Consider the following 57,671-nt stretch of genomic DNA (forward strand, 5'->3'; position numbering starts at 1 on the left):
CCATACCCTGGCCCATGTCCCTGTCCTTGACCTGGTCCATGCCCTTGACCTTGATCTTGACCTGGTCCATGTCCTGGTTGAGCATATCCTGGTCCAGGATATCGACTATATAGCTCATCAAAACTCATGCACTCACCACCCTAAATAGAATCATATCCCTATAACTTATTAATTCTGATAAAGGCATGAGCAAGTACTAAGACATTTAACTAACTTTATTTATTTAATTGATGTTTTCGCCTATAAGTTTATCCTATATTTTAAATACTTACGATAATTTCTTACTCAATACATTCTTCAAGTTCTTTATATAAAACAATACTTTTTGTGTCTAATTCTTCAAGTTCTCGTTGATACTTCTGTAAAATGGTTAGATCATTTTCAAATAACATTTGTTTATTAATTTCACTGACTGCTTCTTCTAAAGAATAGATTTCATTTTCAATATCTTCTATCGTTCGAATTTTTGTTTTTATTTTAATCGGTTTCGAAGACGAATTTATTTTAATCACTTTTTCTTTTTCTCTATTATTTCGATAGGTCGTCATTTTTTCTTTTGCAATTTGGTATTCATCAATAAATTCGAAAAGCCTACCATTGTCTAGCCAATAAATTTTTGAAAATAGCTTATTAATGAAATAACGGTCATGCGAGACAGAAAGAATCGTTCCTTTGAATTTTTCAAGAGCGTCTTCTAAAACTTCTCTAGATTCAATATCTAAATGGTTAGTAGGCTCATCTACGATTAATAAATTAATATCTTGATACATAAGTTGAGCCAACCTTAATCTCATTCTCTCTCCACCACTAAGTTGACTTACTTTGCGATAGACCATATAGCCATAGAATAAAAATCCAGCTAATATATTACGTGCTTCACCTTCTGTAACATGTACTTCCTCTCTGAATTCCTGAAGTACGGTGTGATCCGAATGGATTGGTTCGTAATGTTGTGATAAATAACCGATTTTTACATTACTACCCAGTTTAATTTTTCCTTCCTCGATTGATGACTGACCTAAAATCATCTTCAATAAAGTTGATTTACCTGTCCCGTTATCTCCTACAATAACTGCTCTTTCGCCATAGTATAATGAAAAGTTAAGCTGATTAAATAAAACTTTTTCCGCAAAGGATTTTGAAAGATTTTCTGCAACAATTACATCTTTTCCACTTCGGCCAGATTCCTCTAACTGAAATGCCATTTTTTTTTTTTGTAAGACCGGGCGTTTTAATCTCTCAATTCGTTCTAGCGCTTTTTCCATACTTCTAGCTCTTCTGTGCAAACCAGCATTCGGTGGATTTGCTTGATTAGCCCATTCTCTTAAGCGTTTAATCGTTTCTTTCATTTTTTGTATTTTCTTTTGCTGCTCTTCGTAAGCCTGGAATTCTTTTAGTAATCTTTCTTCTTTTTGAATAACATATTGTGAATAATTTGTATGGTAATCGTTAATTTCACCATCTTCTAATTCTAAAATATGATTAACTACCTCATCTAAAAAATAGCGATCATGCGAGATGACAATAATCGTTCCTTCATACTCCTTTAAGTATGAACCTAACCACTCAATAGCGGATAAATCTAAGTGATTCGTTGGTTCATCAAGTAATAGTAAATCAGGTTGTTGTAAAAGGACGATTCCTAATCCAATTTTTGTTTTTTCTCCACCACTTAAAGAAACAAATTGTTTAGTAAGTAAGTCAGTGATTCCTAATCCATTAGCAATTTTCGCAAGTGAGGCTTCCATCTCATAACCACCGTTATTACTAAACTTCTCTTGTAATGATCCATAACTGACTAGCAATTGTTCTAAAGTACGTTCATCTACCGTATTAGACATTTTTATTTCTAATTGCTTCATTTCATTTTCTATTTTTCGTAATTCTTCAAAAACAGTTAACAAAACATCCCTACTAGTCATCTCATCTGGAAAAACAGGAATTTGAGCTAAATACCCTGTTTTTAATCCTTTTTTAAAATGAATTGAACCAGTATCAGGTGATTCCATACCCGTTAAAAGTTTAAAAATACTAGTTTTACCACTTCCATTTGCTCCAACTAACCCTACACGGCTATCTTGATGTATTTGAAATGATAATTCCGTAAAAAGTGAATTTCCACCAAACATTTTTGAAATTTTATCTATACTACATGCAATCATAATATTCTCCTTCTATTTCCGTACCAATCCATAGAAAAAAGCCATAGATTAATGAACTCATCCATGGCTTAAATAATGATTTAAATAGAAGTGTGTGATCACACAATTATTTTATCAATTGAAGTCGTAGGAAAGAGTACGTTTTCGTTTTATTTGAGTTGTTAAATTGTTAAAAATAGACAGACCTATCCCGTTAACAGCTAAAAACGCAAATTTTGCACGACAATAATATAAAAATTCTATCATTTGTGCGCAAACCATTTGAAAACGTAACATCTTTTCTACACCTCCTTTTCGAACTTGAATTTATTTAAATTATAAAATATTTTAACTTTTAGCACAATACCTATTCTATTTGGCTATACTTAAAACTGTGACTTATTGTTCGCAATTCATACATAAATATTCAAAAGAAAGAGGAGAAAAAAATGAAAAATATTTTACCTCATATTTACGTTGAAAACTGTAAAGAAGAACTAGAGTACTACAAACAAATCTTTGGTGGAGAAATTAAAAACACACAAACCGGCGATGGTATGGAAATGTTTAAAGGGCACGAAGGAAAATATATACACGCAGAATTACACATTAATGAAAACTGTGTAATTTATTTTGCAGATGTTTTTAGACCATTAGTAAAAGGCGACAATGTTTGGACTACGCTAGAAATGAGTTCTGAAGATGAAATTAATACAATTTATGAAAAGTTATTAAAAGACGGAGAAATTCATATGGAGCTTCAAGATACATTTTGGAATTCTAGATTTGCTGTTGTAAAAGATAAAAATGGATTTACTTGGGAGTTAAATTATTCTAAGCAATAGTAACCGGAAAAATAAAAGCGAAGAACTTAAATTCTTCGCTTTTCCTATTTCTTAAATCTGTGTTAAGATGATTGGCTCGCCTTTTGTTACAACAATTGTATGTTCACATTGTGCAACTAAACTCTTATCCGGCGTCACAAATGTCCAGCCATCTCCTGACTCGATAATGTGGTCTGCATTTGCAGAGATAAATGGTTCTACTGCTAATACAAGTCCGTCTTTTAATAAGGCTTTATCCATTGGATCGAAATAACTTAAAATATGTTGCGGGCTTTCGTGAAGACTTTTTCCAATTCCGTGGCCTGTTAGATTTTCAATTACATTTAAACCATTTTTAATTGCTTCATTATATACTGCTCTTCCAATTTGGTTTTGCTTTGAACCTGCTTTTGTTTTTTTCATTGCAGCCCAAAATGCATCTTCTGCAACTTTACAAAGCTTCTCTTTTAGTAAGTCACCTTTCCCAACTACGAAAGAGATTCCAGTGTCTGCATAGTATCCATCTAATGCTGCTGACACATCGACATTAACTAAATCGCCATCTTGAAGTACTCTGTCTCCCGGAATTCCATGAGCTACTTCTTCGTTTACACTAATACATGTTGTGCCAGGAAAATCATACTCTTTTTGTGGGGCTGAAGTTGCACCATGCTCCTCTAAAACTTGTCTACCGATTTCATCTAATTCTTTTGTTGTCATTCCAACGACAGCTCTTGCCTTCATTTCTTCTCTCGCTAACGCTACGATACGACCGATCTTTCTTAAAGCTTCTAATTCTTGTTCATTATTGATAATCATTTTACTGCTCCTGATTCTATTTAATAATTTGACTTTCTTATATTATGCCATAATATTACTATGTTATAGTCTTTTAAGCACTTATACAAGACAAAAAAGGCAGGATTAAAGGTAGGAGTTTAGGAGACAAGAACGATTTTAAGAGATTAAAGCACTTAGTAATCTCCCTAGTCTCTTAAAATTATCTAATTTATTTAACCTTGAAAGGTATAAGGGACAGATGACTCTAATAATTTTTCAATTCCCGCCTTATGATAGGGCATTAATTGATTTGCCGTTTGGAGATCCATCCATTTAAGTTTTAGAATTTCCTCTTTATGAGAAATGCCTAGATCTCCACCGATTATTTTTGCACTAAATGTAATCAAAATTGCATGATGTCCTCTTTCAGGAAAAAAAGCCTCATTAATTGCAACAATATTTCCAACTTCCACTTCTAATCCAGTTTCCTCAAACGCCTCTCGTACTGCTGCTTGTTTTAGTGTTTCATTTTCTTCAACAGCACCACCAGGTAAAGTCCATACTTCATTTTCATTTTGTACCATTAAAATACTTTTATTTATTTCATCATAGATAAGCGTATAGACCACATTGACCTTTTTCATTTTGCAACCTCTACTATTTTAAATTTTAATAAAAAATAAGCGTTCTTCTATAAAAAACGCTTTGTGTATTTTTCATTATATAAAAGTCTGTACAATCTTACCTTTTCCACCCCTTACATCTACTTCTGCAAATGCTCCATTAATTAATGTAATTTGAGGCGGTACATGCCCGCAATCGATATCGTAAATGATCGGAATTGCTAATTCTTCATTTAACTCATTATATACATCTTCTATTGTATAGTTATCGACAGTTTGATTTGCCGCACTACGTCCAAATAATATCCCAGCGCAATTTTCAAACCATCCTGCAAGTTTCATTTGTACTAAGGATCTTCTTAAATCTGTTGTATTCAATTCACAATTCTCGAAATACCAAATGATTGGTTCCTCTTCAATGTATTTACTTCTAAATGAACGTACATCTCCATAAGGAGTTCCGACAAGATGTCTAATCACATCAATACATCCACCTAGCAACCTTCCTTTAATTTCCTCATCTTTATTCGATATAGTTTTCCACTTTGTTTTTTCGGACAAATGAAATACATATGGTGTTGGATTTTCATGCTGCCATTTTGCTTGGAACAATTCGGATGAAGTTTGAGTGATCGAGTTACCGGATTTAGTTGCTAACACCTTCTGCCACATAGCTGTTGTTTCATCGGAATACTCTCCTCTTAAATCGATTAAATTCGTTCCGTGTGCAGTAGCAATCCCTGTTGTTAAAGTAAATGCTAGTAAAATAATACTCGTATCAGAATATCCTAAAATCCATTTTTCTTTGTAGCTTTCGAATGCCAATTGATCAAGAATCTCGATTGCAAGCTCTCCACCCCACAGCGGAAAAATGAAATCTATTTTCTCATCATTCATCATTAAATTTAATTCATTTGCACGTTTGTTAGCATTCGCTGATTTTGCTTTGTCCTGCGTCCAAACAACCTCTCCACACTCCACTTTATATCCGTCTCTTTCCATGCGGCTAATGGACTGCTTCATCAATTCGTGGAACTGCTCTTTTAAGCCTGATGATGGTGCAGTTACCCCGATCGTTGCACCACTTTTTAAAACTGGATATTTAATCATTTTATCACCCATTTTCTTTTTATTGATTCTAATAGAATACGATTGGATATACAACAATAATTTCTAAATTATGGAATTTTACCAAATTACATACGATTTTCATTTTCCTTTCATAAAACTTGTTTACATTATAATTAAATCCAGTAAGGAGGATTATGAAATGGAATCAATTGAACAAAAGCATATAAATAAGAAAATAAATCCACCATTAGAAAATATGTTAAAAAAAGTTCCAGAGGTAACAATATTTTTCTGGATTACTAAGTTATTAACAACTGGTATGGGTGAAGTGTTTTCCGATTATATCGTAAAAACTTTAACGCCAGTAATAGGTGTTGCAGTCGCACTAATTGTCCTAATTCTGTCATTAATTTTACAGTTTAAAGTCCGTAAATATGTACCTAGTATTTATTGGTTAGTTGTTGTCATGATTAGTGTATTTGGTACCGTAGCCGCAGACGTTGTACACGTTGGTCTTGGTGTTCCATATGCCATATCAACGGTGTTTTTTGCAGTCTCGCTGGCAATTATTTTTATGATTTGGTATAAGATGGAGAAAACTCTTTCCATACACAGCATTTACACACGACGACGTGAAGTCTTGTATTGGTCAGTTGTAATGGGAACATTCGCTTTAGGAACTGCTGCTGGTGACATGACTGCATCAACAATGCATTTAGGCTATTTTTCATCAGGTATACTGTTCACAGTTTTATTAGCAATACCGGTTATTGGAAGAAAGTTCTTCAAGCTAAATGAAATTTTCTCATTTTGGTTTGCTTACATTATGACAAGACCAGTTGGAGCATCATTTTCTGATTGGAGTTCTGTATCTCAAAAGCATGGTGGACTTGGATTTGGTGGTGGGCCAGTTACCTTAGTATTATCGATTATCATCATTATTCTAGTTGGATATCTTTCTTTTTCAAAGAAGGATGTTCAAAATGAACAAGAGGATATCTCCCAATCTACAATCGCATAGTAACTAACAAAGAAAAGAGCTGATGTTCAAATACGATCATCGGCTCTTTTCTTTTATCTATTATTAAACAAGATTGTGTATCGCAATCAACACCAATATAATTCCACTTATAATGGAACTAAATTGTCCAAGCGACCAACCACCAATTTTCACATTGGCGACTTTTTTTCCTAAAAGGACGCCTAACCAGATTGCCAAAAAGCTAAAAATACTGGCCGCTATCGATATTGCAAATGGTGAAAGTCCAATTAATCCAACACCTAAGCCGTTCGTAAGTGCATTCATTGAAACAGCAGTCCCTAGTATGATTGCTTCAAAACTACTTATGTCTCCTGAATGGTCAACATCGGCTTTCTCCGGTGAACTTAAATAATTTGTAACGATATTTGAAACTGATTCGTCATCATTATTTATTAAGTTACGTTTATCTTTTCTTGGAAAAGTAAGCAGAACAATTCTAAGTCCAATTACCAGTAAAAAAAATGCACCGATTACATTGGACAGTGTTCCTGGAAATACTTTTGAAATGTATTGCCCTGAAACAATACCTGCTTCACTGAAAATAAACGCTATGATTGAAATGATTAAATTCGCTATTAAACCAACCTTTATACCTCGAATTCCATAAGTTATTCCTACTCCAAAATTATCAATGCTAGATGAAAAGGCAAGAAATAAAACAGTAATCCAAATTGAATAATGCATAGTTTATGCTCCTTACTTCATCCTTTTTCCGACAAAAAGTTATTTGCCTAGCTTTTTATAACCTATGAAGAATTTATGATTAGTCAACTTGTTCAAAGTTTAAAAATTTACTAATAAAAAGATTATGAGAGTATAGACTTTTTAATAAATCTTATAAAAATTCTTTGAAACAAAAAGAGGTAAATGAGCTTTTACTCATTTACCTCTTTTTTTCTATATACCGATTTAGATGTTAATATACTTAGTTCATATAATAATATTAATGGAATCGAGACGGAAATATGTGAAATAAAGTCTGGTGGTGATATACAACACGCCACGATTACTAAGATAAAATATGCATATTTTCTCACTTTCTGTAAATAACTAGGCTTCACAATGCCGATTTTTGTTAAGAACATAATCACGACTGGCATATCAAAAAATGCAGCAAATGGAACGACTAGATTAAAAAGAAAAGAGAAATACTTATCAACAGTGTAGTTTTGTTCAAGCATACCTTGTCCCATTATCGTTAGGAATCTAAGGATATTAGGAAAAACAAAATAATAGCCAATAACTAATCCAAAAACAAACAGAAAAAATAGAGCGGGTATATAAAATCCGATCCCTTTTTGTTCAGAAGGATGTAAACCCGGTTTAACAAATAACCAAGTTTGCCAAGTTGCAACCGGTATCGTAAAAACGGCCGCAAAAACTGCAGATATCGAAAAATAGACCCATAATATATCCCCAGGACTTAAAACGACTAGTTTATATGTTAAATCCTTTGTTAAGAATTTATAAATTGGTTCTACATACACAAGCCCAATTATAAATAGAACAATAAAAGTAACTGCTGTAATGATAATTCTTTTACGCAGTTCCTCAAGATGATCGACTACTTCCATTTCTTTATTCATATGAATTCTCCGCTTTGTCATTTACTAGAACAATTGTATTAAATACTTTTTTATCCCACTATGATTATTTCAAACAAATACAATTAGTTCAAATTAAAATTTCTTAATAAAAAACAGGATAAAAAAATAGTTGAACTAATGACGATAAATTGATTTTTAAAATTGAAGAAACATTATTATATTTATTATTACTAAATAGTTAAGAAGCGTTCAGTAAAAACGCAATAAAAACAAAAGTCAGTAGCTTGTCGGCCACTGACTTTTTATAAACGATTGAATAACCCTTATTAACATTACTTTCCTTGCTTAAGTTTAACGAAGTTTTCTTGCAGTTGCTCTAAACGCAATTTACCTTGTTCACGTTGAATTTTATTTTCTTCTTCAATCGCTTTCGTTTCTTGCATACCCTTCATAATGATATTCCAAGTTTCTTCCATCGTCTCAATCTTAATGCTAGGAGATCCTGATAATCTAGCAATATCCACGCTTTGCTGTGAAATTGTATTGGCATTACGTAATAATAGTTCGTTTGTTCTCTTATCTAATTCATTCATTGATTGAGCTACTAAATTTTGTCTCTTAGCTGCTATTGCATTAATTAATGCAGTTTTAAAAATTGGAATTGTTGTTACAAAGGCTGAGTTAATTTTACCAATCAGTTTAGTATTACCTCGTTGTAATAAACGAATTTGCGGAGCTGATTGATAAGCAACTTGTTTTGCCATTTCTAAATCGTAAGTACGTTGTTCAAGTAACTCGATCGCATTTTTTAAGGAATCTAACTCCATCATAGCAAGCTGATTACCTGATCCAGCTCGTTCAGTTAAAGCAGGAAGCTGTGTTTTTAACTCTTCTGCTTTCATTTCTGCAGCTACAATATATTTTTCTAGCTCCATATAATATGCAACGTTTTGCTCGTAAAGTTGTTCTAATGTATTTGTGGATGTTTTCATTTCGTGTTCATACTTTGTAATTTCTACATAGACTTTATCAATTTCAGTGCCCATTGATTGATATTTATCAAATAATTTATCAATTAACTTTTGACCACGATTAAAAATTTTTGAAAGAAACCCTTTTTCTTCTGCAAAATCTTTCGCATCAAAGCGGTCCATAATTTTTCCTAATTGTTTTAATAGAACGCTAGATTCTTCCATACTTGAAGCTTTAATTGTATTTAATATTTTACCTGAGAAGGTTGAAATTTCAGTTGCTGGTTCTTTCCCGTACTCCAATAAAGCTATTTGATTTTTATGGTCTATTGAACTTGCTAGACGGTGTACTTCCGGTTCATTTCTTAATTGCAATTTCATATCATTTGCATTCGTTTGTAAAATTTCGTCTTGCTTTTCTAAACTAGTAAGTGTATTTATAGACATTTTAAGTTCCCCTTTTATTTAACTATTTTTCTAAATAGATTTTTAATTAGTGACTGTCCTGATGCTCGCAACACTTGAAATTCAGTATCAAAAGTAACTTCATCTAGCCAATGGGAATCGAATAATTTGTCATCTACGAATAATTCGATATCATTTTGACCCGTCGGATTAAGTAAAACTAGATCCACTCCAAACTCATTTAATAATAGAAGTAGTGCTGCGTCGTTTCTATTTAGTTCACCATCTCTTTCTGTATTGTAAATAATTAATTTTGGAACTTGTTGTGTATAATCAAACTGTTGCAATAATCTTAATATTTCATTTGGTATATTCATAGATTGGCTAAATAAAAATAGTTGTGTCTGAGCCTTCGTTTCATTTGGTAGTGACTTAATATTTTCTCTGTCAACATATCTGGATATAGCAGAAGCTAGACCAAACTGTAATCCGCTCGGAAGTTCTTTATATCTCCACCAGTTACTAGCCAACATTTTATCGGGGTCAAGCATCCCGTCCCGCCCTAAAGCATTTTGGTAATGATATTGTTGGTTTCCTTTAACTAATTGGGTAAATGGAAATTTATCTATTTTTAGTGCTAAATTAGTTTCAGTTAGTTGGCCAATCTTTTCCCAATATTCACGATGGTTTTTCGTCACACCTAAAATCTTCATAAAGAAAACCGGTATTTCAACACTATTGTCTTTTACTTGAAAATTAGGACGTAACATTGCTCTTTCTTTATGTAAAATGAATAGTTCATCAAATGTTGTTTTTAACGTAATTGATCTTGGAGCATAGTTTCTAAATTGCCATGGTTTATATAATAAAGAATCCTCAGTATGCAATAATTTCTCAATTTCCTTTGTTGCTCTATGGGCAACTGTACTCTTCCTAACTGGCTTTTCTTTAGGAAAAGGTACGAAAGATGTCGTTGAAGGTAGTATTTTAATTCCGTCGTTCTTGGTACCTAATAAATGAGATAATGAATCTTTTCCTTCAGGATGAAATATAGCAACATCAAAACCTAAAAGGATTAGCAAGTAAAGGAAATAACATTCACTTAGCGTTGTATCACCATACCATAAGATCAGTGGAGATCTAGTAGGAAAACTCTCAATCCATTTATTTACATGGTTATGTAACCATTTTACGAGATCAACTATGATCCTTCTAAAATTACTATCAAGGAATCCATTTTTATGTGAATCTTTAAAGCTAGATAATACAGATTTAATTTGCTCTCGAATATGTCTATGTATGTTCTCATTTTCGTGCTTCGGAATTAATCGCTCACCTTCAAGGAATGCAATTAGTCTGTTCACTGACAATCCATTTTCAGCACTGTTTATTGTTACTATTCTTTGAACTGCTTGTAACATATCATTCGAAATAGTCTTGTTTAATTCTTCGCTTAATAGAATGACATTTAAAGACTCGTCATGTACTAGTTCATATAAGTTTTCAAAATACTCATCTTCATCAATGTTTGTTCCTAAAATTCGCCATGCAATTTGATTAAACTGTATGGTTTCACCTTCTACTTGATAAGATTGTCTTAATGTCGAAGGTTGTTTCAAGATACTCAACCACTCATGTTGATTAATATCCATTGCTTTTGGGTTGATCGCAGACATATAGATACTCCTTTCCGATGTCATTATTTCATTTTGGGTTGTCCAAAAACTGCTAACATACCTTCACGAGTTACTACCCAAGAGGAACCAAATTTACGTATCGTACCGTCTGGAAAATCATTTATTCGTTTCCGTAATGTTGAGTCATTGATCCCCCATTCTTGACACGCTTGACGTGAACTAAGTAAACTTGGATCATTTAAATTTATCGTATTACTTTGTTTATTCAAAATCCCACCCCGAACTTCCAAATAATGCAACATTACATTAGGAAAACATTTTAAACTTAAATTACAATCTAGTACATCTTTAGAAATCATTTTCTAAAGATGTACTAAACGATAAGAAAGAAGTTTTTGGACTATGTCCATATAAAAAGGGGAAATACACACACTTTCCCCTTTTGACTATCAAAATACTTTTTTTGAAGTAAAATTAAGCGTCTAATCCGTAATCTCTAACTAATGAAATTAAACCGCCTTGGTATCCACTACCAATCGCATTAAATTTCCACTCGCCATTGTGACGATATAATTCACCTACAACTACTGAAGTTTCAATTGAGAAATCTTCACCTAAATCATAACGGATTAACTCTTCCCCATTTGTTTCATTTAAAATACGAACATAAGAGTTGCTTACTTGTCCGAAGTTTTGGTTACGTACATCAGCTTCATGAATCGTAATCGCAAATGCAATCTTTTCAACTGAAGCAGGAACGTTTGCTAGATTAACTGATACTTGCTCATCGTCACCATCACCAGCGCCAGTTCTATTATCGCCATTGTGTTCAACTGATCCATTTCCACCTACAGTGTTGTTATAAAATACAAAGTCTTTTTCAGATGCACATTTGCTTGCACCATTTAATAAAAATACTGATGAATCTAAGTCAAAGTCATTGCCGCCACTGTATTTATTAGTGTCCCAACCTAATCCAACAACAATGTTCGTTAAACCAGGATTTGTTTTTGTTAAATCAACCTTTTGTCCTTTTAATAAATTTACTGTCATTTTAGATGCACTCCTTTTCAATTATGTTTTTTATTTATTGAAAACGTTGAACAATTTTATCTAATGCAATATCTTTTGTTCCCTCTCCAACTGCAGAGAACTTCCACTCCCCATTATGGCGATAAATCTCACCAGGGTATAACGCAGTTAATCCTGAATAATTATCAGTGATATTGTAATTTACTAACTCAGCATTTGCTGACTTGTCTACTACTCGAATAAATGCGTTTTTAATCATACCGAAATCTTGCTTACGTTGAACACAAGCATAGATATTTACAACAAATACAAGTTTATGTACATAAGAAGGAACCTTATTTAAATTTACAAATACTTGCTCATCGTCACCGTTACCATCACCCGTTAGATTATCTCCAGAATGAAATACGCTACCGCATAAGCTTTTTTTGTTTCCAAAATAGATTACATCACTTGCACTTCTTAACTTGTCATTCTCATCTAACATTAAAACAGAAGCGTCACAGTCAATGTTTTCTTGCTTACCAAATCCGAAGAAACCACCACTTTTTTTCACCGGATCCCAACCTAAACCTACAATTAAAGAGGAAAGTCCCGCTCTTCCTTTTGTAAGGTCGACTTTTTGACCTTTTTGTAAAGAAATTGCCATATGCTATTAACACTCCTTATCATGTATTAATCACGCTTGCGTGATTTATAGTTTCATATTATCATATAAACTTTGGAAATACTATTAACAACTTGGTGATTTGTGGAATATGTTACAATTTCTTGTCATAAAAACAATTGGTGAACTTGTCTTGAGTACCCTGTAGATCTCTTTATAGAATAAAGTTCATTTGAAGATGATTAGACTACAAATAAATTCTGAAAATCGCAAATAAAATTGGCAAAACTGCAATTAAATTCCAAAGAATCGCATTAAAATTAAATATTCCCCATACCAGTTAAGGTATTACGAGCTAAAAATGATAAAATGGTAGCCACTTTTAAATGGAAAACTTGCAAATTTGTTCCAACTCTTACTAAATCGAATAAAAGTCTGCTAATTACCCATAAAAAGAACAATCACAACTACAATTGAAAATCTCAGCTAGAATACCTCCCACTAACCGAGGCGCCAATATTATTTTTTGAATTAAAAAGGGGGCCGTCCTTTATGTCAGTAAACCCGACATATGAGACAGCCCCAATCTATTCCAGTACATTATACCGGTGAGTATTATCTTTTTTACCGAAGAAAGTTAACTTTCCCGATTAAAAGTGTAGATATAAAATCCTCTTTTTAAACTTTATTGAATTTGACAACAGTTATAGTAGTCGTAGGACTCACATTTCCACTCTTATCCGTGGATGTTATTGTTAATATCGTTCCAGCTTTTAAGTTAGAATTAATTGTAATCGTAAATTTACCACTACTACTAGCAGTAGTAGTTACTTCCCCAAATTTAGTAGAATCACTCTTAACAACTACTACAGATCCTGGTTCAGCTGTTCCTGTAATAACATCAGCTTTATTCGTTACCGTATTAACAATTGGTGCTGTTGGAGGTGTTTTGTCTATTACTGTTACTTCAACTTTTTCACTACTATTTCCTCCTGAATCAGTAGAAACAATTGTTAATACTGTTCCAGCTAATTGTTTTGCAATTAATACATCAAAACTTCCATTACTATTTGTCTTTGCTGAACCAATCGTTTTATTTCCTACAGAAACGAAAATTGTCGATCCTGCTTCGGCCGTCCCCGTCACATGTGTGTCAGAATCACCTACTACATTAACAACTGGTTTAATAGGAGCTGTTTTATCTACTACAATTACTTCAGTTATTGAACTATTATTACCGGCCTTATCTGTTGAAAAAACTGATAATATTGTTCCCGCACTTTGTTTTGAAGATAATAAAACAGTGAAGTCACCATCTTGATTTGTTACTGCTTGACCTAGAATGACAATCCCTTTTGAAACTGTGATTGTTGTTCCCGGCTCTGCTTTTCCTGTTACATACGTACTATAGTCTTGTACTTCATTTACGACAGGAGCATTCGGAGCTGTTTTATCTACTACAATTACTTCAGTTATTGAACTATTATTACCTGCGTTGTCTGTTGAAACAACTGATAATTTTGTTCCTGCACTTTGTTTTGTATCTAATAAAACGCTGAAGTTACCATCTTGATTTGTTACTGCTTGACCAAGAATTACGATGCCCTTTGAAACTGTGATTGTTGATCCTGGCTCCGCTTTTCCTGTAACATACGTACTATTATCTTGTACTTCATTTACAATAGGTGCGTTTGGCGCAGTCTTATCACTTACAATTACTTCTACTCCGTCACTTTCAATATTTGCTGAGCCAAGTGCTGTTACTATAATTTTCGTACCAGCTGCTTGTTTTGTAATTTTCATTTCAAAGTTTCCAGTATGATCCGTTATTGCATTAGCAATTTCATTACCGTTTACTTTTGCAATTACTTTTGTACCTGCTTCAGATGTACCAGTAATTTTCTCATCTAGGTCAGAAATAGCATTCACTACAGGAGCTTTTGGAACAGCAGTATGAGTTCCAACTAATTCTTTCGTATCCCTTACTCGTATACGATTTCCTTCTGAGAATTTACCTGCTAGACCTGTTGCTTCTAATGTGTCCCCTATATTCAGGTTTGGTACAGGTCCGCTTTGGTTCACAACGTATCCATCTGTAAATACTAATGTTGGTCCTGAACCATCATCAATTATATAAGAGTTCTCGTCATACTTAGAAACAACTTTACCAGTTACTTTAATTAATTGCCCTTGGTTCTCTTCATTAGTTGAATCCTTTGTACTAACAATCTTCGCTTCGATTGGCGTTCCTTTACCTAGTTTTACAACACTCTCTGTAAAACTACCAAACTCTAATTCGAAGTTATTTTCAAATATTTTTATATGACCATATATGCGTACCTTATCGCCAACTTGTAGACTTCCTGCTGGCACATCATTAAAGGCCATTATTCCACCAGTATCATCTTGAATGTAAGCAGCATCAAAGAATGAAGTAGCTGTTACAGTTCCCTCAACAACAGCGTTCGTTCCTTCTGTAAGCTTACGAGCATCACCAATTGACTTTACTTTGGGATCAAGATGAGATAACCAGTTTACAACGTTTACAGCAAACGGGTCATTTCCTTTTGGATTATATGTTTGATCCATTTGTTTATCATTAAAGATATTCATACCTGAAACGAATACTCTACCATTTCCAACTTGTTCAGAAGCAATGACCGGAATGCTAGAGCCACCAGTAACTTGCTCTAATGCTGGACCATTTTTTCCATTCGAAGTCTGAACATTATATTTTACAGTATCTGGTTTGACAGTAGTTGTATCCTGGAATGTAGACTCATTTCCTTGAACTAGAACTGTGACAGTATCGCTATCGGTTAATGGAACTTTATTCCCTGAGCCATCATTTTTAGCAAGACTAGATCCACTATAAAACTCAATCGGTTGAATGAAATCCGTTAACGTTGTTTTTTGATTCGGCGTTGGGTGTAATCTAACCGCATAATTAGCAGTCAGTGGTGTTCCCCAGAAGTTGCCGTCATGTGTTTCATCAAAAATCCCATCATTGTTCACTAAAATGCTTGAACCTACACCTGATAAAATACTATTTATGTTTTGATTTGAAGCACCAAAATTACTCTTTTCTGTCAGTAATAAAGAACCACCATTTTTCACGAAATTATTAATCTCTGAAATTTCACTAGCAGAATATGCTGTTGCTGGGTGTGTAACGACTAATACACTAACATTCTTTAATACTTGTTCTGTAAGCGGTGAAGAATTTTCTGCAACAGTATAACCTTGTTGCTTCATTAAAGTTGTAAATAATTTAAAATTATCTTTATATGTGCCAGTGTCTTGTTTAGAATTCTCATTGTTGTGAGAACCATCAATCATAACCACTTTGTTTAATGGAGCTTTGATTGTAAATGATTGCTCGTATTTATTATTACCGAGATCATGTCCATCAGCTGCTGATAAAACAACAATGATATTATGTGTACCTGGAACTGGATCCGTCCATGTAACGCTAGCACTTGCTGATGAGTTAGATGGAAGCGAATCGATTGAAGCATCCGCAATAAAATGGTTTGCATCAATGCTGTCATAATAGAAGTGAGCAGTTACTTGTTTAACATCTAAAGTTCCTTGGTTACTTATTCCCGCTGTTAAATTAGCTGAAAGTCCACCAATAATCGCTCCATCTTTCGTCGTAACATCACTTACTTTTACTGCTAAGTCTTTCTGTTGTGACCAAATTGGTGCTGAGTAAATTTGATCTCCATCTTTTTGTGTAACTTTTACAACAAACCATTGTTGCCCGCCTACAACTGTAAAGCTTGGCTTCCAATTAAATGAAGTTGAATCATCTGCTGGAACATACTTATCAACCACTGTTCCGTGATTTGTAATTAATTCTACTTTTGCGATTGCATCGTTAGAAGCAGTTTTTATATAACTATAATCTGGATCACTAGCTTGTTCTAAAACAGGATCTTTACCTGAAATATTAAAATCTAATGTATCAGTATCCACTGTGGATCCCATATAAAATCCACTTGCCGATACATCTAATGAAAAGTTAGGATCCTCTGACATATAAACGCGTTTGTTTTTCATTGCATCAAGTAGAGCATCTTGACTTAAATCTTTTGCTACGATTACAGTACGCTTCTTCGTTTGACCCCATGTTGCATCATGATTATCTTCACCATATGTTGGTGCAACATGCCAGCCGATATCAAGGGCACTATAGTATTTATCTTCTGCATTTGCATAAGAATACTTCCCTGATCCATTCCCTACCTCAAGCATTGTGAATAGCTTATCTAAATTTTTGTTATAAGGGATGAAGTTATCAAATGCATTTGCAGACATTTTTGGATGGTTGAATTGCGCTACGATATTGTCATATGTTAATACCCAACCATAATACTTTTGTAAATTTTGGTAAGCACCACCATCTACAACGCGATCAATGAAATTTTCAGTTCCGAATACATTTGAGTGACCCCATGTAGTTGATGTCATTTCAAACGCAGGGAAAACTACAAATTGACCATCTTTTGTATATTGTTTTGCTAAATCTTTTGTTAATTGCCAATCAGTCCCACCTGATCTCTCTTTAAAACCTTTATGATCAACAGTATCTTTATTAACAAGATCTGCATCGATATCGTGAGAGTGATCCGAGAAGGCAAAGAAATCATAATGATACTTTTCAGCAGCTTTTAATGCTTCTTCAGGACTACCTGCAGCATCATGTGAAATATTCGTATGGTTATGTGTTGTTCCACGGTAATGATTTCCACCAGTAAATCTTTCTGTAACCGTGAATTTCCATGTAAAGGTTGAAGGATTATTTAATTTATCCTTTGCAGAAACCGTTATTGTATGGTCACCTTCAGTTAATTCATTTGCAGTTGTAAGATTTACTTTAATTTCCGTGTCATTAATTGTTGCGATCGAAGTTTTATCTTGACCATCAATTGAAATAGTTGCTGATGATAGATTGATTCCACTTGGATCATCCATTTTTACAACGATTTCAGGATGTCTTGAATCAGTTTTATCACCATTTGCAGGTAACTCATTATAAAATTTAGGACCATCTTGATCGTCTACTACATTCACCTCTAAAGGCTTTGAAGAACTACCTACAGCTTGTTTGCCTTCTGCATTTTCCGCTTCGATATAATAGTAGAATTTTACTTTCGGAACATCTGCTTCTAAAATTTTCCCATTGTAATTAATATGGTCTGCAGTGTCCATAATCACTGAACGATAAGTAGTGTCACTTTCTCCTTTATAATAAAGCGTAACTGAATCTGCATTCTTAGCAACGGCATTAAAAGCAGCATCCATTCCCGTATAAGCTTTTGTAATTGGAGTATGATTTAAAACTAATTGACCTTTTACATCACTTGCGTTTCTCGGTAAAAGTAGATATCCACTCGTAAAAGGTGCAGCTTTTTTATATTGGTTGACAATACCTGTAAAAGTATAAGTCTGACCTTGTTCAATATTACCTAGAGATCCTTGAATACGGACGATTGCTAACTTTTCACCAGATTCGTCACTAACTGTAATATCATATTTTGGACCTTCTGTAGGAACATTTGTTACTTTTCCAGTAAATGAAACTAGTTTACCTTCAGTTGCCTCATTTAGCTCACCGATCGTAATATTTGTAGCTGCCGGTAAATGATCATTTCCAACAAAGCGAATCGCCGTTGGAATAAATTGAGTCATCCCCGCTGTAAAAACTACTCGTCCATCAATGCTATATTTATTTCCTGCTTGAATCGTAGTAGCAGGATTCATATGATTGATAACATTAATTGCACCTGCCTGATCTTGAATAAAGAAATTTGTACTTACATCGCCATTAGGCTGATTATCTGTAGTTGCTACTCCTTCAATTGTAGTGGAGTAACCATTGTTGATTGGAAATCCTGTTTCATCATTTTTTCTTAATTCACTAATTGAAGTAACTGATTGATCCTTACCAGCAACATCTACTCTCGCGTAGTAACTTTCCTTTGGAGTAGGTTGCGAAGAATCAGTTTCTGTTAAGTAGATAGATGTCTGATCACTAGAATCTGAAAAACTTAATGTAAAAGAACCGTCAGCTTCTGCAGTTACTTGTTGCCCGTTAGTTAATTTACCTTCACTCTCAAAATAGGCTTTTACAGTAGATGAAGCAGGTACTGAACCAGCTTGCCCTGTAACGGTAGATGTACCATTAGATTTTGTATAAGTTATTTTAGAGCCATCTGGAGAAAGCATAAATTTTGAGTTATGTACGACCATTTCATCAGAATAGTTCGCACTTGATGGTTTATTCAGGACGAAATCTTTTGAAGGATCTTTTGTAAACCAGCCATTTCCTAGTCCATATGCTGAACGTGGGTCTGTGCCGATATTTGTTTTACGTTGAATTGTCCCTCCACCAATTGTAGAATCTGAGATTGGACTTCCCCAATATAAAGGGTTTTTATAAACGGCTGTACCATTTGTATACGCAAGTAAATCAATTGCGTCTGGATCATCTACTCCTGTAACAGCAGTCGTTTTCTTCGCAAGTACTAATGCGCCACCAGTTGAACCACTTGGGTTTAAAGTAATCGTACTATCTGGAATCACAGGAAGTGCTTGTCCTGTCGTACCCGTACTACCTGCTACTAAGAAGTAACTATGCGCTTTAATAATGCCTGATAAAGCTTGCCCTGCTCCAAAGTTCATTGTTGATGCTGAAGTATAAGCAATAGACCAGCCTGTTAAATTAATGTCTTTATCTGTATTATTATAAAGTTCAAAAAACTTAGTTTTGTAGAATGCTCCCCCATTACCACCATTTACATAGATTTGGCTAAATACTACGTCACCTGGTGAATTTACTTTTGGGTTCTCAGTTGGACCAGTATAGTTTACAGCAGTTCGATCACTAGGAGTCTTTTCTGCTTCTTGAGCAACTAAATTAACCACTGATTTCGACCCGGGATTTGCAAACGTTACGTTAAATGAACCATCTGCTGCAGCTGTTGTAGTTGCTACGATTGTATTATCATCGAAATATAGATTTACGATTGCATTACCAGTAACTGCTCCTGCAGTACCTGATACATTTGTATACGAATTAAAAGTAATTTTTGTAGCTATTGGAGCGGCTGTTTTCTGAACGACAGAACCTGAGAAATTTACTGAAACTTTATCACTTTCAGCTTTTCCATTTTCTTGTGCAGTAACATATACAACCGATTGTGAATTGGTAACTGTAGCGGTAAATACACCATCCGCTGAAGCCGTAGTCGTACCAGCTAGTTTATTATCGCTATTGTAAACCCTTACAATTGAATTACTTGCGACTGCTCCAGCATTTCCAGTTACTGTTGAATTTGTAGAATAATTGATTTTTGTTGCGTCTGGTGTAGCGGTTTTTTCTAAAACTGGAGATCCATTTGCCTCACCATTAATAATAATATCAGCAATACGACTTGTACCAGTTGTCGTACTAAAATTAGTACCGTCATTTTTTGCAGCTAGTGGTGAATTGACAATCCATCTTAAATAAACTAAATTTTTGTCATTTACCTCACTTGGCAACGCTACATTATTTAATTGTCCCCCACTTGACCATGTAGCACTTCCCGTAGAAACAGAACCACCAGGTACATCAACCCATGAATTTTCATCCAAACTATATTGAAGTTTGAAATCTTTTGGCCCCGTTGAAGAACTATATTGTTTAGATGAAAGAGTTATATTTTCATAGTTTTTTGTTGATAACGAAACTTCCCAATAAGAACTATTATTTGACCATGTATTTGCGTTAATAACTGTATTCCCAGAAGGGCCAGCATTATAACCAGTAACCTTAGAACCAGTTGTTGTTATATTACTATTCATATTTTCTGGTATTCCAGCAGATGGTGTTGTTACTTGTCCATTACTAAAATCCCATTTTGCTAAGGTCGTTGAAGTGGCTGCTTTAGCCATTTGTGGACTAATTGTTGATAATAGCAATAGTATCGTTGCAAAAAGACCAAAATATCTTTTGTACTTATGCATTATTTTGTGCATGAAAATTTCCCCACTTTAATTTATTATTTCTAATTAACCAAAACCTTTTTTCAAAAACACAAGACTATTTTACCATTGAGTTATTTCTAAATAACCAAAACCTTTTCTCGAAAAAATAGGACTATTTTACTATCGGGAAATAATTACAAAAATGTTCTCCTCTCCTCACATGAATTTAGTTAACGCCAGTTAACTATATAATGTATATCATAGAAAATTCTACAATACTAGTCTAAATTTACGAACTCTTTACAATTTAAAAACAATTCTGTAACATCTACTTTGTACGATAACTATGTCTTTCTTACTTTTTATTTCCCGGAGGAAACAAATGAATAATAGTATTTTTTACTTACCAAAAAATAGATTCAGTCGTGCTTTTCCCCTAGTTTTCTGCTTGATCATTTTTTTTAGCACATCTTTTCGAACTGCAGAAGCTCATTCATTAAGTGCTAGTTACACTACACTAAATCTCTTAAAATCAAAAACTACAATGAACTTTGCCTTAGATGAAGTTTCTGTCATGGAATTAACAGGCGGGGATGTTAATAAAAACGGAATGTTAGACCCAGATGAATTTGAGGCAATAAAGAAGAAAATAGAATCCACGATCCAGAGTAATCTTATTCTGAAAATGAATGGAGAAAAACAAAATTGGACAAAGATAAATAAATTGGAGCTTACCCGCAAAGGTGATGCTACCCAGCTCATCCTTGAGGTTGATTACCCTGCAATTCAACCTTCTCAATCTATTAGTCTTGTTGATCATTTGTATGAAAAAGATACAAGTACAAGTACAACCTATGTTGATTTGTTGAAAGTGAACTACGGACATGATAGTAGTACTGCCGCTCTTTCAGATCAAGGCCGTTCGTGGTCTATGATTCTTAGTGACAGTGCTTATGAGGGATTAAGCAATAATCAAGACACAATCCAACCTGCAAAACAACAGCAACAGGCCGTAATAAAAAAAGAATCCCATTCGGACTCTACTACAAATACATCATCTAAAGGATGGGTTACGTTTTTAAAGCTTGGTATGAACCATATACTTACCGGTTATGATCATTTGCTATTTTTACTTTCACTACTGATTGCAAGACAAAGCTTTAAGCAGTTTGCTAAAGTAATTACTGCTTTTACAGTTGCACATAGTTTGACTTTGACACTAACTGTTTTAGGATTCATTTCAATTCCTTCTTATATCGTCGAACCTGCAATAGCAATTAGTATATGTTATGTAGCGATTGAAAATATCTTCCGTAAAAACATAGGTCATCGTTGGGTATTAACTTTTATTTTTGGGTTAATTCATGGAATGGGCTTTGCAGATTTATTAACAGCAATGCATCTTTCAAAAAGTGAATTAGCAGCAGACCTAGTTAGCTTTAACCTTGGAATTGAAGTCGTTCAGCTGTCAATTGTACTGTTATTACTACCGCTATTAACACAATTACATCGCTCGAAGTATTCGAGGAATGCAATTATTTCTACCTCTACGATTGCCTTTATATTAGGTGGAATTTGGTTATTTGAACGTATCATATCTTAAACAGAAAGAGTGAACCCTTTGCGAAGTATTGCTACCGAGAAAAGATCGCCAGTCAATTCAAATCGACATTTTCTAATCATTATTTGCTTACTATTTGTATTTTTATTATATGTTTCATCTACAACAGGACTAAGTTCAGCTTTTTCGATTGCTAAACTACAAGTCTTTAAAATGATCTTTATTAGTATTATTATCGAAGCTTTACCTTTTATTTTAATCGGTGTATTCGTTTCAGCGATCCTTCAGGTGTTCGTTACAGATCAAATGGTCAGCCGGTTTATACCAAAAAATCCTTTATTAGGTATAATCGCAGCAAGTGTTTTAGGCATCATCTTTCCGATTTGTGAGTGTGGAATGGTACCTGCTATTCGTAAACTGATAAAAAAAGGAATGCCATTATATGTCGCTGTCACATTTATATTAGTTGGACCGATTTTAAATCCAATTGTCTTTTTATCAACAATAACAGCTTTCCGTAATCAACCAACTGTTGCATATTATCGTATGGTACTTGCTTTTGTAGTGGCACTAATCGTGGGATTGATTGTTTTTCAATTTGTTAAGTCAAACCAATTACGAGAACAAGCCGTTCAAATAAATGAAGATCATCATCATCATCACGATCATAAACACAATACTGCATCTCATAATAAGTTCATTGAGATCGTAGGCCATGCAGTAAATGAATTTTTTGATATGGGGAAATACTTAGTTTTCGGTTCGATCATTGTTGCACTACTTCAAATTATCATTTCTCAAAGTAGTTTAATAGAATTAGGAAAAAGTGGTCCATCGGCAAACATCCTTATGATGGGATTAGGCTTTATTTTATCTCTTTGTTCAACATCAGACGCCTTTGTCGCTCAATCACTTCAAACGATTTTTACAAAAAGCTCTTTAATAGGATTTATGGTTTTCGGACCAATGATCAATATTAAAGGGATCTTGATGATGCTTGCTGTTTTCCGATCTCGTTTTGTTTTATTACTTAGTACACTAGTTTTCATATTTGTTTTCATTGGAACGCTTGTTTTACAGTCTATTAATTTATAAAGGCAGTGATCTATGTTGAAAAATAAAATCAACTCCACTTCGATTCATCATTTTATAAAAGCGATTATTCTCTTAGGACTTGCTATTTATATTTTTCAATTGATACTTACAGACGAGATCCTGCAATTTATCGTGCCAGAGCTTGTCATTTATGTAAAAATTGCAACTGTTATTCTGTTAAGTGTCGCAATCGTTCAAATCTATATAGCCGCTCTTTCATTAAAAAAACAGATCATCATTTGTGATTGTGGTCATGATTATAGTCACGACCAAGTTTTTAGTCATGAGCATCATCATCTTTTAAAAAAATCAGTCGTAAAAGATGCTTTTATTTACAGCTTATTTTTATTTCCTCTATTGCTTGGATATATTTTGCCAAACCATGCGAGTTCTAGTTCTCTTGCTAATAATAAAGAAATGAATTTTAAAGGACTAGCTGTTCAAGCTTCTTCGAATGGACAGGCTGTTGAAGTGGAAGGTCACGAGGACCCTGCTTTAAAAAAAATGTTCAAAACAAATGTGTATGATCAAGATTACGCTAAACTTGGAATGCTACTGTACAAACAGAGCACAATCGAGATGAAGGACAAGTGGTTTATTGAAAAGCTCCAATCAATGAATACATTTGTCGACAATTTCCAAAATAAACAAATTAAAATTAAGGGGTTTATCTATAGAGACCCTAAATTATCAGGTAATCAATTTATTATTGCACGAATGGGTATGACTCATTGTATCGCCGATATTTCACCATTTGGAATTATTGCAGAATCAACCAATTCACAGCAATTTACGAATGATTCTTGGGTAACAATTACAGGTACAATCGGAAAAACAAGCTTTAATGGTCAAACAGTCATTAAAATAAACGTTCAACAATCAGAGCCAGCTAAATCTCCAAGTGTTCAATACGTGTATCCAGATTGGCACTTTGGATCAAAGCTGTAGCTTTAAAACGAATTTAGAGGTGCTTATATGGTATTAAAGTATGGAAGTCTATTCTTAGTACTCCTTCTTACGTGTTATAGCTTTAATCATTTTTATCGAAATAGAGAGAGATTTCCTATTACTTTAAAATCAATGATTTCTTTATTGGTCGGTGTATCCTCAGCTACAATTAGTTTCTTAATCATGTTAACTACAAATTATAATGTACTATTATCGATCATTTTCAATCTATTACTAGTCATATTATTTTTGGTTTTATCGAAGAAACTATTTAATAATGGCATTACTGGAATGTTAGCGTCCTTGCTCGGTGCATTTGTAGGGACTGTCATCGGATATATGACATTCATTTCAAGCATAAGCGTCGTTATTGTGGATATTCTGTTTATAGTTTTCATTTATCTATTATTATTTTTCGTTGATCGAAAGCTAGTTTCAAATTCAAATCAAAAAAATAAGAATAAGAGAAATCATGCCAAAACATCAAACAGTACTGTCATATTAACTTCAATCCTAGTTATATTCGTCATCATATTTACCGTTAATATGGATAAAGTAAACGTTGGTGTCATTGGGCAACCACAAAAGCAAGCTGCAAAACAAGACGATCAAAATGACCTTCAATACGCAACAATACACGTAACACCATCAGGTTTAAGTCCGAGAAATACAATATTCAAACCTGCGACAATGACTAAAATAATTGTTGATGTTGATCCAGATGCCGGGGGCAATGCAAGATTGGCCTCTACTGACTTAGGTATTAACATTCCATTGAAAACTGGAAAAAATATTCTCTTATTAAATAATCCATTAAAAGGAGAATATACCATATCTTTAGAGCCATCTAAATCTGTTGGTAAGTTGGTTGTTAAATAAATAATGAATGAAGAAAAGTCCACAAGTAATTGGTTTTACTTGTGGATTATTTTTTTGTATAAAGATTAATACACCGTTGAATAATCTTACTATCTAATCCCTGTTCTAATAAAATTTTAAAGTTTATCACATTTCTATCACAATTTTACTTTAAAATTTAGAAGTTGTTTTATTTTTTAATTCACTCTAATAGATATGAGGTGGCATAAAAAAAATGAAAATCCGAGTTATAGGGTTTTCTTTCTTACTATTATTGATTGCTGCTACTTTATTTCCGTCCTTAGCTTCAGCACATGCCTATATCATCAAATCTACACCTAAAGAGAATGAAGTTTTTATAAAATCTCCTCAACGTATTCAAATACAATTTGATGAATCAGTACAGTCTGCATTTCATTCTTTACAAGTTTTAGATGAGGTAGGGAATCGAGTTGATTTGCGAAATGGCAATATAAATAAGCAAAATCATTCAATTTTAGAAGGAAGCTTAAAACCTAATTTACCAGATGGAAATTATCATATTGTTTGGAAGGTAATTTCTAGTGATGGCCATTCAGTAAATGGTGTAATTCCATTCAGAGTAGGAAAAGTTGATGGTTCATCAACAATCTTGAATAAACCGAACCAATCCTTACCCAATACAGACTTAATGGGAACCTACTTGATTGAATACATGAGTTTACTTTTATTTGTAGGACTTTTATTTTTTAGTTTATTCATTTACAAAAACGACCAGAAAAATAGAACTAATACCTTTAAAAATACTAAAGTTTTACTGTTAATCTTCTATTTTGGAATTTTATTTAGTGTTCTTTTAAGCCTTTTAGTTGAAACAAAAAACTATACTAATGGTTCATGGCCAAGTATTTTTCACAAGGATTTGCTATTGGAAACAATAAACAGTACTAAATTCGGAAGTGTATGGGTAATCCAAATTCTTCTACTTATTGTTCTAGCTAATTCACTGTATATGGCTTGGAGAAGTGAACAAAAAAGTTCTTTCTATTGGTGGTTAAGTGCTTTATTAATTGGCATTTTCTTACTAATCTCAAAAGCTTTTATTGGGCATGCTTCTATGCAAAATGAATTTTTACCAGTTTTCTTTGATTTTATTCATTTACTTTCTGTTTCAATTTGGCTAGGAGGATTAATAGGCATAAGCTATATACTTCCTAAAACGCATAAGAAACATGACGCAAATGACGTTTACTGGAAAACGATCCAACGATATTCTAGTTGGGCAACATTATCGGTCGTTTTACTAATGGCAACTGGTATTTACGCAAGCTTAAAGTATATACCTAACTTTTATTCTTTATTACATACAACCTATGGCAAGGTTTTATGCGGAAAAGTGATCTTATTTCTAATCATGCTACTTTTAGGATTGATTCATTTTATCAAAGGTAAACGCAGAAAAAATAAATTAGGAAAATCTGTTTGGTTTGAAATAAGTATCGGAGTAATCGTTCTAATCCTATCATCCTTATTAACAAACCTACCAACTGCAATGGAATCACCTGGTCCTTTTAGTAACACAAAGCTAAATAAAGGTTATTCAGTTACATTACACGCGACTCCGAACATAGTCGGAAAAAACAAATTTAAAATTAATATACGAGATAAAAATAATAAGCCTGTATCCACTATTCAACAAGTTACGCTTACCTTTAAAAATACTGACATGAATATGGGAAATAACACTACTCAAGTTAAGAAAAATTCGGCAGGTGTTTATGAAACACAAGGATTTTATACAGATATGGCAGGACATTGGAATGTAAAAGTCCACATTTTAACGAACTCTCTCGATTCTGTAGATGTAGATTTTAAATATATAGTAGGTAGTAAATGATTATTACATTAAAAGGAGACTAACAAAAATGAAAAAATTTATTTTAAAAACGTCTAAAATTATCGCTTCAGCATTCGCGATGACAATGATCTATACTGGGATTGCCAGCGCGCATGTTGTAGTTAACCCTAAAATTTCAACCCCTGGTGCTTGGGAAACATACACAATGAAAGTACCATCTGAAAAAGAAATTGCTACAACAAAAGTTACACTTAAAATACCATCAAAATTTGAATTTGTTTCATATCAGCCTGTCTTAGGATGGAAATTTAGCGAAACAAAAGCTGCAAACGGAGTTGTTACATCTGTTACTTGGAGTGCAGAAAATGATGGTATTCAAGCGGGACAATTTCAACAATTCGTATTTATGGCCAAAAATCCAGACGCTGAAGTAAATGGAGCTTGGGATGCATATCAATATTATAAAGATGGAAGTATCGTTGAGTGGACTGGTGACGAAAAATCAGAAGCACCACACTCGATTACGAATATCGTAAAAGACACAACAGTAAAAGGTGAAAATGTTAAAGCGACGGAAAATACAACTGTTAAGAAGGATACAGAGAAATCAGGTTCAAGTAATACTTCTTTGGTTATGTCGATTGTGGCGGCTGTTCTTTCGGTGATTGCTTTATTGGTTGCGATTCTTAGGAAGAAATAGGATTAAGTTATATAGATAAAAACATAAAAGAGAACTAAGTTCAGACTTAGTTCTCTTTTTATCATTCAAACATTCATTATAAATAATAAAAACCTGCTCCCAATCTACCAGGAACAGGTTTGAAAAAATTTATTGTACAGGATATTTAAAAAATCTTCCGCTGTTGTCGATCATCTTTTAGAATTTCCACAGCTTCTCTAAATCTCTGTGAATGTACAATCTCACGCTCTCTTAAAAATCTTAAACTATCATTTAAATCAGGGTCATCAGAAAGATCAATGATCCATTGATAAGTTGCCCTCGCCTTTTCTTCAGCTGCAATATCTTCATATAAATCCGCAATTGGATCACCTTTTGCTTGAATATAAGCAGTAGTGAACGGTACACCATCTGAATTATGGTAGAACAATGCACTATCATGAGATGCATAATGTGTATCTAGTCCGGCAGCTTTCATCTGGTCTGGTGTTGCGTCTTTTGTTAACTTATAAATCATCGTAGCAATCATTTCTAAATGAGCAAATTCCTCTGTTCCGATATCTGTTAAAAGTCCAATAACTTTATCTGGAATAGAATATCGTTGGTTTAAATATCTTAAGGCAGCAGCTAACTCTCCGTCTGCTCCACCATATTGTTCAACTAAAAATTTGGCAAGCATAGGATTACAGGTACTTACTTTAACTGGATATTGTAATTTTTTTTGATAAACCCACATGAATATTCCCTCCTTCTAAACCTGCCATGGCCATGGGCCTTTATGCCAGTTCCAGTTTTGATCTGAATAACTGCCACCGAATTGATATAATGGTCCATATTTTGATTCGAAATTAGCTTCGATTTGTTTTTTATATTGGACGTATTGATTAAATTGATTAATTGCATTTTGATCGCCTGGATGAGTATCTAAATATAAAGTTAGTTCTACAAGTACGAAATCAACAGCTTGCAGTTCCTCTAAATCCTGATAATACTCTGGAGGAAGTTGTTCAGTCATTTTTAATCCCTCCTTGCTTTATATGGATTGTCGTAAAAGTCATAAAACACTTTCCATAACGTACCTTTTTTCAATGCCTCTTTGTATGAAAATTGCTCTAGTCCTGGTGGCTGAAATCCTAAATATAAGTGTGGAGGTGTAGAATAAAATTTTGTACCAATTGGTGGGCAAGGGTCATTTGGGCCATGAAAAACATTCCAAGATTTCACAGGGGTAAATTGAAGTCCTTGGTTATTTTCGTTCAAACTAATCACTCCCTCGAATAAAAAAACATCCTCTATTTTCACTATATTCGAAAGAAAAATAAAAATGAATTTTATCGTTCATGGAAGGTCCGGTTATTGACTTCAAATGCCGAGCGTATTCCTGATTCAACTGCACCTTCAATCCATGCAGGGGCAGATGATGTATGTTCACCAGCAAAATGTACTCTCCCCTCAGGTGTAGAGATATATGGCGTCAGCTCTCTATTTTGTTCAGGCTTAAACATTGAAAACGCTCCTCCTGAGTATGGATAAAGAGCCCAGCTATGTGTGTAACCTGTAATAAATTCTGTATATACTTGTTTACCATGTATGGTAGCCAAATCTTTTAATGCATTCATAATGCGATCATTTTCTGACATACTATCCCAAATCAATGCATCGTCTTCCCATGTGTAACTGGCTAAAATGATTCCTGACCCGTTTTTCCCATTATGATTGCTTGGGTAGTAAGCAAAGCGAATAGGTAAATCTGTAATTAATTTCCCACCTAATGTCCCATCCTTTTCCCAAAATCTACTTTTAAATTGAAGTCCAATTTTTGTAGAAGGAACATAGTGTAATTCTCGAATTGCTTTCCATTTATCATAAGAAAATGAGTTTCTTGGGATGACTTCAATGAAATTTAATAATGAAAAGGGGATGGTAATAATGGCATAGTCAGCAGTAGTTTGATAAGGCAGATGGCTTGTATAATGATCTGAATGAATTGTTACTTGATTATTTTCTTGCACTATTTTTTTCATTTTTTGACCAAAGTATATATTCTCCTTTAATTGTGTTAAAAACTTTCTAGGTAGTAGATCATTCCCCCCGGTAATCTCGTATAGCTTAATTTCCTTTGAAAGTAATACAATGAACTCTCTTAAAATAGCAGTAAAGGCAAGCTCAGGAAATCCTTCCATCCCTTGAAGTACTTTCACTTTTTCTGCAGCACCAGGTGACAATGGTGTTCCGATTGGATTATATCTTAAAAATGAATCCATCGAATGATTATCATAATTTTCAATAATAGTTTTCCAGTTCTCATCAGGATTTTGATTAATAAAGTCAATTAAAGTTTTTAACGATCTTTCAATTAACTGATCAACATTTACTCCTTTTTCATCGGCCGATACACGATAGCCTAAAATATCTGGATTTTGTTCGTATAACTTTTGCGTTGTTTTTACGCCATTTACATAGATAATATCCTCTGATTTCCCATTTATAAAGTCATTCACTTTTAATTTAAATTTATTAATATATTCAAGTACAAGCTTGTGATTAGAAGCAATACGCATCGCACCTAACTCCATATATTGGTCATTTATAAAAGGTGCTCTTTTCGTATAAATCCGACCACCTACTCGACCATTTGCTTCCAAAATCGTCACTTCATGTCCTGCTTCTTTTAATAAAGAACCTGCTACTAACCCCGAAATTCCCGCTCCTACTATAACAATCTTTTTCGGATTATTTGTCCGCTCTAGTCCATTTTGTATTAATGTAACCATTTCATCCTTCGATAAACGCCTACCAGATGTACTATTCATGTTCCCTCTCCTAAAAAATTATTTTAGTTCATAAGATTTTTATTCAGTGAAATATTTCATTAGAATAACAAATTGGTTTATGCATTAATTTTTTAGGTAATTTTTGGAAGTTTAATTAAGAGTTATTTAATAAAACTCACTAATTTAATCAGTAAGTGCTATATTTCCCCTATTGTCCTGACATGAATATTTTGGAGATTTGTCGCACTATTTGATGCAAATACTGTATTCGGGCTTCCAGTAGGAGTAGAAATAAAAACAACACCCACATAAATTGTAAGTGTTGTTTTATATAAAGTTCTATTCTTTTATAAATTCCTTCGTACTTCTAACAGTATCAATATGACGAACCATTCCTTCAATTTCATCGCGTTTTGGTTCTAAGAAAGGTGGTAAAGATAACTTTTCACCAAGTGTTTCATATGGTTCGTCTCCCATAAATCCAGGTCCATCAGTCGCAAACTCAAATAAAATTTGTGGAGCAACTCTTGCGTATAATGACTCGAAGAAATGACGATCTACATAGCCAGAGTTTGGTAAACGGAACGAGTCAAGTCGTTTAATCCACTCTTTTAATACAGACGTATCTTCTACACGGAATGCTACATGGTGAACAGTACCAAATCCTTGGAAGCTTTGAGGTAATATTTCATTATGCTCCGCAATAATTTGTGCTCCATTTCCACCTTCACCGACTTCGAATAAATGGAATGAACCTTCTTTATCAATTTCTTTAAATAAAAGTACTTTTTCAATTACTTCTTTAAAGAATTCGAAATTAGCTACACGAATAAATATTGGTCCTAGTCCTGTAATTGCGTATTCTAATGGGATTGGTCCTTTTTGCCATGGTGTGCCTGATGCAATCCCCTTATTATTTTCATCTGAAATTAGTTGATATTGTTGGTCGTCGAAATCAACAAAAGATAATGTTTTCTTACCAAATTGTGTTTTGATTCCTGAGTGTTTCACTTCTAATCGGTCAAAACGCTTCACCCAATAATCTAATGCTGCATCAGTTGGTACTCGGAAGGATGTTTTTGAAATTTCATTTGTTCCATGTACTCCTTTTGGAATACCAGGGAAATCGAAAAATGTCATGTCCGTTCCAGCACTTCCCTTATCATCTGCAAAGAATAAATGGTATGTTTGAATATCGTCCTGATTGACCGTTTTCTTTACTAAACGCATACCTAAAACATAAGTAAAAAATTCATAGTTTTTTTCTGCACTGCTAGTTATTGCTGTTACGTGATGGATCCCTTTTAAGCCGTTCATACGAAATTCCTCCATTTAAAATAGTTATTTATATATAAGCTTTTTTATTTTGTGATTCTATTGCTGAAGAATACTAAAAAAATTAGTAAAGAGTTAGTAAAAATTTATTTTGAACTCAATATATCTCGAATTCGAGATAAATATATCATGTAAATCATTTTCCGTCAAACTGTATTTATCATAAAAAAAAGACTCCAACAATTTAGTCAGAGTCAGCATCTATTCACTTAATCTAAATGGTCGGTCTAATTCAAATAAATTACGATATCGATCTTCACTTTTTATAAGTTCCTCATGTGAGCCGTTCATTGCAATTTTACCTTTATCTAAGAAAAGAATTTGATCAGCCATTTCTGCACCGATTAAATGATGTGTGATCCATAATACTGTTTTTCCTTCTAATACTTTAAAAATCGTTTGAAGTAGTTTTCTTTCTGTTATTGAATCTAACCCAACAGTTGGTTCATCTAAAATAACAATTGGTGTATTTTGAAGAAGGATTCTGGCTAGGGCTATTCTTTGACGTTCCCCACCAGAGAATCTTACACCGGTTTCTTGCATAGGTGTATTATAGCCTTCTGGAAGTGATGCTATATAATCATGCAGTTCAACCATTTTCGTGACTTCGATTACCTCTTCGTCACTTGCTTTTGGATTTCCTAAACGAATATTATTTATAACTGTAGTATCAAATAAATATGGCTTTTGATTAAGTACTGATACAACTTTCGAAATTTGGTCTCCTAAAGCTATACTTTCGATCTCATTTATTTTAACGTTTCCTTCAATAGGGTTCTCTACTCCTTCAATTAGTTTAAGAATAGTCGATTTTCCTGAACCACTCGGGCCTAATAATGCAGTTTTTTTGTTTTCCTCAATTGTAAAAGAAACATTATTTAAGATAGTTTCGTTTTCCGAGTAATGAAAAGATACATTTTTAAATTCGATTTTTCGATAATCTTCAATATTTCCTTCAATACTGGGTGATTCCTGATCACGACTCACTTCTTTAATCCCTTCTAGGCGATTGATTGAATCGGTATATAAAGGGACACTTCCAAGAGAATTTGATAGTGGAATAAAAGCTTCTGTTAAAGGAAATAAAACTAAAACAAATGCGGCGATAAAAGTTCTTGGAATTTCTCCAGCTAAACTTTCATTCCCAGCCCAATATAGCATCATCAAAACTAAGACTGCTACAATACATTGAGCAACTAGATCGCGACGTCTTCTAAATCTTTTTTCCTTGTTTTGGATGTTTCTTAACGATTCATCCATTTCTCTATAATTTTTAATAAAGCTATTTTGTTTACCACTAAATAACCAATCACTAATACCCATAACTGCATCAGTTAAATTTTCATATAAATGACTTTTTTCCTTTTTTATTTGGTAAGTTCGCGCTTTTTCAACTAATAATGAAAAATACGGTAGGACACCTACTAAAACAAAGGAAATGACTGCTGTTAATATTGCAAATGGTACGGAGAAGAATCCAAGTGCTACTACCGATATAAAATAGATAAACAATGCGGCAATTCCAGGGAAAATAGTTTTTAAATAAATATCTTGTAAATATTCAATGTCATTTGCTAATAACCCTAGAATATCCCCTGTTTTAAACTTCGAATTGATCGTAAGTGCATACGGTTCAAGATTACTAAATAATCTTGTTCTCATTCTAGATAAGATTTTTAAAATTGTATTGTGTCCGACTAATCTTTCAACATACTTAGAAGCCGACCTTAAAATACCAAATGTACGTACAGCAACGATTGGTACATAAATCATTAAAATATTTTCAGGTCTTGTTGCTGCTTTAGAGATTAAATAGCCGGAAGTGTACATAAGAGAAGCCGCTGCAAATATAGTCAGTGAACTTAAGAAAATCACAACTATAAATAAACGACGATTTTCTTTTATATATGGTAAAACCCATCCATTTTTATTTAACATATACTTACCTTCTAACTATGAATTAATCGATAATAATGACCCTTTTTCATTAATAGTTCATCATGGGTACCAACTTCAATGATGCTACCTTCATTCATCACAATAATTTGATCCATTTCTTTCATCCAATGTAGGCGATGTGTAGCCAAAAACACTAATTTACCAGAGAATAACTGAAGCATTGTTTGTTTTAATTCAAACTCAGTTTCAATATCAAGGTGACTAGTAGGTTCGTCTAACAAAAGAATCGGACGATTATCTAGATAAGCTCTAGCAAGGGCAACACGTTGACTTTGTCCCCCACTTAAAGCTCTTCCACCTTCACCAATTTTTTCTTCTAATCCTTTTGGTAATTCTTCTATTAAAGAAGTTAACCCAGCTTGATCGGCTGCATTTTCAATTTCTTCTTTAGTAGCATTAGGTTTATAAAAGCTTATATTATCGTTTAATGTTTTTGAGAAAATATAAGGACTTTGTGGAATATAGATTAACTGTTTATGCCAATCTTCTATTTGCAGATGGGATACCTCTTCACCTGAAATTTGAATAGTCCCGTTTGCTGGCTCTAAAAATCCACCTATTAAATCAATAAGCGTTGATTTACCAGAACCACTTTCTCCAACAATCCCAATTTTTTGAAACCCTGTTATATTCAAATTTATATTTGATAAAATCGTTTGACCATCTTTTTCGGGTTTTACCGATACATCTTTTAAATTAATTTTACTAGCACGATTCCAACCTGTTAGCGGAGTGATATCTTGAGACTTAAATTCTTGCTCATCTAAAATATCTTGCATTGCTTTCCCAGCTTCTTGACCATTTAAAGTTGCATGATAATCAGCTCCAACTTCACGAACTGGTAAAAAGTATTCAGGAGCTAAAATTAAAATTGTTAATGCTGGGCCTAATAAAATTACACCGTCAATCAAACGAAGTCCTAAAAAGACGGCAACTGTAGCGATTGACAGCATTGTGAATAAATCTAGTGCAAATGATGATAAAAAAGCTACTTTTAATGTGCCCATCGTTGCTTCTCTGTATCTTTCACTTACATTTTCGATCTTTTTAATATGTTTTCTACTTAATCCTAGAAATTTTAATGTTTCTAGACCACGTAATGAATCAGTAAAATGGTTCGATAAAATACGGTAAACCTTCCATTGTTTATTTGATTTCTTTTTAGCTGCCAAACCGAGTAATATCATAAAAATAATAATGATTGGAAATGTCACGATTAGTATAACTGCAGAAACTTTATCAACAAAGAAAATATAGATCACGATTACTGGTGAGACAATTGCTAAGTTAATCATTTTCAATGGAACGATTTCTAGGTAATTTCTTAGTTGTGTAGTGCCTTCCATAATAAGCGTTACAATATTACCTGTTCCTGATTTTCTTGCAAATCTTGGTCCAAGTTTAAAAATCTTCTCCAAAACTTTCATTTTCATTTCGGTTGAAGCAATGTCCGCAAAATGCTCCGAACATTTTTGTTTGATCGTCGAAATAATATATCGACAGACAAATGCGCTAATGAAGAAAATAGTAGCGTATAAAATATCGCTACTATTTTTTCCATTGAACAATCTGACAATAGCTTGTGAAAGCATATATGCCTGAATAATAATTGCCGTTACTTGTATAATTGTTAAAAAAGATAGGATTATTAATAATCGATTAATCCCTTTATATTTAATAAGATCTTTTCCCATTAATAAGTCAAATCCTTCTCATCCACTCTTTTTCTAAATACATAATAACTCCAAATTTGGTAACCTAGTACGAATGGTAATAGTGTACATGCAACTATTGTCATTACTTTTAATGAATAAGGACCAGATGAAGCATTATAAACAGTTAAGTCATACGTAGTTTTGATCGAGCTAATCATGACTCTTGGGAACAGAGAAGTAAATAGTGTTCCTACTGTTAGGATAATTCCAAGTCCTGACATTGCGAATGACCAGCCATCTCGTTTTTTAAAGATGAATATTGTAGCAAGAATATAAGATACTACGATTAATAAAATAAGTGGAACTGTTACATATGCTTTTACTTTAAACATATCCGTTTCAAAATATGCCATACCAGTGAATGCAACTAAGAATAGGAATACTGGCATGATTACCATACGCGCTAGAGAACGTGCACGGTTTCTTAATTCTCCAACCGTTTTTAATGTTAAAAACATTAACCCGTGTAAGAGGCATAGTAATGTCACCGTTATCCCGCCAACTACTGTGAATAAATTTACGTAATCTGTAAAACCAGCAGATATATTCATATTTTGATCGATTGGCATTCCTCTTAGAACACTTGAGAATAATACACCGAATAAAAATGGTGGTAATAAACTACCGAAGAAAATTACCCAATCCCAAGCCTTTGCCCATTTAGAACTTTCAACTTTGCCCCTAAATTCAAAAGCAACACCACGTCCTATTAATGCTATTAATACAAATACAAACGGAATATAGTATCCACTAAACATCGTTGCATACCAATTTGGGAATGCTGCAAAAATTGCTCCACCTGCAGTTAATAACCACACTTCATTTGCATCCCAAAACGGTCCAATTGTGTTTATTAAGATTCTTCTTTCAGTATCATTTTTGGCTAGTAGCTTTGTAGATATACCTACACCAAAATCGAAGCCTTCTAAGAAGAAGAATCCTATAAATAAAACTGCTACAAGTAAAAACCATAATTCATTTAACGCAATCATACGATTGTAGCCTCCCTTTCAAACGGATCGACCGTAGGAACTTTTTCTGTTTCAACATGATGTGTTCCTTTTTTAATTTCTTTCACAAACAAGTAAACTAAAACAATTGCTAATATTGCGTACATTGTTGTAAATGTTGTGATTGAAAAAATCAGTGATCCTTTTGAAACATTTGGTGATACAGATTCAGCAGTAGTCATTAAACCGAATACTGTCCATGGTTGGCGACCTATTTCTGTCATGACCCATCCAGCTGTATTTGCAATAAACGGTAAAGAAATTAGTAAAATTGATGCCTTTAAGAATAGATTTTTTGACTCTAATTTTTTACGATAGCTAAAATATAAACCTAGCATCGACATTAAGATCATGACCATTCCTGCTCCGGCCATAATTCTAAAGCTCCAGAAAGTTGTATTAACTGGTGGAATATAATTTCCAGGACCATATATTTTTTCATATTGTTTTTGTAAAGTATTCATACCAGGTACTTTACCTTCAAACTTCTCATAAGCTAGATAACTTAATAAATATGGTACCTCTACCTCATATTTATTTTCTTTCTTTTTCGAATCAATCAGACCAAAGACCATCCAGCTTGCAGGGTCTCCGCTATCATCCCATAGCCCTTCACTTGCAGCCATTTTCATCGGCTGTGTTTTCATTAAATGCTTCGCTTGAGAATGTCCGCTAAATGCAACACCAATTCCTGCAATTAGCGCGAACACCATTGCAAGATTAAATGCTTTTTTAAATAATTCTGTTTCCTGTTTTTTTAAGATTTTATACGCACTTACACCCGCAACAAATAACGCTCCAGTTGCTAATGCTCCAGCAATTGTGTGAGGAAACTCAACTTTAAGTTGTGGATTTGTAATGATTGCTAAGAAGTCGGTCATTTCTGCACGACCATTTTTAATCGCAAAGCCTACTGGCTCCTGCATGAAAGAATTGGCTGCTAAAATCCAAAACGCAGACATTAACGTTCCGAAAGCAACTAACCAAATACACATTAAATGAATTTTTTTATTAAGTTTTTCCCAACCAAATATCCAAATTCCTAAAAATGTAGACTCCATAAAAAATGCTAAAAGTGCCTCAATTGCCAGTGGTGCTCCAAAAACATCCCCAACAAAACGGGAATATTCAGACCAGTTCATACCGAATTGAAACTCTTGAATAATACCTGTCACAACACCAACTGCGAAATTAATTAAAAATAAGTGCCCAAAAAATTTTGTTAACTTTTTATATTCTTCTTTATTTCGAAAAACATACAATGTTTCCATGATTGCTACCATAAATACTAAACCTATTGAAAGTGGTACAAATAAAAAATGGAAAATTGTAGTGGAACCAAATTGTATTCTTGCAAGCTCTAACACACTCACAGTACATCCCCCTTAGGATAAAAATCATTTCAAAAAAATTTTCAATAAGCTCGAGCATACTTTGAACATTTTTTCACAAATAATTCATTAAGTAAATTTTAGAGAACCATTCAATGGTATCTCTTGTTACTTCTAGTTTACTTTTCCAAAGGGGTTTTGACTTAATCTTATTTGTCTAAATCGTGTCTATAAATTGTCTATTTTGTGACATAATTCACATTTACTGTTTAAGTTACTTTTTTATGATAAAATAGTCGCCTCATTTTTATTCCTTATTACTGAGCTGATTAAATGAAAAAAACATTATTGAAGCAATCCTATGAATTCATTAACTGTAGGCGCTTCTTGTGATGTAGGCAGATAGAATAAATCCCTTATCAGTTCGAGATACAATCTTAATTTCATCACCTACTTTAGGTAAAATACCATCTTTCAACATACTTGCGAAGAATTCTCCTGTTGTTTTATCAACAACTCGTATACGGAGGAACTCACCGTTCACATAGAGATCAACCTTATCTGAAGTCGCTGTAGTTTTACCATAGAGTGTTGTATCCCCCGCTAAATAATCTATTGTTTCAACTGAAGAAGCTACTGCAGTAAGAATAGCTGCTTTACCTACTTCGTTTTTGTAATTAAAATGAACAACCTTGATGGTATCCCCAACTTTAGCACCTGCGTCACCTAAATAAGAAATAAGGTCAACTCCATTTGCTTCTACGTTACGCTTACGAATTAAGGTATCATTTACATAAACATTTACATAAGAAGTACCTTCTGCAACTTTACCTGATAAAGTCGCATCTCCTTCATGGTATTTATTCAAAGTTGGAGCAGCTAACCAATTATTTTCTTGTACAATTACTTCTATTGCTTTTCCCTGAACACCTCTAGCATCTGTTGGTACTAAACGTACAACATCTCAGCTTTTAGACTATTTGAAACGTGTCCATAAAATGCACCGTCAATTACATTTCGGTAACGAACTAATTCACCATTTAGATAGATATAAACTCGATATACATCTGACAGTTTCGAGCTACTCTTTCTTTAATTACTGAGTCTATTTACTATTTAATTCTATACACATATGAATTATTAGTATGAAATAAAAACTAAATTTACCAGTTCACACGAAAAAGAGCCGTTCTTTCACTTAATCGGAAAGGAGGGCTCTTTTTTTGTATTAGATCGGATACTAATGTTCTGATTATCGGAGTACATCATGTCTGCAAACTTAAGTTAATTACCTATTTTAATTATGAAGATTATATTGTTAAAGTAAAAAATCAAATTTTTTTTCGTAATGCTTCCAAATTTATCTATTCGTTTTCTCGAAAAGGTAGTAAAAACAACTACCAATACCCATTGTATTATCTAAGAAATTACTCAATTCAATAATGAAACAATTCTTTGTATAGATAATTGTTAGACTTAAATTGTTCTTCTCGACAGGAGCACAACACAATAATTTTAATTGGAGGATTTACAAATGATTTTTATTTCACTAATAGTAAAAAAGGATTGAAATCTTTTTTAATTAGACTTCAATCCTTTTTATTATTTTATCGTATTAAGCCTCGATTTCACTTAATTGATTTTTCTTAGATAATTTAACACGAACTGCAAAAGTTACATTTGTTAGGATAATAAATAACGCTGCAAATCCACATAAATAGTAGACTTGATCCCATACAAACCCTTTGCTAACAGAACTAGAGATTAATTCTCTGAATCCTTTTATAGCATAAGTCATAGGTAAATATGGATGAATCGTTTGGAAAAATGTTGGTGTTAATGAAATTGGGAATGTACCTGAAGTTCCACCAATTTGTAATAACATCATAACAAACACTAAATATTGCCCTATATTTCCTAATGTAACAGTTAAGAATTGTATTAATGAATAGAAGGTCAAGCTCGTGATAATTGTAAACACTACGAATAACCACACGTTTTTCACATCAAGACCCATACCATAAATTAAAACCATATCTGCTACGATTGATTGCATGATCCCCACGAAAATAAGAACGCTATATTTACTAAAGAACCAAGCTAAACCAGTAGTCGGAGCAATAGAGTTCTTTCTCATTGGATATACTGAAGTGAACATTAATCCACCAGCAAATAGTCCTATAGATAATATATACGGTGTTAAACCTACACCATATTCTTTTACATTATTTATTTTATGAGAAACTAGCTTTGTTGGTTCTGCAAAGAATTTATCAGTTTCATCACTTGTTTGAACTTTGTTTACTTCATCTCCACCATCTTTCAGGGATTTATGAAGTTCAGTTGTTCCTTTTGTTAAATCAGTTGCTCCTTTTAATAAGTCTCCAGACCCACTATATAACTTATTCGTTCCATCAGATAGTTGTTTAGAACCATCATTTAACTGATTGATCCCTTGGACTAATTGATCCCCACCTGTATTTAATTTACCTAGGCCAATTGAAAGTAACGAACTTCCTTCACTTAATGCCTTAGTACCATTGTATAAATCATTACTTCCTTGAGCTAATTGATTTGCTCCATTAGACGCTTCTTTCAATTTACTATTAAATAAACTTAAATTTGTATTTAATTCTTTTTGTCCAGCAAGTAGATTATTTGAACCTTCATATAATTGACCTTGTGCTGCAGCAATTTGATCAACACCATTTTTAATTTGATTACTTCCTTTTGATAGTTGATCTAAACTGTTTGAGATTGCTTTTAATTTCTGTAAATCTTCTTTACTTAATGAACCATCTTGCAATCCATTAACGATTGATTTAAGAGCATCATTAGTAGCACCAAGTTTCTGATTAAATCCTGCTTCATTTTTTTGCAGTTGGGTTGCGCCAGCATAAGATTGTTTTAGTCCAGCATTTAATTGGTTACTTCCTGTTTCTAGCTTAGAAGACCCAGTTTCAATTTTACTACCGCCTTCAGCAAGTTGCGAAAGTCCATTATTTAAATCACCAGAACCAGCTTTTAACGTACCCGTACCTTCTAGAAGAGTATTTAAACCAGTATTTAATTTATTAGCACCATCATTTGATTGTTTAATACCATCTGATAATTGTGTCGCTCCACTTTTCAGTTTTGTACTACCATTTTCAAATGTGATCATGCTGTCATTTAATTTTTTTAAATTTTTATTTAATACATCTGTTCCATCTGTAATTTTTGCAGCACCATCATTGATTTTACCTGCACCATCAGATGCTTTTGTCATGCCTTTTCCAATATCCTTGAAATTATCAAAAACTGTTTTAGCATATTGTTCTGTAATTTCTTTTGAGATAGTAGCATTTACTTCTTTCATTGCATTTGTACCAATTTGTGCGCCTACATAGTTTTTACCCGCATTTGTGTAATAATTTAATTTCATTTTCTGCGGTTTTTCGTCTAATAACGTAGCTGCATTTTTGGAGAAGTTAGAAGGTAATTCGATGACTAAATAATATTTTTCATCGTTTAATCCTTCCATTGCCTGTTTTTTATTTGTAACTTTCCATTTGAATGACTTATTATCTTTCAAACCTTCTACAAAATCTTTCCCAACATTAAGCTTTTTATCATTAAATTCAGTACCCTTATCATTGTTAACAATTGCAACAGATAGTTTTTCTGTTTTATTATAAGGATTCCAGTAAGCTGATAAGAAAATTAATGAGTAAAGCATTGGTACAAGACCAATCGCAATGATTGTTGCAATCGTCATTGGTTTCTTTAGAATATTTTTCCATTCTTGTTTAAACACATTCTCACTCCCCTTGTTAGACCAATTGACCAAATATGTATTTCGGTCAATTTATTACATTTAAATAGTTTAATATTCTCTTTTAAAAATAAAAAGGTAATACTAAACCATTCTCCCGTTAAACTCATTTTCATATTTATTCAGGACTTTTATTTCCTATTAATCCAAATAAAATTAATTGCACCATTTTATTTATAGCGTCATCTGTAATATGCATTGGATCTTTATCCAGAACACTCTTTTGTAGATTAAGAATCGAGATAATCGTCGTAATCATACTTAAACTTAGTATAGGAATTTCTAAATGGAAATTTGTTTCTTTTGCAAGCATTCTTGATTCTATTTCTTCTTCGATTGGTGTTTTCCGATAGATCTGTTGAAAGAAAATTTCTGATAACTCAGGGTGTCGTAAAGTTTCACTGATCAAGATCTCAATTTGATTTCGATTCTTTTCTACCCATTTAATCCTTTTCTCAACATATAACCTAAGCAATTCTTCAATTGAAAATTTACTAAAATCCTCTTCCATCCAAACGTCCTGAATATCTGGTTTTACACAGGTAATCAATACATCAAGCTTACTTTTAAAATACTTATAAATCGTCGCTTCGGAAATTTTACTTTCCTTTGCAATTTGATTAATTGTCGTGCCATCATAACCATTTTTCGCAAATAGTTGGATCGACTTCTCTAGGATGTGATGCTTTGTTCTTTCTCCCTTATTCACTTTTTACCTCCTTAAAAACCATTTTTAAAAAGGAAACAAAATCTTAATTTTAGCATGCTACAAAAAAGTAAGTGTTTATTTACTTTTCTAGTATATGAATCAAATTGAATTTCGTCAACAAAAAGTAAGTGAACACTTACTTTTTTAATCTTTTTTTAATATTAACTTTTTTTAATCAACAATAATTAAAAAAGTGTTGCCTTTGTCAGCAGAATAATTTATTATTACACTTTGAAGTCAAAATTATCGGATAATTTTGCGAATATTCTTACAAAGGAGAGGGATTCATGACAGAATTGGTTACAGTACTCAACGACTATTTATGGGCTAAATTAATTGTTATTTTATTAGTTGCAATTGGCCTATTTTTAACGGTTTATTTAGGATTTATTCAGTTTAAATTCTTCCCTGAAATGGTTCGATTATTAGTTGATGGACGAAACAAAGACAAAGACAAAGACAAAAAGACTGTTTCTTCATTACAAGCATTTATGATCGGAATGGCTGCTCGTATTGGTACCGGGAATATTGCCGGTGTTGCAACAGCAGTGGCATTAGGTGGACCAGGTGCAGTTTTTTGGATGTGGTTAATGGCATTAATTGGTTCAGCTTCAGCATTTGTAGAAAGTACTTTGGCTCAGCTTTATAAAGTGAAAGATGGTTCTTCATGGCGTGGTGGACCTGCTTATTATATGGAAAAAGCCTTAGGTAATCGAAAACTTGGTGTTATTTTTAGTATTTTAATTACTTTATCTTTTGGTCTTATTTTTAACGCAGTACAAGCAAACACGATTGCTGCTTCTATTAATAATGAATTTGGCGTAAATACAAAAACAACTGCGATTGTACTTGCTATTATTACGGCATTAATTATTTTTGGTGGCGTACATTCCGTTGCAAAATTCTCAACTGTTTTAGTGCCGATCAAGGCTGGTGTATACATTATTCTAGCTTTATGGGTAATGTTTTCAAATTTCGATATTTTACCAGATGTATTTGGTGCAATTTTCTCTGAAGGAATTTTTTCGTTTAAACAAATGTTTGGCGGTGTCATGGGTGCTGCAGTTCTTCATGGAATTCGTCGTGGATTATTCTCAAACGAAGCTGGTATGGGTTCAGCTCCAAACGCAGCTGCAACAGCTGACGTTACTCACCCTATAAAACAAGGTTTAATTCAAGCATTAGGTGTAATTGTCGATACATTTATCATCTGTTCATCTACAGCTATGATCGTATTAGTTTCAGGCGTTTATAAAACATCTGAACTATCAGGTATTCCTTTAACACAGGAATCTTTACGTGTAAGTCTAGGTGATTTTGCTGCAACATTCGTTTCAATTTCAGTATTCTTATTTGCATTAAGTACAATTATGGGTAACTATTACTACGGTGAATCAAATATTAGCTTCATGAAGCATTCGAAAAAATCAATTTACCTATACCGTTTTGCTGTAATTGGAATGGTATTATTCGGAGCATTATATAGTGCTGATTTAATTTGGTCTTTAGCAGATATTTTCATGGGATTAATGGTATTAGTTAATCTTTACGCAATTACGCGTTTAGCTAAAGTTGTAAAAGCTTTATTAAAAGATTATGTTTCTCAAAAGAAACAAGGTTTGGATCCAGTATTCTCTGCTAATAAAATCGATAACTTACCTGGTCGTGATCAGTTAGAGGCTTGGGTTGATGAGAAGGACGTTAAGAATCACGTTGGATAATATATTCTGAGTAACTACCCTTCATTTTTTAAGATGAGGGGTTATTTTTTTATAACTCTTCCAAAAAAAAAAAAAAAAGCCACCAACTAATTATTGGTGGAGTTAGCTCATCAACACATAATTTTATATACTGTCCTGATCTGATTTTTCAAGAAGGTTTTTAGATATTTTGTTACCTTCTCCTACTAATATTTTTATACCTAAATAAATCCCAAGTGAGTTTAATAGTATATCATCAATATCGAAACTTCCTACAACATATTTTTTTGTATAAATTCTATATGTATTACTAATAATATTGAAACTAAAATACAAATAGAAACTTTCATCGTTCTATAAAAGTAATAATAAACTATACATCCTAGAGGAATAAAAATTACAATATTCCCCACAATATTTGAAAAGATATAAATAAAGTCAACTTTACTGTCTATATATCCTAAAATCGTTTTAAACGGTATATAATTGTTTCTATAATGATTTCCCAGTGAGTTTCTTGAAAAAAGAACAGAAACCAAAAATACTATATAAGTAAGTGTAAATGCTCCGAAACCAAATTTACTAATATAGAATTTCCTATTTTTTTTATAGTACAAAACCATATTTATGATTTTATTAACAATTAATACTAAACATAAAAATAGACTATATCAAAAAAGGCATTTGCATATGGAATAAGCCTTGAAAGAAATTCTCCAAGAAATGCTCTCATTACAATAAATACAAAAAATATAGATAGTAGAAATGTAAATAGATTATTTAGCTTTTTCATAAAAGACTTTTGGATTCTAAATATCTAGTTAGTTTCCCATCATACTTCTGTGTCGCTGAAGCTGATTCTACAGATTTTGCGAAAATGGGAAGAGCCAAACAAATTACAAAAACAATTTTCTTCTTCATACTAACGCTCCTTTTTTTTTGTATATTAATCTAGTATTTGTTTCAATTAAAAAATCCAAAACTAATAAAATATTAATATATTTTTAATGTATCATTTTAAACTTGGCAATCACCCTAAATAATCTGAAAACTTTATGTATATTCCATATTTTTCATAATTCTGTCACATTGAAGAGGTATGCCCCGCACTGCTAACTCTCTCCCTGATCAAATTCTAAAAAATATTTCAAAAAAAATAAAAAAACCGTCCGAAAAATTTCAGACGGTCTTCCCTTTTCAATATAAAATTCCCTACCTTAATAAGCAGTCCAACCTGCATCACCAGTAATTACAGTACCATTTACAAAGCTTGATTCATCTGAAGCAAGGAATAATGCTATTTCTGCAATTTCTTCTGGTTTACCTACTCGTGGATTAACTCCTAATCCTGCTTGAATTCGTCCCATACCAAAGTGATTGATATTTGTTATAGATGAACCGATATTTGTTTCAACTCCACCTGGAGCGATTGCATTGCATCGGATTCCATTTGTTGCGTACATGAATCCAGTATTCTTCGTAAATCCAACAACTGCATGCTTAGAGGCTGTGTAAGCCGCTCCTGCTCTAGCCCCTTGAAGTCCACCTGCAGAAGCTACATTAATAATAACTCCCTGCTCTTTTTCTAAAAAGATCGGTAAGACTTTTCTTGTTGAACGCATTACACTTGTTGTATTGACAGCAAAAACTCTTTCCCACTTATCATCTTCAATATCACCAGCAGGTTCGAAGTTATCCATAATTCCTGCATTATTAACTAGAATATCTACTGTATCAAAAGTATGAACGGCAGAATCAATTACGTTTTGAATATCATTTTCGAGAGCAACATTAGCCATAACAGCTATAGCATCTCCACCGTTTGATTTTATTTCTTCAACGGTAACATTTGCAGCATCTACATTAATATCAGATACTACCACTTTTGCGCCTTCTTTTGCATAAAGGACAGCAATTGCTTTTCCCATTCCTGATCCAGCTCCAGTTACTACAGCTACTTTGTCTTGAAGTCTCATCTATATTCCTCCAATTAATTATGATTATTATGCTTTAACTGTTACCTCTTTTAACTTAACTGTTGCCTCTTCAGAAGCCGCTTGTTTGACTTTCTTGATAAAGAAAGAAAGTAGTAATCCAATGATTCCTATTCCAACAATCACTAGATAAGCGTCGTTAATTCCATTAATAGAAGCTTCTTTTATTAACTGGGCCTGTGTTAATCCTTTAGTAGCCGCTGTAGGAATTAATTCCTGTATATGTGTTTTTGTACGATTTGTCATAACTGTAACTAGAAGTGATGTACCAACTGCTCCAGCAACTTGTCGAATTGTATTCGTAATTGCCGTACCGTGTGCATTTAATTGTTTTGGAAGTTGATTTAATCCAGCTGTCTGTATTGGCATCATCATTAATGCCATACCGATTCGACGACCAGTGGACATAAGTACCAGATATGTGTAACTCGTCGAGTCCGTCAAGTTTGTGAAGCCAAGTGTTGTTGCAATTGTAATAATCATTCCGAAGATAGCTAGCCATTTTGCACCAACGCGGTCGAATAACCTACCTGTAACCGGCATTAGGAAGCCCATTACCAATGCCCCAGGAAGTAATAGAAGGCCTGACTCAACAGGTGTATAGCCACGGATATTTTGTAAGTAAAGTGGAAGTAGCATCATATCTGCATACATGACCATTGTTACTGCGATATTAATAACTGTCGTTAATGAGAACATACTAAACTTGAATGCACGCAGATCAAGTAAAGGATTTTGTGAAACCATTTGTCTCCATGCGAAGAGTACAAGGGCCAATACCCCGACAACAATCGTACTAATTACTTCTGAATTCGACCAACCTAAACTTCCAGCTCGGCTGAAACCATAAAGCATTGCACCAAAACCGACTGTAGACAATGTAACGCTAAGAAGATCAAATTTTGTTTTAATACGATCTGAAACATTTCGTAGATAAATGAAGCCAAGTACGATTACAAGAATAGCAAATGGAATCATTCCGTAAAACATCGTTTCCCATTTGTAATTCTCCATTATATAACCTGCAAGTGTAGGACCAATTGCTGGAGCAAAGATAATCGCTAGTCCAACCATCCCCATCGCTCCTCCGCGCTTTTCTGGCGGAAAAAGTGTCAAAATAACGTTCGTTAATAGTGGCATAATAATTCCTGCCCCTGCAGCCTGAATCAAGCGGCCTGTTAACAGAACAGGAAAATCGGTCGCAATTGCCGATACAATTGTTCCTGCCAAAAAGATAATCATTGAAGCTTGAAATAGTTCACGTGTGGTGAAACGTAGCATTAAATAAGCTGTAATCGGAATTAATACACCGTTTACTAGCATGTAGCCTGTTGTTAACCATTGTGCTGTAGCTGCCTTGATATGAAAATCAACCATCAGCTCAGGTATAGCAACACTCATAAGCGTTTGATTTAATGTTGCCAGAAAGGCACCTAAAATCAAAATAAACATAACAGGTCCCTTTTTTATCGAATTTGAGTCAATTCCAGAAGTTTTATTCAATCCCCCATCATTCCTTTCTCTCTTTATCATGGACATAATTTACAAAGTGTTTAATAATTAACATGATATAAATTACATTATAATTAGATAGACCGTTCTTACAACCGACAATATTAGAAGAAATGTATTGTAGTTATCACTCTTTTTAGTTCTGTAGTTAAAACTAAAAATAATAAACACATCTGAAAAAAATGTAAATTTCATGGAAAAGGTGATTTGATTTGAAGGATAAAACAAAAGTAGATCCTAGGGTCATTCGTACGCGCCAATTAATTAAAGACGCTTTTATCGATTTGCTTCAGGAGATGGACATAAACAAAATTACGGTTAACAGTATAGCCGAACGCGCAACAGTTAACCGAGTTACATTTTATCTACATTATCGCGACATACAAGATATGATGGAGAAAATGGCTTTGGAAATGGGAGAGAAGCTTGGACAAATCATGAGGGGTTCAACGACCTTTAAGTCTATAGAAGAAACTGACTCAGTGCGACTTCTAAATCTACTTGAACATATAGCGGAGAATGCAAAGTTTTATAAAGTAGTTCTTGCTTCTACTAAAACGCCAATCTTCACAGAGCAATTATTAAAAATCATTACTGAAACAATCACAAAAAGAAGAGAAATTGATTCTTTACACATTAAGACGGATATTCAAAAGGATATTATTATTTGGTACGGGTCATCAGCACTGATTGGTACAATTGTATCTTGGTTAAGAAATGACATGCCTTATACTCCTCAATATTTAGCTAAGCAATTATCTTTGCTTTTTAGAATTGGTAATAAGGTCGAATAAAAAACTGTAAGCCAATTTGCTTACAGTTTTTTTGTATGGACCATCCTCCTCCTACCTTTAACTCGAAAATCGACAAATTTCCTACTATTATAGAAACCTTTTGAAATAATACAATTTTTCACACATGGTCTTCCTAATAAATGTAATTAATTAAAGAATAGATAAATATTGTGTAATCAGCCCTATTTCACTCTTCATTTTCTCTTAAATTTATCGTAATTTTATTTTTCCTTAACATATCTTTAAGTATTACTTCACATACTATACGGCTATTCTAAATATACTATTTTTGTTGTTAAATGTAGAATTTTAGTATTAGGCACTATTTTTAACATCCTGGAATGGGAGGAGGACTTAGTTATGTATGAAGGAAAAATCATTAAATTTTATCGAGAAAAGTACAAACTAACACAAGAACAATTAGGAAAAAACATTTGCTCCGTTACCCATATTAGTAAAATAGAATGTGCACAGACAAAGTACGCACCTGAAATTATAAATTTATTATCCAAAAGACTTGGAATTGATATGGAATTAGAAGTAGCTAATTTTATGAATATAAAACAACGATTACTTCACTGGCATGATGTAATTATTATGCAATTATTTGAAGAGATGGATCAAATTTACTATGAATTTGAAATGGAAGAATTAATTCAAATCTCGGAATATAATGATATGTATCAGTTACTAAGAGCGAAATATTTTCTTGCACATAGTAAATGCAATGAAGCATTTAAAATCATAAAAAAGCTACAAAAAAAAGAAGACAAATTAGCTCCTTATGAAAGAAACTTATTGAAGCATATTTTAGGAATCTATTCATTGGCGAAACAAGAATATGGTAAAGTAATCCAAATTTTAAAGTCCATCGATAATACAGTATATAAAAACCCTGAATTTTATTACCATTTAGCATCCGCTTACCATACATTAAACGCTCCTGTGTTAGCCTATTATTATGCTGAAAAATCTCATCAATTTTTTAAACAGATCAATAACTATCTTAGAGTTATTGATGCAGAAATGTTAATGATTATTCAAATTCAAGGTGACACTTTAGATGAAGAGATTATCAGTCGTTTTAAAAATTTGATTAGAAGCTGCGAACTATGTAACGCACCTGATCGAAAAGCAAAAGTCTTGCATAATTTAGCTTATGAGTTTTACAGAGGTAAAAATTATAAGGAAGCAAGAAAGTATTATAAAGACTCTATGTTACTAAAAGATTCAGAAGCTTTATCCTATTTATTATCATTAGAGGGTTATGTCCGAAGCTCTTTTGAAGACGGTTATTCTAACCTAGACGAATTAATAAATGATGCTGAAACTGGATTGTTCATAGCGAAAAAGAATAATTATATTTTATATATCCATTTATTCAAACTTTTACTTTATTTATTAAAATCTAAAGAAAAAGAGTACTATAATTATTTAAATAATAAAGCGTTACCAATGTTTATTAAAAATGGTTTTACTTTTTTAGTGGAGCGTTCTAAGAAGGAATTATTTAATTATTATAAAAAGATGAATTTAAATGAACAGGCAATGGAAATTGCGCAGTTAATCGTAAATGCATAAGAACTTATATATATAATTTAATAGACTACTATTTACAGATAAATGCTGGTCCTCACACTGAGGACCAGCTTATGATTTTTTCCAGGAGTTGCGAAAATGAACTTTAAATGAAAAAAAAGGACAAGATTACTTATTTTGTATTCTTGTCTTTTATTATTTTTAAGGGAAAGTTTTTTTGAAAAAAGTTGACCTAATCGTTTTGAGAGAAGGGTATTAAACATTCTCAATATCTTTAAAACCGTATCCAAAATTGTAAATACTGTACTGCTGATTAACTTAATTACATTTTAATCGCCATAACACTTGTCCAGTCGCTATAGATTTTCTTCGATCCAACGTATTTGTAAGAGCGGATTTTGTAATAGAAAAAAGGACAATTACGAAATAGTATTCTTGTCTTTTTATTCTAAGGGAAAGATTGAATTTTGAAAAATTTAGTCATTTTTTAAGTAGGGAGTATTTAGAGATTCTTACCAGCAAAATAATTTTAACATTATATTTATACGGATAATCAATGAAAAAGAAACCTTTTATGTCTAACTCCCAAAAATTCTATTCATTTCTCTAGCTTGACTTATCCGAAACAATCTTATAAATTCGCGATTGATAGATCACCATAGCTTACTATTTGATTGTTCTAATTAAAATTTAAAATAGGATATTTTTTATCTATAGATGAACGTACTAAAAATGAACCATATTTAACTGCAGTTACTCCTAAAAACCTCTTAAAACACTGATATATAAATGTTTTAAGAGGTTTAGAATTTATAATTTTAAGCATAAAAAAACCACCAAACAGTATGTATTGGTGGAGACGGTGGGAGTCGAACCCACGTCCAAGAATATCGGCACTTAAGCTTCTACGAGCGTAGTCACTGTATTAGAATTTCGCATACCATTTGGCCCAATGACAGGCTTCCTGATAGCTAGTCTGATTAATCTCTTCCTTTCCCCTCAGACGGCGAGGTCCGGCGTAGCCCACTAATGAGTGAACCCCTCTAAGCTATGCACATGGGCGATACATAGGAGGAGCCTTTAGTGCAATTAAGCAGCTAAAGAGAAATTGTTGTTTTTGCCAGTTATTGGCTTTTGCGTTTTAACGAGGCCGACCCCTCGACTCGCAACTTAAGCTCGAACTACCCCTGTCGAATCCGTAACGTCCCCATATAAAATGCTCCCAGAACTTATTCAGATCTGTTCGCTATGAGTGACTTACGAAGCATAAAGCAAAGGCTTCATAATTTATAAAAACTGCACATCGTGCAATTTGTGTTGCTGATTAACTTACAAACTTATTATAGCATATCCATCACAAGTTGCAATTAACAATTGTTTCTAAAAGAAAAACAGAATTCCAGCGCTTCAACATTTATCCAGTTAGGTTCTTTGTCGATCTCGGAATGCACGTTCCACTTCACGTTTTGCTTCTTTTTTCTTTAAATCATCACGTTTATCATATTGTTTCTTACCTTTACCTAATCCAAGTAATAGCTTAGCATAGCCATTTTTTAAATAGATTTTTAAAGGTACTAACGTATAACCTGTTTCCTTTGTATAACCGATTAACTTCACGATTTCTCTATTATGTAGTAGTAATTTTCTAGTACGTAATGGTTCGTGATTATAGCGATTTCCTTGTTCATATGGACTAATATGCATATTATGAAGCCATACTTCTCCGCCTTGAACACGAGCAAAGGAATCCTTTAGATTAGCTTTTCCAGCACGTAATGATTTTATTTCAGTACCTTGCAAAACGATACCTGTTTCATATGTTTCTTCGATAAAGTAATCATGATACGCTTTTTTATTTTGAGCAATTACTTTCCCTTCACCTTTTGGCATAAATAACACCTCTCTATCTTTACTTATTTTACCATAATATTACCTAAAATAGTCAATAAAGCAGTGGACAAGATGTCCACTGCCTTTATGATTACTATCGCTTTTTATTACCTTTTGCTACTTTTTCATAAAAAGGTTTGTTCTTTTTGCTTTTACTTTTACTTTTCGTTGGATTAAAACGATCATCGCGTTTATTTCTCGATGATTTACCACCACGTGTGCTATCTCTCTCGTCATTTCTAGGTGAACTATCTCCTCGTGAACTATCTCCACGTCTTCCGCGAGAACGGCCACTGCGAGAGCTGTCTCCATTTCGATCTGATGAAGAACCTCTTCCGCGTCCACCTCGTCCTCTGCCGCTACCTGAGCCACCGCCAAGATTAACCGGTCCTCTACCGCCGCTTCTACGAGGTTTGTTCGATTTCATACCAACAATTTCAAAATCGATTGCTCGTTCTTCTTTATTAACATTTACTACTCGAACAGATACTTCATCACCAATCCTGAAGATTTTTCCTGTTCTTTCACCAATCATCGCGTACGTACGCTCGTCATAGTTATAATAGTCATCTGATAAATCAGCAACTCGAACTAATCCTTCAATTGTATTTGGCAGTTCAATGAACATACCGAAATTGGTTACTGAGCTAATAATACCCTCATACTCTTCCCCAATTTTATCAAGCATGTACTCTGCTTTTTTCAAATCATCAGTTTCTCTTTCTGCTTCAACTGAGCGACGCTCCATATTGGATGCATGTTCGGCGATTGCAGGTAATTTATCATCCCACTCACGTTTTGTCTCATTATCCATTTTTCCTTCGATTAAATATTTACGAATTAATCGATGAACAATTAAATCTGGATATCGACGAATCGGTGATGTGAAATGAGTATAATACTCCGCTGCTAATCCGAAATGACCAAGATTATCCGCCTCGTATTTCGCTTGTTTCATTGAACGAAGCATAACTGTTGAAATGACCGTCTCTTCTGGTTGCCCATGAACCATATCTAGAACTTGTTGCAACGCTCTCGGGTGAATTTCATTTCCAGCACCTTTTACTGTATAACCAAATGATGCAATAAATTCAAAGAATCGTTGTAATTTTTCTTCTTTTGGATCCTCATGAACACGATACATGAATGGTACATTTAGCCAATGAAAATGCTCTGCTACTGTTTCATTCGCTACAAGCATAAATTCTTCAATTAGTTTTTCTGCAGTTGAGCGCTCACGAATAACGACATCAGTTGGGTGACCTTCTTCATCAACTAATACTTTTGATTCTTTAAAATCAAAATCGATTGCCCCACGAGTCATACGTCTATTACGTAATATTTTCGCTAACTTAGCCATTTCCTCAAACATTGGGACTAATGGTTCGTAACGTTCACGTAATTGGGCATCTTGCTCATCTAATAGTTTATTTACATCGCTATAGGTCATTCGTTCAGTTGTTTTTATAATACTTTCAAAAATTTCATGCTTAACTACTTCACCTTTTTGGTCAATTTCCATTTCACATGAAAGTGTAAATCGATTTACTTTTGGATTTAATGAACAAATACCATTGGATAAACGATGCGGGATCATTGGAATAACTCGGTCAACTAAGTAAATACTTGTTCCACGATCATGTGCTTCTTGATCAATCGGTGAGTTATCTGTCACATAGTATGAGACGTCTGCAATATGTACCCCTAACTTGTAATGACCATTTTCCAGCGCTGTTACTGTAACGGCATCATCTAAATCCTTTGCATCTGCTCCATCGATCGTTACAATTTGTTCATCACGAAGATCGCGACGAGTACCAATAGCTGATTCATCAATCTCATCCGGTACAGCATTCGCTTGATCCATTACTTCCTTAGGGAATTCTTGAGGTAAATCAAACTTATGAATAACCGATAGAATATCAACACCAGGATCATTTTTATGTCCTAGTACTTGGACTACAATACCCTCTGCATTTTTCCCATTCTCAGGAAACTGAGTAAGTTCTACAACAACTTTGTGACCTTCTACAGCACCTTGAGAATTACTCTTTGTAATAAAAATATCACTTCCGAATCGTTTATCATCAGGAATAACGAAGCCGAAACTTTTTTGAGCCTGGTATGTACCTACCATTTTCGTTTGACCACGTTCAATAATTTTTACAATTGTACCTTCTCTACGTGCATCACTTTTTTCTTTTGTAATACGAGCTAAAACGATGTCTCCATGTAAAGCACCATTTATATCTGATGGTGAGATAAATACATCCTCTGCTCCTGCTTCTTCTGGAATGACAAATGCAAAGCCTTTCGCATGGCCAGTTAATTTACCTCTAACTAAATTAGATTGATCAGGTAAACTGTATTTATTATTTCGAGAACGTACAATATAACCCTCATCTTCTAGAATAACGAGCGTTTTTACTACTTCTCGAAAGTCACTTGCATCAGTCAACTCCATGGCCTCTTCTATCCCTTGGATATTTAAAGGCTTATAATCTTCACTTTTCATCAATTCCAATAATTTTTCTTTCCATTGTTGATTCATACTTTTCCCTCCTTTTTCTTACTGGTTAAGGGTATTTAATTTAAGTTTGTCCAGAAAGATTTCATTCTACCATTCCAATTCATTAAGAAATGCTAGCACATCCTCATGTAACATGTCTTTTTCCTGTCCAAGTGTAATAACATGTGTTGAATTTTCGTACCACTTTAATTTTTTCTGATCAGATTGCACTTCATTATAAATAATATTTGCGCTGTCAGTATTAATCATCTCGTCTACAGTAGATTGTACGACAAACGTTGGTGCATATACTGTATCAACATTTTCACGCACTTCTTTTATTAAACCTTGAAGAGCTTTTAATGTATTCATCGGAGTTTTTTTAAACTCTTCCATTTCTACTTCAATTTGTTCAGGAGATTTCCCTTCACGTTTTTTAAACTCTCTTGTGTAAGCTAAAACACCTTCATACATAATTTCTTCACTTTTTATGTACATCGGCGAACACATTGTGACAATACCATTCAAAGGAACAGTATAACCTAGCTTAAGTGCAAATACTCCACCTAAAGATAGACCTACCGCTGCAATTTTTTGATGTCCTTTATCCTTTAGAAGTTGATAAGCTTCCATTACATCCTTCCACCAGTCCTCTGGTCCAGTATGAACAAGCTCATCAGGTGGTACACCATGTCCTTTATAGTGCGGTGCATGACAAGTATAACCTTGTTTTTCTAAAAAACGGCCAAGCATTCGAACATCCGCAGAATGTCCTGTAAATCCATGTAATAATAAAACTGCTCGATCTCCACCTTCAAACGTAAATGGCTTCGGCATTGTTACTCTCATATATACTCACTCCAAAACTTTTCTATCCTTTTTTCTTTCGTTACTTTTATTTTATCTATAGATGATTTTGTTTATTTAAATTAATAATCGATATCTTCAATATAAATAATTAATAATAATATTTAACTAATTTTACGTAAAGAAATTGTTCTTTTATTTTACCTTTCAATTCAATAATTTACCAATAAACAGTTTTTTTAATTAACTTGTTATGATTTAATAAAAGGTGTGGTAATAATAATGTTGGTCATTTAACCAACAAAAGGAGGATACGTTATGTTTAATAATGTTGAAGAATTTATTACTGAATGGAAAATGGAAGAAGCAAACACAATCAAATTACTAAATGCTATGACAGATGAATCACTTGATCAATCAATTGGTGAAGATTTTAGCTCACTAGGAGAATTAGCTTGGCATATAACTAAAGCAATTAAAGCGATCATTTCACAATCAGGATTACAATTCGAAGCATCTATGAGCAAAGAAGAAATGCCTGCAACTGCGAAGGAAATTACTGAAAAATACGCAGAAGCTAGTAAAGCTATGATTGAAGCAGCTCAAAATGAATGGAAAGAAAAAGATTTAAATCAAATCATTAACGCTTTTGGATTCCTTGAAATGCCGATCCATGCATTACTTCGCATGGCCATTTCACATCAAACGCATCACCGTGGCCAAATGACTGTACTAATGCGTCAAGCTGGACTAGCTATCCCTGGAATGTACGGTCCAAGTAAAGAAGAATGGGCTGCAATGAAAGGTTAATATTTAAGATTTTGTCTACATACATACTAAAATACAGCCAAAAAACTGGCTGTATTTTTTATGCCAAATCATTAAGAGTAATTTATATGAACCTTTGTATTCCCGAGGTTCTATTTATTACGATTTTAGCAAAATAAAAAGCCACCCTTTTAGGTAGCTTGTTTATTACAGTTTAAAATATGTTACAGCAATCGTTAGAATGAAGAATAAAACTGCTACAACAACTGTTATTCTTTGTAAAACTAGTTCAAAACCACGAGCTTTTTGCTTGCCAAACAGTTGCTCAGCACCACCAGATATCGCTCCTGATAGGCCGTTACTTTTACTAGATTGAAGTAAAACTAAAACAATCATAAGTACTGAAACAATAATTAAAAGTACAGATAAAAACGTATGCATTTCTTCACCTCCACAGTAAAGTACTGTTACTTCCTATTTTACTATGAAGAATACTATACTTCAATATGAGAGTACAACCTTATTTAATGATTTAAGATCGTTTCTTCTATCCAAGTTTTTACATCTTGATGAACTTCATCTTTATTTGTTTCATGAAGCATCTCATGACGACCTTCTTCATATAATTTCAACTTCACATTTGTACATCCAATATCTTTATATAGCCCATAAACTTTCTTTACACCGTCACCATTTTGACCAACTGGATCTTTATCTCCAGAAAAAATATAAATTGGCAATGAAGTTGGTGTCTTCTTTAATTCATCTTTACGGTGTATAATTCCGATCCCTTTCAACAATTCGCGATAATAACTTGAAGAACAAATAAAACCACAAAATGGATCTTTTATATAGCGATCAATCTCGGCTTCATCTCTTGTTAACCAATCATATTTTGTTTTTGGAAACTTAAAATGATTATTGAAGTTTCCAAAAGTTAAAAAGTCTAAAATTTTACTTCTCTTATTGGCACCAATCAAAAATGCCTCAGCGCTTGAAATAAAGACGCCTAATTTTCTTAGTATTCCTGGATCATACCCGGTTCCAGAAATAATTAGCCCATCATATAGTCCTCCATTTAATTGAACTACTCGTCTGCTCAAATAAGATCCCATACTATGTCCAAATAGAATTAAAGGAATATCTTTTATTTCTTTTCTAATCATTTTACTTATAAAAATGATATCTTTAGCAACTTCATCCCAGCCAATTTCTTCACCAAAAAAACCTAAATCATCTTCAATAGATGCCGTTTTCCCGTGACCTCTTTGATCATGAATAAAGACTGCAAACTGATTATGAACTAAATATTCAATAAATTTCTCATAAGCCCCACCATGTTCTGCCATTCCATGTACAATTTGAATTACAGCAATTGGTTCAGCAGGAATATATTTTCGCAAATAGATTTTTGTTCGATCCTTCGCCGAAATTAATCCTTCCCAATTATTCATTTTTATGCCCCTTCATCTCATATGTTGTAAAAGATACTAATAAGAAAAAACAAGTGAAATAGATTATTTCTAATCGTATGTATTTAAATGTAAATTCATCACCTAATAATCTCCAAAAAACAATTACTATTGAAAGTATAACAATAATAAATGGAAGTAAATATGTTTTTATAGTATACCAAATATAATCTTTTAAGTATGCGAAAAAGTTCATAATTATCCTCCCTACTAATTGCCACTCATATCCATAATTCAATACTAATTTAAATTTCCTTATTCTCCAGGCTAATTTTTAACAATTTTTCATCAATTTGATGAACTTTTTATGTCAAAGTTAAGCTAATTTTTTGGATTTTAATTAAACATGTTTTGTTTCGATGTTTGAATTGGGATAAAAACAGAATGAATGGGGGATTCGAAATGAA

The 57,671-nt window shown here is 33.3% G+C and carries 47 protein-coding genes and 1 other RNA gene (1 of these 48 only partly in view); 13 read left to right on the forward strand and 35 right to left on the reverse strand.

What is annotated here, in order from left to right; translation table 11 throughout:
* Window positions 1-281 precede the first annotated feature (281 nt).
* Window positions 282-2,162 (reverse strand): ribosomal protection-like ABC-F family protein, encoded by a 1,881-nt coding sequence (gene abc-f / locus COJ46_RS06605; RefSeq protein ID WP_098565777.1) that lies wholly within the window; start codon window positions 2,160-2,162, stop codon window positions 282-284.
* Window positions 2,163-2,276: 114 nt separating this feature from the next.
* The gene (locus COJ46_RS24935) at window positions 2,277-2,438 is read right to left on the reverse strand and encodes an RAxF-45 family protein (RefSeq protein WP_353652158.1); all 162 of its coding nucleotides are present in this window, start codon (window positions 2,436-2,438) and stop codon (window positions 2,277-2,279) included.
* Between the two features lie 152 nt (window positions 2,439-2,590).
* Between COJ46_RS24935 and COJ46_RS06610 the strand changes: the two genes are divergently transcribed.
* A complete protein-coding gene (locus COJ46_RS06610) occupies window positions 2,591-2,986 on the forward strand; it encodes a VOC family protein (protein ID WP_098565778.1) in 396 nt (131 codons plus the stop codon).
* Between the two features lie 51 nt (window positions 2,987-3,037).
* Here COJ46_RS06610 and map read toward each other — a convergent pair whose 3' ends face one another.
* From map to COJ46_RS06625, 3 genes are all read right to left on the reverse strand, one after another.
* Window positions 3,038-3,784: a type I methionyl aminopeptidase gene (gene map / locus COJ46_RS06615; RefSeq protein ID WP_097973449.1), complete on the reverse strand. Its 747-nt coding sequence runs from the start codon at window positions 3,782-3,784 to the stop codon at window positions 3,038-3,040.
* A gap of 194 nt (window positions 3,785-3,978) precedes the next feature.
* Complete coding sequence (locus tag COJ46_RS06620) at window positions 3,979-4,389, reverse strand: NUDIX hydrolase (RefSeq protein WP_097973451.1); 411 nt, start codon at window positions 4,387-4,389, stop codon at window positions 3,979-3,981.
* Window positions 4,390-4,464: 75 nt separating this feature from the next.
* Window positions 4,465-5,478, reverse strand: coding sequence for a S66 family peptidase (locus COJ46_RS06625; protein ID WP_098565779.1), 1,014 nt, complete (start codon window positions 5,476-5,478; stop codon window positions 4,465-4,467).
* Window positions 5,479-5,638: 160 nt separating this feature from the next.
* Between COJ46_RS06625 and COJ46_RS06630 the strand changes: the two genes are divergently transcribed.
* Window positions 5,639-6,460 carry a COG4705 family protein gene (locus COJ46_RS06630; protein WP_286145493.1) on the forward strand — a complete coding sequence of 274 codons (822 nt, stop codon included), beginning with the start codon at window positions 5,639-5,641 and terminating at the stop codon, window positions 6,458-6,460.
* A gap of 63 nt (window positions 6,461-6,523) precedes the next feature.
* On the opposite strand, the gene ytaF is transcribed toward COJ46_RS06630, so the two are convergent.
* The 8 genes from ytaF to COJ46_RS06670 form a co-directional block, all read right to left on the reverse strand.
* Window positions 6,524-7,165: a sporulation membrane protein YtaF gene (gene ytaF / locus COJ46_RS06635; RefSeq protein WP_098565780.1), complete on the reverse strand. Its 642-nt coding sequence runs from the start codon at window positions 7,163-7,165 to the stop codon at window positions 6,524-6,526.
* A gap of 191 nt (window positions 7,166-7,356) precedes the next feature.
* Window positions 7,357-8,067, reverse strand: coding sequence for a twin-arginine translocase subunit TatC (tatC, locus tag COJ46_RS06640; protein ID WP_254664620.1), 711 nt, complete (start codon window positions 8,065-8,067; stop codon window positions 7,357-7,359).
* Between the two features lie 293 nt (window positions 8,068-8,360).
* Window positions 8,361-9,446: a toxic anion resistance protein gene (locus COJ46_RS06645; RefSeq protein WP_098565781.1), complete on the reverse strand. Its 1,086-nt coding sequence runs from the start codon at window positions 9,444-9,446 to the stop codon at window positions 8,361-8,363.
* Window positions 9,447-9,460: 14 nt separating this feature from the next.
* Complete coding sequence (locus COJ46_RS06650; protein ID WP_176527924.1) at window positions 9,461-11,080, reverse strand: YceG family protein; 1,620 nt, start codon at window positions 11,078-11,080, stop codon at window positions 9,461-9,463.
* Between the two features lie 23 nt (window positions 11,081-11,103).
* Window positions 11,104-11,310 carry a helix-turn-helix domain-containing protein gene (locus COJ46_RS06655; RefSeq protein WP_025671239.1) on the reverse strand — a complete coding sequence of 69 codons (207 nt, stop codon included), beginning with the start codon at window positions 11,308-11,310 and terminating at the stop codon, window positions 11,104-11,106.
* 205 nt (window positions 11,311-11,515) lie between these two features.
* Entirely contained in the window at window positions 11,516-12,094 is a 579-nt protein-coding gene (locus COJ46_RS06660; RefSeq protein WP_056468894.1) for a TerD family protein, read from the reverse strand.
* A gap of 34 nt (window positions 12,095-12,128) precedes the next feature.
* A complete protein-coding gene (locus COJ46_RS06665; RefSeq protein WP_097973460.1) occupies window positions 12,129-12,722 on the reverse strand; it encodes a TerD family protein in 594 nt (197 codons plus the stop codon).
* A gap of 636 nt (window positions 12,723-13,358) precedes the next feature.
* Window positions 13,359-20,705: an Ig-like domain-containing protein gene (locus COJ46_RS06670; RefSeq protein WP_097973462.1), complete on the reverse strand. Its 7,347-nt coding sequence runs from the start codon at window positions 20,703-20,705 to the stop codon at window positions 13,359-13,361.
* 331 nt (window positions 20,706-21,036) lie between these two features.
* On the opposite strand from COJ46_RS06670, the gene COJ46_RS06675 reads away from it, so the two are divergent.
* From COJ46_RS06675 to COJ46_RS06700, 6 genes are all read left to right on the forward strand, one after another.
* A complete protein-coding gene (locus COJ46_RS06675) occupies window positions 21,037-22,257 on the forward strand; it encodes a HupE/UreJ family protein (RefSeq protein ID WP_098565783.1) in 1,221 nt (406 codons plus the stop codon).
* An 18-nt stretch (window positions 22,258-22,275) separates the two neighbouring features.
* Window positions 22,276-23,310 carry a permease gene (locus COJ46_RS06680; RefSeq protein WP_176527925.1) on the forward strand — a complete coding sequence of 345 codons (1,035 nt, stop codon included), beginning with the start codon at window positions 22,276-22,278 and terminating at the stop codon, window positions 23,308-23,310.
* A gap of 12 nt (window positions 23,311-23,322) precedes the next feature.
* Window positions 23,323-24,258, forward strand: coding sequence for a TIGR03943 family putative permease subunit (locus COJ46_RS06685; protein WP_098565784.1), 936 nt, complete (start codon window positions 23,323-23,325; stop codon window positions 24,256-24,258).
* Between the two features lie 27 nt (window positions 24,259-24,285).
* Window positions 24,286-25,137 carry a hypothetical protein gene (locus tag COJ46_RS06690; protein ID WP_098565785.1) on the forward strand — a complete coding sequence of 284 codons (852 nt, stop codon included), beginning with the start codon at window positions 24,286-24,288 and terminating at the stop codon, window positions 25,135-25,137.
* Window positions 25,138-25,351: 214 nt separating this feature from the next.
* Entirely contained in the window at window positions 25,352-26,992 is a 1,641-nt protein-coding gene (locus COJ46_RS06695; RefSeq protein ID WP_097973469.1) for a copper resistance protein CopC, read from the forward strand.
* A gap of 28 nt (window positions 26,993-27,020) precedes the next feature.
* Window positions 27,021-27,653, forward strand: a complete 633-nt coding sequence (locus tag COJ46_RS06700) for a YcnI family copper-binding membrane protein (protein ID WP_098565786.1) — start codon at window positions 27,021-27,023, stop codon at window positions 27,651-27,653.
* Window positions 27,654-27,798: 145 nt separating this feature from the next.
* Here COJ46_RS06700 and COJ46_RS06705 read toward each other — a convergent pair whose 3' ends face one another.
* From COJ46_RS06705 to COJ46_RS06760, 12 genes are all read right to left on the reverse strand, one after another.
* Window positions 27,799-28,368 (reverse strand): manganese catalase family protein, encoded by a 570-nt coding sequence (locus COJ46_RS06705; RefSeq protein WP_025569244.1) that lies wholly within the window; start codon window positions 28,366-28,368, stop codon window positions 27,799-27,801.
* Between the two features lie 15 nt (window positions 28,369-28,383).
* Window positions 28,384-28,647, reverse strand: a complete 264-nt coding sequence (locus COJ46_RS06710; RefSeq protein ID WP_025569246.1) for a spore coat protein CotJB — start codon at window positions 28,645-28,647, stop codon at window positions 28,384-28,386.
* Window positions 28,648-28,649: 2 nt separating this feature from the next.
* Window positions 28,650-28,892, reverse strand: a complete 243-nt coding sequence (locus tag COJ46_RS06715) for a spore coat associated protein CotJA (RefSeq protein ID WP_141437749.1) — start codon at window positions 28,890-28,892, stop codon at window positions 28,650-28,652.
* A gap of 71 nt (window positions 28,893-28,963) precedes the next feature.
* Entirely contained in the window at window positions 28,964-30,445 is a 1,482-nt protein-coding gene (locus tag COJ46_RS06720) for a flavin monoamine oxidase family protein (protein WP_097973472.1), read from the reverse strand.
* Window positions 30,446-30,745: 300 nt separating this feature from the next.
* Entirely contained in the window at window positions 30,746-31,723 is a 978-nt protein-coding gene (locus COJ46_RS06725; protein ID WP_097973474.1) for a ring-cleaving dioxygenase, read from the reverse strand.
* 219 nt (window positions 31,724-31,942) lie between these two features.
* The gene (gene cydC / locus COJ46_RS06730) at window positions 31,943-33,679 is read right to left on the reverse strand and encodes a thiol reductant ABC exporter subunit CydC (RefSeq protein ID WP_097973475.1); all 1,737 of its coding nucleotides are present in this window, start codon (window positions 33,677-33,679) and stop codon (window positions 31,943-31,945) included.
* A gap of 11 nt (window positions 33,680-33,690) precedes the next feature.
* Window positions 33,691-35,394 carry a thiol reductant ABC exporter subunit CydD gene (cydD, locus tag COJ46_RS06735; RefSeq protein ID WP_098565787.1) on the reverse strand — a complete coding sequence of 568 codons (1,704 nt, stop codon included), beginning with the start codon at window positions 35,392-35,394 and terminating at the stop codon, window positions 33,691-33,693.
* Complete coding sequence (gene cydB, locus COJ46_RS06740) at window positions 35,394-36,407, reverse strand: cytochrome d ubiquinol oxidase subunit II (RefSeq protein ID WP_098565788.1); 1,014 nt, start codon at window positions 36,405-36,407, stop codon at window positions 35,394-35,396. Before cydB ends, cydD begins: the two co-directional genes overlap by 1 nt.
* Window positions 36,404-37,798 carry a cytochrome ubiquinol oxidase subunit I gene (locus COJ46_RS06745; RefSeq protein ID WP_097973481.1) on the reverse strand — a complete coding sequence of 465 codons (1,395 nt, stop codon included), beginning with the start codon at window positions 37,796-37,798 and terminating at the stop codon, window positions 36,404-36,406. The genes cydB and COJ46_RS06745 overlap by 4 nt, the downstream gene beginning before the upstream one ends.
* A gap of 328 nt (window positions 37,799-38,126) precedes the next feature.
* Complete coding sequence (locus COJ46_RS06750; RefSeq protein ID WP_098565789.1) at window positions 38,127-38,624, reverse strand: hypothetical protein; 498 nt, start codon at window positions 38,622-38,624, stop codon at window positions 38,127-38,129.
* A gap of 747 nt (window positions 38,625-39,371) precedes the next feature.
* Window positions 39,372-41,552: a YhgE/Pip domain-containing protein gene (locus COJ46_RS06755; protein WP_098565790.1), complete on the reverse strand. Its 2,181-nt coding sequence runs from the start codon at window positions 41,550-41,552 to the stop codon at window positions 39,372-39,374.
* 136 nt (window positions 41,553-41,688) lie between these two features.
* Window positions 41,689-42,279, reverse strand: a complete 591-nt coding sequence (locus tag COJ46_RS06760) for a TetR/AcrR family transcriptional regulator (protein WP_097973486.1) — start codon at window positions 42,277-42,279, stop codon at window positions 41,689-41,691.
* Window positions 42,280-42,566: 287 nt separating this feature from the next.
* Between COJ46_RS06760 and COJ46_RS06765 the strand changes: the two genes are divergently transcribed.
* Complete coding sequence (locus COJ46_RS06765; protein ID WP_098565791.1) at window positions 42,567-44,000, forward strand: alanine/glycine:cation symporter family protein; 1,434 nt, start codon at window positions 42,567-42,569, stop codon at window positions 43,998-44,000.
* 251 nt (window positions 44,001-44,251) lie between these two features.
* Here the strand turns inward: COJ46_RS06765 and COJ46_RS25225 are convergent, their stop codons facing one another.
* The 3 genes from COJ46_RS25225 to COJ46_RS06780 all read right to left on the reverse strand — a co-directional run bounded on the left by COJ46_RS25225 (window position 44,252) and on the right by COJ46_RS06780 (window position 47,506).
* Window positions 44,252-44,602, reverse strand: a complete 351-nt coding sequence (locus tag COJ46_RS25225; protein WP_098565792.1) for a VanZ family protein — start codon at window positions 44,600-44,602, stop codon at window positions 44,252-44,254.
* Window positions 44,603-45,196: 594 nt separating this feature from the next.
* Window positions 45,197-45,955, reverse strand: coding sequence for an SDR family oxidoreductase (locus tag COJ46_RS06775; protein WP_098565793.1), 759 nt, complete (start codon window positions 45,953-45,955; stop codon window positions 45,197-45,199).
* Between the two features lie 27 nt (window positions 45,956-45,982).
* The gene (locus COJ46_RS06780; RefSeq protein ID WP_098565794.1) at window positions 45,983-47,506 is read right to left on the reverse strand and encodes a DHA2 family efflux MFS transporter permease subunit; all 1,524 of its coding nucleotides are present in this window, start codon (window positions 47,504-47,506) and stop codon (window positions 45,983-45,985) included.
* 191 nt (window positions 47,507-47,697) lie between these two features.
* Here COJ46_RS06780 and COJ46_RS06785 point away from each other — a divergent pair, with 191 nt between their 5' ends.
* The gene (locus tag COJ46_RS06785; RefSeq protein WP_098565795.1) at window positions 47,698-48,279 is read left to right on the forward strand and encodes a TetR/AcrR family transcriptional regulator; all 582 of its coding nucleotides are present in this window, start codon (window positions 47,698-47,700) and stop codon (window positions 48,277-48,279) included.
* 360 nt (window positions 48,280-48,639) lie between these two features.
* Complete coding sequence (locus COJ46_RS06790) at window positions 48,640-49,860, forward strand: helix-turn-helix domain-containing protein (protein ID WP_097973494.1); 1,221 nt, start codon at window positions 48,640-48,642, stop codon at window positions 49,858-49,860.
* 809 nt (window positions 49,861-50,669) lie between these two features.
* Here the strand turns inward: COJ46_RS06790 and ssrA are convergent.
* From ssrA to COJ46_RS06810, 4 genes are all read right to left on the reverse strand, one after another.
* Window positions 50,670-51,027: a transfer-messenger RNA gene (gene ssrA / locus COJ46_RS06795) on the reverse strand.
* A 213-nt stretch (window positions 51,028-51,240) separates the two neighbouring features.
* A complete protein-coding gene (gene smpB / locus COJ46_RS06800) occupies window positions 51,241-51,708 on the reverse strand; it encodes an SsrA-binding protein SmpB (RefSeq protein WP_097973496.1) in 468 nt (155 codons plus the stop codon).
* Between the two features lie 94 nt (window positions 51,709-51,802).
* Window positions 51,803-54,259 (reverse strand): ribonuclease R, encoded by a 2,457-nt coding sequence (rnr, locus tag COJ46_RS06805; RefSeq protein WP_097973497.1) that lies wholly within the window; start codon window positions 54,257-54,259, stop codon window positions 51,803-51,805.
* A 66-nt stretch (window positions 54,260-54,325) separates the two neighbouring features.
* Complete coding sequence (locus tag COJ46_RS06810) at window positions 54,326-55,066, reverse strand: alpha/beta hydrolase (protein ID WP_097973499.1); 741 nt, start codon at window positions 55,064-55,066, stop codon at window positions 54,326-54,328.
* A gap of 276 nt (window positions 55,067-55,342) precedes the next feature.
* Between COJ46_RS06810 and COJ46_RS06815 the strand changes: the two genes are divergently transcribed.
* Window positions 55,343-55,834 (forward strand): DinB family protein, encoded by a 492-nt coding sequence (locus tag COJ46_RS06815; protein WP_097973500.1) that lies wholly within the window; start codon window positions 55,343-55,345, stop codon window positions 55,832-55,834.
* Window positions 55,835-55,999: 165 nt separating this feature from the next.
* Here COJ46_RS06815 and secG read toward each other — a convergent pair whose 3' ends face one another.
* The 3 genes from secG to COJ46_RS06830 form a co-directional block, all read right to left on the reverse strand.
* Window positions 56,000-56,233 carry a preprotein translocase subunit SecG gene (gene secG / locus COJ46_RS06820; protein WP_025569105.1) on the reverse strand — a complete coding sequence of 78 codons (234 nt, stop codon included), beginning with the start codon at window positions 56,231-56,233 and terminating at the stop codon, window positions 56,000-56,002.
* Window positions 56,234-56,316: 83 nt separating this feature from the next.
* A complete protein-coding gene (locus tag COJ46_RS06825; protein ID WP_097973502.1) occupies window positions 56,317-57,246 on the reverse strand; it encodes an alpha/beta fold hydrolase in 930 nt (309 codons plus the stop codon).
* Window positions 57,239-57,460, reverse strand: a complete 222-nt coding sequence (locus COJ46_RS06830) for a hypothetical protein (RefSeq protein ID WP_098565796.1) — start codon at window positions 57,458-57,460, stop codon at window positions 57,239-57,241. The genes COJ46_RS06825 and COJ46_RS06830 overlap by 8 nt, the downstream gene beginning before the upstream one ends.
* A 206-nt stretch (window positions 57,461-57,666) precedes the next feature.
* Between COJ46_RS06830 and COJ46_RS06835 the strand changes: the two genes are divergently transcribed.
* On the forward strand, window positions 57,667-57,671 hold the start of the coding sequence (locus COJ46_RS06835; RefSeq protein WP_098565797.1) for a DUF2238 domain-containing protein. 565 nt of this gene lie beyond the right edge of the window; the window shows 5 of its 570 coding nt (coding positions 1-5); the start codon lies at window positions 57,667-57,669; its stop codon lies off the right edge, out of view.

The organism is Bacillus sp. AFS077874, from assembly GCF_002566505.1.
Taxonomy (GTDB): domain Bacteria; phylum Bacillota; class Bacilli; order Bacillales; family Bacillaceae_G; genus Gottfriedia.

What these genes read in the sequence shown, in the direction of transcription:
- COJ46_RS06810 (WP_097973499.1), bottom strand. Translation starts at nt 55,066, where the DNA reads ATGAGAGTAACAATGCCGAAGCCATTTACGTTTGAAGGTGGAGATCGA.
- COJ46_RS06700 (WP_098565786.1), top strand. Translation starts at nt 27,021, where the DNA reads ATGAAAAAATTTATTTTAAAAACGTCTAAAATTATCGCTTCAGCATTC.
- COJ46_RS06695 (WP_097973469.1), top strand. Translation starts at nt 25,352, where the DNA reads ATGAAAATCCGAGTTATAGGGTTTTCTTTCTTACTATTATTGATTGCT.
- COJ46_RS06625 (WP_098565779.1), bottom strand. Translation starts at nt 5,478, where the DNA reads ATGATTAAATATCCAGTTTTAAAAAGTGGTGCAACGATCGGGGTAACT.
- COJ46_RS06645 (WP_098565781.1), bottom strand. Translation starts at nt 9,446, where the DNA reads ATGTCTATAAATACACTTACTAGTTTAGAAAAGCAAGACGAAATTTTA.
- COJ46_RS06775 (WP_098565793.1), bottom strand. Translation starts at nt 45,955, where the DNA reads ATGAGACTTCAAGACAAAGTAGCTGTAGTAACTGGAGCTGGATCAGGA.
- COJ46_RS06815 (WP_097973500.1), top strand. Translation starts at nt 55,343, where the DNA reads ATGTTTAATAATGTTGAAGAATTTATTACTGAATGGAAAATGGAAGAA.
- COJ46_RS06830 (WP_098565796.1), bottom strand. Translation starts at nt 57,460, where the DNA reads ATGAACTTTTTCGCATACTTAAAAGATTATATTTGGTATACTATAAAA.
- secG (WP_025569105.1), bottom strand. Translation starts at nt 56,233, where the DNA reads ATGCATACGTTTTTATCTGTACTTTTAATTATTGTTTCAGTACTTATG.
- COJ46_RS06620 (WP_097973451.1), bottom strand. Translation starts at nt 4,389, where the DNA reads ATGAAAAAGGTCAATGTGGTCTATACGCTTATCTATGATGAAATAAAT.
- rnr (WP_097973497.1), bottom strand. Translation starts at nt 54,259, where the DNA reads ATGAATCAACAATGGAAAGAAAAATTATTGGAATTGATGAAAAGTGAA.
- COJ46_RS06670 (WP_097973462.1), bottom strand. Translation starts at nt 20,705, where the DNA reads ATGCACAAAATAATGCATAAGTACAAAAGATATTTTGGTCTTTTTGCA.
- COJ46_RS25225 (WP_098565792.1), bottom strand. Translation starts at nt 44,602, where the DNA reads ATGGTTTTGTACTATAAAAAAAATAGGAAATTCTATATTAGTAAATTT.
- map (WP_097973449.1), bottom strand. Translation starts at nt 3,784, where the DNA reads ATGATTATCAATAATGAACAAGAATTAGAAGCTTTAAGAAAGATCGGT.
- COJ46_RS06690 (WP_098565785.1), top strand. Translation starts at nt 24,286, where the DNA reads ATGGTATTAAAGTATGGAAGTCTATTCTTAGTACTCCTTCTTACGTGT.
- COJ46_RS06790 (WP_097973494.1), top strand. Translation starts at nt 48,640, where the DNA reads ATGTATGAAGGAAAAATCATTAAATTTTATCGAGAAAAGTACAAACTA.
- COJ46_RS06610 (WP_098565778.1), top strand. Translation starts at nt 2,591, where the DNA reads ATGAAAAATATTTTACCTCATATTTACGTTGAAAACTGTAAAGAAGAA.
- COJ46_RS06720 (WP_097973472.1), bottom strand. Translation starts at nt 30,445, where the DNA reads ATGAATAGTACATCTGGTAGGCGTTTATCGAAGGATGAAATGGTTACA.
- COJ46_RS06780 (WP_098565794.1), bottom strand. Translation starts at nt 47,506, where the DNA reads ATGATAAAGAGAGAAAGGAATGATGGGGGATTGAATAAAACTTCTGGA.
- COJ46_RS24935 (WP_353652158.1), bottom strand. Translation starts at nt 2,438, where the DNA reads ATGTTACGTTTTCAAATGGTTTGCGCACAAATGATAGAATTTTTATAT.
- COJ46_RS06665 (WP_097973460.1), bottom strand. Translation starts at nt 12,722, where the DNA reads ATGGCAATTTCTTTACAAAAAGGTCAAAAAGTCGACCTTACAAAAGGA.
- COJ46_RS06825 (WP_097973502.1), bottom strand. Translation starts at nt 57,246, where the DNA reads ATGAATAATTGGGAAGGATTAATTTCGGCGAAGGATCGAACAAAAATC.
- COJ46_RS06685 (WP_098565784.1), top strand. Translation starts at nt 23,323, where the DNA reads ATGTTGAAAAATAAAATCAACTCCACTTCGATTCATCATTTTATAAAA.
- COJ46_RS06660 (WP_056468894.1), bottom strand. Translation starts at nt 12,094, where the DNA reads ATGACAGTAAATTTATTAAAAGGACAAAAGGTTGATTTAACAAAAACA.
- COJ46_RS06630 (WP_286145493.1), top strand. Translation starts at nt 5,639, where the DNA reads ATGGAATCAATTGAACAAAAGCATATAAATAAGAAAATAAATCCACCA.
- smpB (WP_097973496.1), bottom strand. Translation starts at nt 51,708, where the DNA reads ATGCCAAAAGGTGAAGGGAAAGTAATTGCTCAAAATAAAAAAGCGTAT.
- abc-f (WP_098565777.1), bottom strand. Translation starts at nt 2,162, where the DNA reads ATGATTGCATGTAGTATAGATAAAATTTCAAAAATGTTTGGTGGAAAT.
- tatC (WP_254664620.1), bottom strand. Translation starts at nt 8,067, where the DNA reads ATGAATAAAGAAATGGAAGTAGTCGATCATCTTGAGGAACTGCGTAAA.
- cydC (WP_097973475.1), bottom strand. Translation starts at nt 33,679, where the DNA reads ATGTTAAATAAAAATGGATGGGTTTTACCATATATAAAAGAAAATCGT.
- COJ46_RS06765 (WP_098565791.1), top strand. Translation starts at nt 42,567, where the DNA reads ATGACAGAATTGGTTACAGTACTCAACGACTATTTATGGGCTAAATTA.
- COJ46_RS06710 (WP_025569246.1), bottom strand. Translation starts at nt 28,647, where the DNA reads ATGACTGAACAACTTCCTCCAGAGTATTATCAGGATTTAGAGGAACTG.
- cydB (WP_098565788.1), bottom strand. Translation starts at nt 36,407, where the DNA reads ATGATTGCGTTAAATGAATTATGGTTTTTACTTGTAGCAGTTTTATTT.
- ytaF (WP_098565780.1), bottom strand. Translation starts at nt 7,165, where the DNA reads ATGCATTATTCAATTTGGATTACTGTTTTATTTCTTGCCTTTTCATCT.
- COJ46_RS06725 (WP_097973474.1), bottom strand. Translation starts at nt 31,723, where the DNA reads ATGAACGGCTTAAAAGGGATCCATCACGTAACAGCAATAACTAGCAGT.
- COJ46_RS06650 (WP_176527924.1), bottom strand. Translation starts at nt 11,080, where the DNA reads ATGTCTGCGATCAACCCAAAAGCAATGGATATTAATCAACATGAGTGG.
- cydD (WP_098565787.1), bottom strand. Translation starts at nt 35,394, where the DNA reads ATGGGAAAAGATCTTATTAAATATAAAGGGATTAATCGATTATTAATA.
- COJ46_RS06705 (WP_025569244.1), bottom strand. Translation starts at nt 28,368, where the DNA reads ATGTGGGTTTATCAAAAAAAATTACAATATCCAGTTAAAGTAAGTACC.
- COJ46_RS06675 (WP_098565783.1), top strand. Translation starts at nt 21,037, where the DNA reads ATGAATAATAGTATTTTTTACTTACCAAAAAATAGATTCAGTCGTGCT.